Consider the following 57671-nt stretch of genomic DNA (forward strand, 5'->3'; position numbering starts at 1 on the left):
ACAGACGAAATCATCGTATAATCCGGGCCGATTAGAGCAAAAAGTGTCACCCATGTGACCGGTCAGATCTGTAACCCATGTGACCGGTTCATACACGGCGAGCCCCCCTGGCCCGTTCGCGTACACTGGCGCCAGAGACTGAAACAAAAGCCCAGGCGAACGGAACAATTCCACTAAACCCAGGCGAACGGAACAATTCCACCGAACGGAACACTTCACCCGAACGGAACAATTCCACTGTACTAAACCCAAAAGGCCCTTTGCACGTCAGCAAAAAAAAGCTCCCGCCTTTCGACGAGAGCAACCAGGGTACTACAAATGAAAACCTACACTTACGGACGTACTGCAATCGCTTCGATTTCGATTTTTACATCTTTCGGCAGACGCGCCACTTCCACACACGACCGCGCCGGGAAATTCGCGTTGTGCTCCATAAAAAACCCGTTATACACCCGGTTCACCGCCTCAAAATCCGCCAGGTCTTTCACGAATACGGTGGTTTTGATGATGTTATTCACCGTCAGCCCCGCCGCTTCAATAATCCCTTTGACGTTTTGTAACGACTGAAGCGTTTGCGCCTCAATGTCCGCTGCAATCGCACCCGTCTCGGGGCACAACGGGATCTGTCCGGACGTAAAGACGAAACTGCCCATATCCACACCCTGTACGTACGGGCCGATCGCCGCCGGGGCAGTGTTGGTCGAAATAATGGTGGTTGTCATACTCACTCCTTTTAAAAAAGGTTGAACGTGCGGCTTATCGCCGCACGTAATGATTACAGGGCGCTGGTGAATGTCCTGGAGACCACATCCTGCTGCTGCTCGCGGGTCAGCGCGTTAAAGCGCACCGCATAGCCAGACACGCGGATCGTCAGGGTTGGATATTTTTCCGGGTGATCGATGGCGTCCAGCAGCATCTCGCGGTTCATCACGTTGACGTTAAGATGCTGGCCCCCTTCAATCGCTACGTCGTGATGGAAGTACCCATCCAGCAGCCCCACCAGGTTGTTCTTACGCGCCATCTCGTCTTTACCCAGCGCCGCCGGGACAATAGAGAAGGTGTAAGAAATCCCGTCTTTGGCGTATTTGAACGGCAGTTTCGCCACCGACGTCAGGGACGCTACCGCGCCTTTACGATCGCGGCCGTGCATCGGGTTTGCGCCCGGCGCGAACGGCGTACCGCCACGGCGGCCATCCGGGGTATTGCCGGTTTTCTGGCCGTATACCACGTTGGAAGTGATGGTCAGAATCGACTGGGTCGGCACCGCGTTGCGGTAAGTCGGCAGCGCCTGGATTTTTTGCATAAAGCGCGATACCAGATCGCAGGCGATGCTGTCTACGCGGTCATCGTTGTTGCCGTACTGCGGATATTCCCCTTCAATCACAAAATCCAGCGCCAGCCCGTTGTGGTCGCGCACCGGCATTACGCGGGCATATTTGATCGCCGACAGCGAATCCACCGCCACCGACAGACCGGCGATGCCACAGGCCATGGTGCGGTGCACATCGCGGTCATGCAGCGCCATCAGCGAGGCTTCGTAGCTGTACTTGTCATGCATATAGTGAATCAGGTTCAGGGCGCTGACGTACTGTACTGCCAGCCAGTCCATAAAACTGTCGAGACTGGCCATTACCGTGTCGTAATCCAGCACTTCATCCATGATCATCGGCGTTTTCGGGCCGACCTGGATCTTCAGCTTCTCGTCCATCCCGCCGTTGATGCAGTACAGCAGCGTCTTGGCGAGGTTGGCGCGCGCGCCGAAGAACTGCATCTGTTTGCCGATCACCATCGGGCTGACGCAGCAGGCAATCGCGTAGTCGTCGCTTTCGAAGTCCGGACGCATTAAGTCGTCGTTCTCGTACTGCAAAGAGGACGTTTCGATAGAAACTTTGGCGGCATAGGCTTTAAACGCTTTCGGCAGCGCTTCCGACCACAGAATAGTCAGATTCGGCTCCGGCGACGGGCCCATGGTGTGCAGGGTGTTCAGATAGCGGAAGGAGTTTTTGGTGACTAAGGTGCGGCCATCCAGCCCCATCCCGCCGATCACTTCGGTGGCCCAAATCGGGTCGCCGGAGAACAGCGTGTCGAATTCCGGGGTACGCAGGAAGCGCACCATGCGGATTTTCATAATGAAATGGTCAATCAGCTCCTGGGCCTGCACCTCGTTCAGCACCCCGGCTCTGATATCGCGCTCAATGTAGATATCGAGGAAGGTCGCGGTACGGCCCAGAGACATCGCCCCACCGTTCTGGGATTTGACCGCCGCCAGATAGCCAAAGTACAGCCACTGCACCGCTTCCTGCGCGTTACGCGCCGGGCGGGAGACGTCAAAGCCGTAGTTACCCGCCATCTCGGTGATTTGCTGTAATGCGCGGCGATGTTCGGCCAGCTCTTCACGCAGGCGGATGGTGGCTTCCAGATCTTCGCCGCGCTCCAGTTTCGGTTGCAGGTCAGCAAACTGCAATTCACGCTCGCGGATCAGGTAGGCAGTGCCGTACAGCGCCACGCGGCGGTAATCGCCGATGATGCGTCCGCGACCATAGCCGTCCGGCAAACCGGTCAGCACGCCGGATTTACGGCAGCGCAGCATATCCGGGGAATAGACATCAAACACGCCCTGGTTATGGGTTTTACGCAGATGGGTAAAGGTGTACTCGAAATCTTTGTCCATTTCGCGGCCATAGGCATCGAAAGAACTTTTGATCATGTTAACGCCGCCGTACGGGTGCAGCGCGCGCTTCAGCGGCTGGTCGGTTTGCAGACCGACGATTTTTTCCAGCCGCTGCTCGATATAACCCGGCGCGTGGGCGGTAATGGTTGTCGCGACGTTGGTGTCGAAATCGACCGGCGCATGGGTGGCGTTCTCCTTACGGATGCCTTCCATCACTTTTTCCCACAGCTGCACGGTGGCGGGCGTGGCGTCGGCGAGGAAGCTTTCGTCGCCTTCATACGGGGTATAGTTATGTTGAATAAAATCGCGGACGTTAATCGCTTCCTGCCAGTCAGAACCGGCGAAGCCCTGCCAGGCGTCGAGATACGTGTCGTTTAACGCTACATCAACCTTCATGACAAACTCCCTCTGTACGGTACAGATTTAATAATTCGATATCAGGCAAATTCAGGCTGTGAAACCTGGCGGCCCAGGCGGATAGCGTCCTGAGCGATCATTTTTTCTTCATTGGTGGGGATCACCGCCGCAACGGCGCGCGACGGCGCGCTGGAAACCACACGCGGCCCCACGCGGTTCGGCTGGGCGTTTTTGGCTTCATCCAGCTCGATGCCGAACACCTTCAGGCGCGCTATCACCAGCGAGCGGATAAGCACTGAGTTCTCGCCAATCCCGCCGGTGAAGATCACCCCATCCAGACGGCGCAACGCAGTGGCGTGGCCGCCAATATGGCGGGCAATGCGATGGACAAACGCGCCAATCGCGCGCTGCGCGCCCGCGTGTCCCTCGTAGTACGCCTGCTCAAGCACGCGTAAATCCGACGACAAACCCGACAGGCCGAGCAGCCCGGAAGATTTATTCACCACCCGCTCCAGATCGTCCAGGCTCTGCCCGGTCTGGCGGGCGAGATAGGCCAGCGCGCCAAAATCCACGTCGCCGCTACGGGTGCCCATAATCAATCCTTCCAGCGGCGTCATGCCCATGGAGGTATCCGCGCTTTTGCCGTCCTGTACCGCGCAAATCGACGCGCCGTTGCCCAGGTGGGCAATCACCAGCCCGGCGTCGTTGGCGTCCAGATTCAGCAGCGCCACGGCTTCGCTGGCCACATAGCGGTGCGAGGTGCCGTGAAAACCGTAGCGGCGCACACCGTGCTGTTCCGCATACTGATAAGGCAGGCCGTAGAGATAGGCTTCCGGCTTTAAGGTCTGATGGAAACCGGTGTCGAATACCGCAACCTGCGGCAAACCGGGGAACAGGTGGCGCGCGGCGTCCACTCCCGCCAGGTTGGCGTAGTTGTGCAGCGGGGCCAGCGGAGACACTTTCTTGATTTGTTCAACGACATCATCGGTGATGATCACCGCGTCACTGAAAATCTCGCCGCCGTGAGCGATGCGATGGCCGATTAACGTCACCGCTTTCATTAACTGACGCTTGTCCAGCTCCCCGGCGATGGCCGCCAGCGCGGCGTCGTAGGTGCTGTCAGCGAGTTTGATTTCGGTGGTTTTATCCACCACCAGCACGGCATTGTCGGAGCCAATACTGTCGGCAATACCGGAGAGAACCACGTCGCAATGCTCAACGTCTAAAACGGAAAACTTGATCGACGACGAGCCACAATTAATGACAAGTACCACAGAATCTAGATTCATTACACTGCTCCGCCCACCCTTTCGGGTGGGCTTTGAGGTTAACAGAGTGGGGATTAAAACAGTTTGTAAGCGATGTTCAGGATGGTCAGCAGGCCAATCACGGTAACGAAGAAGTTATCCGCACGACCTTTGTATTTCGCCATCGCCGGAGTTTTACCAATCGCGTACATCGGCAGCAGGCACAGCAGAGAGGCGATAATCGGCGCGCCCATGGCTTCAATCAGGTCCAGGATGTTCGGGTTGGCGTAAGCCACAACCCAGGTGGAGCCCATGATAAAGATCATGCTGATGGTGTTCAGTTTGCCTTCAGAGATTTTGTTTTTGTCGCCTTTGTAGCCAAACTTGAGGATCAGGCCGTTCAGACCTTCCAGCGTGCCCAGGTAGTGGCCGAAGAAGGATTTGAAAATCGCCACCAGCGCAATCAGCGAGGCTGCGTATTCCAGGGTTAACGCGAACGCTGACTTGGTGCCGGTTCCGCTCATGGAAGCGAAGTGGTTAGCCAGGTATGACAGCACCGGGATGTTCTGCGCTTTGGCTTCCGCCATGTTAGCCGGAGACAGGGTAAACAAGCAGCTGAAGGCGAAGAACATCACCACGGCAACCATCAACATGCTGGCGCGGGAGATAATCTGCGAGCATTTCTTCTCGGTGTACTCTTTACCGAAGTCGGCTTCGTACTCTTCGCGTTTAGAGACCACGAAGGAAGAGACAATCGGCGAGAAGTTAAACGAGAACACCATGATGGAGATACCCAGCCATACGGTTACCAGGATGCCATCGTGGCCCAGCAGAGAGATATCCGCCACCTGAGCCTGTTCGATCACCGCACCGTTCCAGTAAGGGATCAGCGACAGGGAGATCAGCACCAGGCTGGCGATAAACGGCCATACCAGGTAGCTCATCACTTTCACCATCAGGTCTTTACCAAACCAGATAACGAATGCCATCAGCAGCAGCAGGAACAGCGCCACAAAGCCGCGGTTCAACGGCGCCATGCCGAGCTGGTTGACCCAGAAGGTCATAAAGGTGTTGGTGATGGTGACGCCATAAATCCACAGCAGCGGACAAATCGCGAAGAAGTACAGGAAGGTAATCACCACGCCGCCGGTTTTACCGAAGTGCTCTTCAACGGTTTCGGTAATGTTACCTGACGGATTGCTGCCCGAGAGGCACAGACGCGCCAGCGCGCGGTGGCAATAGAAGGCGATCGGGTAAGCCAGCACTAACATTAATAAAATAGGAATTAAGCCGCCAAAGCCCGCGCGAATCGGGAAAAATAATACCCCGGCGCCGATTGCCGTACCAAACAGACCCAGCGTCCACGTGGTGTCAGATTTACGCCAGGCAAACCCCGACGTTTTCTGACCAGTTACAACAGTATTATCCAAACTCATTTGAAGTATCCTGTACAAAAATTATTAGTGAGTGGTTTCAAGACCGGTAATTTGCGAAACGCGCGACAGGTCAATATTGCCACCGGAAATAATGCTAACGGTTTTCTTACCCTGGATATAATGATCAAGCTTGCCGCTTAATAATGCAGCGCTGGCTAAGGCGCCTGCCCCTTCAGTGATGATTTTATTTCTCTGGATCAGGTGAACCATACTGGAGCGAATTTCTTCTTCGGTAACCAGAACAATATCCGTGACCAGATCTTTTACGATTTCATAGGTTAAAACACCAGGACGCGCCACGTCGCAGCCATCGGCGAGCGTGCCGGCATTGCGGTGGTTGGTAATGTGACCGGCATAATAAGAAGACGCCATACCGTGAACGTTTTCTGACTGGACGCCGATAATATTAATCCGCGGGTTGATAGATTTAATCGCCAGCGCCACGCCGGCAATCAGTCCGCCGCCGCCGATGGGCACGATGACGTTGTCGACATCATACAAATCTTCAAGGATTTCAAGGCCAATCGTGCCCTGTCCAGCGATGACTTTCTCGTCATCAAATGGCGGGATAAATAAGCGCCCTTCCATTTCCATAATTTCACTGGCTTTAGCGATAGTCTCGTTAAAGCTATTTCCGTGCAGGATCACTTCGGCTGAATAATCGGTGGTTGCGGCCACTTTTGATTTCGGCGCGCAGGATGGCATAACCACTTTGCCGTTAATGCCTAACATGGCGCAAGAAAGAGAAACCCCCTGAGCATGGTTACCTGCTGAGCAGGCGACAACACCCTGACGTTTTTCATCTTCGGTTAATGAACTTAATTTATTAAAGGCTCCACGAATTTTAAATGACCCGGTGCGTTGCATATTTTCAAATTTAAGAAATATCTCTCCCTTGCAACGTTCGCTTAAATAATTGGAACGTGGTTGACCGGTTTTATAGATGCGCCCATTAAGACGGGTGCGGGCTTCCATGATGTCATGGATGGTCAGTGGAAGATTATCGTAGGTTATCATGGTAAATCCTTTCGTAGCCGTCTGATACAGAGTTTTATTTTCAAGACGCGGCGATCCTAAGGTACATCCACCACCATTAATGTGACACACACATCAAAACACCGTCGGTCAATCTTTTCGTAAGGTAATTAATTAAGAAAATGCTACCGGGTCGACATTTTAATTATTTCGCATTAATTTAACTAATCCGAAGTGAATAAAATTAGTAATAGCTGTTTTCCGGCAATATGTTTAATTTTAAATCGAAAGTTAATTTGTGAATTAAATACAGCGCTTTTAAATAAACTCTAAATTACACACATCACCATTCATTAACATATTATTTACTTATGGGTGAATTAGTGATCATAAGCAGGCTGAATGTTTTTTAACCCGCATTTTTTCTGCAAGGGAATTTTGCCGGGTGTTACCGCCCTGAACGGCGTGGATAAAAATGAGATTTGGGTCACAAAAAGATTGAACTCAACGGAGTGATGGTTTTATGATCGCCTCATTCCCACCATTTTTTAACCATCACGATACTTTCCTATGACAAACAACGCCGTCTCACGCAAAACCGCGTGGCTGCGGGTGGTTACGCTTGCTGTCGCCGCATTCATCTTTAACACCACCGAATTTGTGCCGGTGGGATTACTGTCGGACATTGCCAGCAGCTTTAATATGCAAAGCGCCCAGGCGGGAATAATGCTGACGATTTACGCCTGGGTTGTGGGATTAATGTCCCTGCCCTTTATGCTGCTGACCAGCCAGATTGAGCGCCGCAAGCTGTTGATTGCCCTGTTCGTGGTGTTTATCGCCAGCCATATCCTGTCGTTCCTCGCCTGGAGTTTTGAAGTGCTGGTGATAAGCCGGGTCGGCATAGCCTTCGCACATGCCATTTTCTGGTCGATTACCGCCTCGCTGGCGATACGCCTGGCCCCGGCGGGCAAACGCGCCCAGGCGCTGAGCCTGATTGCTACCGGCACCGCGCTGGCGTCGGTATTGGGCATTCCGATTGGCCGCGTGGTCGGGCAGTACTTCGGCTGGCGCACCACTTTCTTTGTCATCGGCATGGGCGCATTAATTACCCTGGTATGCCTGGCGCGCCTGCTGCCGAAACTGCCCAGCGAGCATTCCGGTTCGCTTAAAAGCCTGCCGGTGCTGTTCCGCCGCCCGGCGCTGATCAGCATTTATATTCTGACAGTCGTGGTTGTCACCGCGCATTTCACCGCCTACAGCTATATTGAACCCTTTGTACAGACCGTCGCGGGCCTGAGCGAAAACTTCGCCACGTATATGCTGTTGGTGCTGGGCTTTACCGGAATAATCGGCAGCGTGATATTCGGCAAACTGGGTAACCAGCATGCCTCGCTGCTGATCGCGCTGGCGATAGCCCTGCTGGTGGTTTGCCTGCTTCTGCTGCTGCCTGCCAGCGCTAACAGCTGGAGCCTGACAGCGCTGTGCGCCTTATGGGGAATTGCGATTATGCTGATCGCGCTGGGGATGCAGGTGAAGGTGCTGGCGCTGGCGCCGGATGCCACCGACGTCGCCATGTCGCTGTTTTCCGGCATCTTTAATATCGGCATCGGCGCGGGAGCGCTGGTGGGCAACCTGGTGAGTATGAATCTCTCAATGGCGTCGGTGGGCTATATCGGCGCCATTCCTGCGCTGGCGGCGCTGGTGTGGGCGGTGGTTATTTTCCGCCGCTGGCCGGTGTCGCTGGAGGATCCCACCCGTCAGGTTAACCCGCACTAAGGTCCGCTTTTTACTACGCTCGCCTGCCTGCTGAACCATGGGTTGCAAGCCAGGCGAGCGGGGATCCTCTTGCTACTGATAATCCCTATCCGCCCTGATAGCTGGTCACAATCTCAAGCACGCCGTTAATAATAAACTGCACCCCCATACAGACCAGCAGAAAGCCCATCAGGCGCGAGATGGCTTCAATGCCGCCCTTGCCCACCACGCGCATCACCGCCCCGGAACTGCGCAGGCTGCCCCAGAGGATAATGCCGATAATGATAAACAGCAGCGGCGGCGCAACGGCGATAATCCAGGCCGGAAAGGCGTCGGAATGGCGCAGCGTGGAGGCGGAGCTGATGATCATCGCAATGGTGCCGGGCCCGGCGGTGCTGGGCATCGCCAGCGGTACGAACGCGATATTGGTATCCGGCTCTTTGGTGATCTCTTCGGCTTTGCTCTGTACCTCCGGCGCTTCGTGGCCCTTTGCCGGTGGGAACAACATCCGAAAACCGATAAACGCCACAATCAGGCCGCCAGCAATACGCAGACCGGGAATCGAAATCCCGAAGGTGTCCATGACCAGCTGACCGGCGTACCACGCCACCAGCATGATCACCACCACGTTAACGGACGTCATCAGCGCGGTGCGGTTACGCTCGGCGCTGCTCATATGGCCGGACAGACCTAAAAACAGCGCCACGGTGGTTAACGGGTTCGCCAGGGGTAATAGCACCACCAGCCCAAGCCCCAGAGCCTTAATTAATTCCAGCATATCAGTCCTCTTGCGGTGAACGGCAGGCGCAGTATAGGGAGGCCCTCGCCGGGATACCATCAACAAAGCGTAAGGTTTCGTCACCGTCTTTACAAACCGGATTCGCAGTACCGCCAGGTTGCTTAATGGGTAACAATTCGCCGTAAAAAGTTTAACTTATGAAACGTTTTAGCAGATCGTGTCATCTTTAATCCATTCGGTTGACTTATATTTGCCTGGGCAATAATATCTGCCGTGACTAATCTACTTGCCTGGGCAACCACTGTGAACAATCCTGACGATCTATTTAATAACATCATCCCGCTGGGTCGCCTGATCCATCTGGTGAATCAGAAAAAAGATCGTTTGCTTAATGATTACCTCTCCCCGCTGGATATCACCGCCGCGCAGTTCAAAGTGCTGTGTTCTGTACGCTGTGGAGGTTCCATTACGCCGGTGGAGCTGAAAAAGGTGCTTTCGGTAGATTTAGGCGCCCTGACCCGGATGCTTGACCGCCTGGTCAGCAAAGGCTGGATCGAACGCTTGCCGAACCCCAACGACAAGCGCGGCGTACTGATCCAACTCACCCCGGAAGGCGCGGCGCTGTGTGAGCAATGTCATCAATTAGTAGGGCAAACCCTGCATCAAGAATTAACTAAAAATATGACGGCAGAAGAAGTGGCAACCCTTGAATACCTGCTCAAGAAGGTTCTGCCGTAACCGACGGAGATAAGACGATGTCCAGACGTAACAATGATGCGGTGACGATTCATAGCATTTTGGACTGGATTGAAGAGAATCTGGAGTCCCCACTGTCACTGGAGAAGGTATCCGAACGTTCGGGTTACTCGAAATGGCACCTGCAACGGATGTTCAAAAAAGAAACCGGCCATTCATTAGGCCAGTACATCCGTAACCGTAAACTGACTGAAATCGCACAGCAGTTGAAAAGCAGCAACGAGCCGATCCTGTTTTTGGCGGAGCGCTATGGGTTTGAATCCCAGCAAACCCTGACCCGCACCTTCAAAAACTATTTTTCGCTGCCGCCGCATAAGTTCCGCGTCAATGCCACCGCGAACGATGCGCTGTATCTGCACAGAATTAACCACTAAACCTGCAATCACTTCACGTGTCGCACGTGACCGAGGAAATCATGAAATACGTCTTAGCAGCCTGCGCCCTGCTGGTACTGGCGACAGGCTCTGCTGCGGCGGAGCAATCCACTGGCTTCAGCCATCAGGAAGCCCGCGACCCGATGCTCACCTCCACCACCAACTGCACCTCGCCGTATGATTTTAATCATCGCGGCGCGGGCAGCGATAAATCAGATGAGCTTGGGGTGGCGTACTATAACTGAGTTTACCGGCGGGCGTTGCGCCCGCCCGCATACTCAGGCTCTGCGCGCCTTACGCGCGATCGGGAAGCCAAACACGTTGATATACAGCCCGCCCATAATCAGCACCGCCCCGCACATCTGCAACCATGAAAGCGTCTCGCCTAACAGCAGCGCGGCACTTGCCAGCCCCACCACCGGCACCAGCAGCGACAGCGGCGCCACGCGCCAGGTTTCGTAACGCCCCAACAACGTGCCCCAAATCCCGTAGCCGACAATCGTCGCGCCAAACGCCAGGTACATCAGCGACAGAATGGTCACCATATCGATGTGCATCAGGCTCAGCACCACCGTGGTTGGGCCATCCAGCAGCATACTGGCTACCAGGAACGGCACGATGGGGATCAGGGCGCTCCATACCACCAGCGACATCACCGCCGGGCGCGCTTCATGCTGCATGATTTTCTTATTAAAGATATTACCGCAGGCCCAGCTAAAAGCGCCGCCCAACGTCAGCATAAAGCCTAACAGCGGCACGTGCTTTCCGGTGAGGCTGGCTTCAATCAGCACCAGCACGCCCACCACCGCCAGCAAAATCCCCGCCAGTTGGCGCGGCTGCAAACGTTCGCCAAACGTCAGCGCGCCAAGAATGATGGTGAAAAACGCCTGGGCCTGTAACACCAGCGAGGCCAGTCCGGCGGGCATACCAAACTTAATCGCGCAGAACAGAAAAGCGAACTGCCCAAAGCTGATGGTCAACCCGTAGCCCAGCAGCAGGCGCAGCGGCACTTTCGGGCGAGCGACAAAAAACAGCGCCGGAAAGGCCACCAGCAGAAAACGTAACCCCGCCAACAGCAGCGGCGGCATGGCATGCAGCCCCCACTTGATAACAACAAAATTGACTCCCCACACCGTCACCACCAGCAGCGCCAGTAGCCCATCTTTACGTGTCATACCCTGCCCCAAAATAATTAAAAAAGTGTTAACACTTCACCCTACCGCAAATCTTTACTAAAAGGGATCACCAAAATATGCCTCGTTAAAAAGCACGTCAGAACAACAGGCTGGGTGTACAACGTCGATACGTCGTGGTATTGCTTGATGGCATCTCAACCGCAGCAGATCTCACTACCAATTATAAAAAGATTACAATATGCAGCCCAGGCACACATTATCTATCGGCGCACTGCTCGCCTCATCGCTCCTGTTAACCATTGGGCGCGGCGCGACGCTGCCCTTTATGACGATCTATCTGAACCGCCAGTACGCCATGCCGGTGGATCAGATTGGTATCGCGATGAGTATCGCCCTGACGGTGGGCGTGTTCTTTAGCCTGGGATTTGGCATCCTGGCTGACCGCTTCGAGAAAAAACGCTATATGCTGCTGGCCATCGCTGTGTTTGTCGGCGGCTTCGTGGCCATTCCCCTGACGCACAACGCGGCGCTGGTGGTAGCGTGGTTTTCGCTGGTGAACTGCGCCTATTCGGTGTTCGCTACGGTTTTAAAAAGCTATTTTTCCGATACGCTCACCCCGGCGGTAAAAGCCAAAGTCTTTTCGCTGAACTACACCTTTTTGAATATTGGCTGGACCATCGGGCCGCCGCTCGGCACCTGGCTACTGCTGTACGGGGTCAATATGCCGTTCTGGCTGGCGGCCATCAGCAGCTCGATCCCGTTTGTCCTGATCCAGTGCTGCGTTAAGCCGCTGCATACCGTGGCGGAGAGCAATGCTGAAAAACGCAGCGCCATTGCCGTACTGTTGCAGGATCGCGCGCTGATTTATTTCACGCTCTCGGCGTTTCTCGGCTCGCTGGTGTTTGGCTCTTTCGCTTCCTGTATAGCGCAATACGTTATGGTGGTAGCTGACAACCGGCTGGCGGAAACCGTGATCGGCGTAGTGCTGCCGGTGAACGCGGCGGTGGTCGTGTCACTCCAGTACCTGGTGGGGAAACGCATTCGCGCCGAAAATCTCAAGCGCCTGATGCTGTTGGGCACGCTGTTTTTCCTGCTGGGTCTGGGGGGCTTTATGATTTCCGGCGGGAATCTGTGGCTGTGGGGATTGTCCGCCGCCGTGTTTACCTTCGGTGAGCTGATCTACGCGCCAGGCGAGTATATGCTGGTGGATAACATCGCGCCCACCGGTTTGAAAGCCAGCTACTTCTCCGCCCAGTCGCTGGGCTGGCTCGGCGGCGCACTCAACCCGCTGCTGACCGGGGTTATCCTCACGCATCTGCCGCCCTGGTCGCTGTTCGCGATCCTGATGGTGGCGACGGCGGGCGCATACCTGCTGATGCTAAAAGGGATGCGCGCACCGCGAGCGACGGCTGTGACGGGGTGTGTCTAAATGTACAAAAAACAGTCTGGATAACCGGCCGCGTTTGAAATAACCTCTGAGGTGAATTATAGTTCAGGATGAATCACCGATGAGAAAAGGAACACCCAATGTCCCCCTGAGCGTGGTGAAAGAAATGGTAAGGTCGGGAAAAGTAAAAACCACCTTTACTGCCACGCAAGGCGCGCTTGAATTAGGCTTTACCGCGCCCGTGTTACCCTTAATGTGCAACGTTGTTTTGCTGCTGGACCAGGGTCATTTTTATAAAAGTATGACTGCGTATCATGATGAAACCATCTGGCATGATGTTTATCGCACCCGTTTCGATGAACGCGATATTTATCTTAAGCTGATCGTGAAAGATGACGTCCTGATTGTGTCATTTAAGGAGTTATGATGAAAACATGTCCCATTTGTGGCGGCGGCCATTTAACTCATGAAAGCCGCGATCTGCCTTATGAGTACAAAGGCAGCAAAACAACCTTGCGCGGGATTGCTGGCGAGTATTGCGATGCCTGCGGTGAAATTATCTTTACTCCTGAAGAAAGCAACGCCTTTAGCGCTCAGGCCAGTGCATTTCGAACCGCGGTCAATGCGGAATCTTTCGACCCGAGGCTGTTTACCCGGGTTCGTAAAAATTTGCGCATCGATCAGCAACAGGCCGGTATGCTGTTCGGCGGCGGCGTCAATGCCTTTTCCCGTTATGAAACCGGGAAAACCACGCCGCCGGTCGCCGTCGTCAAACTCTTTAAAATGTTCGATAAGTTCCCGGAATTATTCGAAGAATATAAATTGCTGTAAACACTTCCTCCCCTGGCCGGGCATGCGCCCGGCTTAAATCGCCACCAGCCCTCTGACCCCTTCCTGCTCCATCTGGCTGCCCGCGCCGCGCTGGATAATTTCGCCGCGCGACATCACCAGGTAGCTGTCCGCCAGCTCGGCGGCGAAGTCGTAAAACTGCTCCACCAGCAATATCGCCATATCTCCGCGCTTCGCCAGTTCGCCGATCACCGCGCCGATCTGTTTAATCACCGACGGCTGGATGCCCTCTGTCGGTTCATCCAGGATTAACAACTGAGGGCGGCAGGCCAGCGCCCGGCCAATCGCCAGCTGTTGCTGCTGGCCGCCGGAGAGATCGCCGCCGCGCCGCTGTTTCATCTCATGCAGCACCGGGAACAGCGCGTAGATCTCATCGGGAACGCTACGCGCGTCGCGGCCTGAAAAGCGCGAAAGCCCCATCAGCAGGTTTTCCTCCACCGTTAAGCGCGGAAAAATTTCCCTGCCCTGCGGTACGTAGGCCATGCCCGCCCGCACCCGCTGGTGCGGCTTCAGACGGGTGATGTTGTTATCCTGGAAATGGACATCGCCGGAACGGGCGGCAATCAACCCCATCAGGCACTTCAGCAAGGTGCTTTTCCCCACGCCGTTACGTCCCAACAGGCAGGTCACCTCCCCGGGCTGCACCTCAAACGACACGCCGCGCAGAATATGGCTGCCGCCGTAATACTGATTCAGACCGCTGACTTTTAACATACCCGCTCCTTAGCGCCCTAAATAGACGTCGATAACCTGCTCATTGTTCTGCACCTCGCGCAGCGATCCTTCCGCCAGCACCTGGCCCTGATGCAGCACCGTTACCCGGTCGGCGATGGTTTCCACAAAGCCCATATCGTGCTCCACCACCATCAGCGAATGCTTACCCGCCAGGGTGCGGAACAACTCAGCGCTGTATTCGGTTTCCGCGTCGGTCATACCCGCCGCCGGTTCATCAAGCAATAACAGATGCGGTTCCTGGATCAGCAGCATGCCGATTTCCAGAAACTGTTTTTGACCGTGGGATAAGGTGCCTGCCATGCGATGACGTTCGGCGCTCAGCCGTAGCTGGCTTAAAATCTCGTCGATGCGGTCACGCTTTTCGCCACTGAGGCGCGCCCGCAGCGTGCCCCACACCGACTTGTCGCCCTTTTGCGCCAGTTCGAGGTTTTCAAACACGCTCAGTGCCTCAAACACCGTCGGCTTCTGGAATTTACGCCCGATGCCCTGACGGGCGATATCGATGGACGACAGCGCGGTCAGATCGGTGGACTGGTCGTAAATCGCCCGTCCACTTTGGGGCCGGGTTTTGCCGGTGATCACGTCCATCAGCGTGGTTTTGCCCGCGCCGTTAGGGCCGATAATGCAGCGCAGTTCACCCACGCCAATCTGCAAACTGAGATCGGTCAGCGCCTTAAAGCCGTCGAAACTGACATTGATATTGTCCAGTTGCAGCACCGGGTCGGTTTGCACGCGATACCGGTCCGTCATTTGTTGGCGGGTAAACAGCCCTTCATCCGGTTGCATCATTGCTTGCCTCGCTTGATCAAACCCACCACGCCGCGCGGTAAAAAGCGCGTCACCAGAATAAACATCAGCCCCAGGAACAACAGCCAGTACTCGGGCATCACCACGGTGAACAGGCTTTTCGCGCCGTTAACCAGCCCTGCGCCGATTACCGGGCCGATCAGCGTGCCGCGCCCGCCCAGCGCCACCCAAATCGCCGCCTCGATGGAGTTGGTGGGCGACATTTCACCGGGGTTGATGATCCCCACCTGCGGCACATACAGCGCGCCCGCCAGCCCGCACAGCACCGCCGACAGCGTCCAGACCAGCAACTTGAAGCCTTTCGGGTCGTAGCCGCAGAACGTCAGGCGGCTTTCCGCATCGCGCACCGCCGTCAGCACCCGGCCAAACTTGCTCTTCGCCAACAACCAGCCGATCGCCAGGCTGAGGGTTAACACCAGCACCGTGGCGACAAACAGCCCGATGCGGGTTGCGGTGGCGGTGACCGGCATTCCCAGCAGCGTGGTGAAACCGGTAAAACCGTTATTGCCGCCAAAGCCGGTTTCGTTGCGGAAAAACAGCAGCATCCCGGCCCAGGTCAACGCCTGGGTCATGATGGAAAAATAAACGCCTTTGATTTTCGAGCGAAACGCAAACCAGCCGAACAGCAGCGCCAGCAGGCCCGGCACCAGCACAATCAGCATCAGCGTCCAGAGAAAGCTACTGGTGCCGAACCAGTACCAGGGCAGCTCGCTCCAGGAGAGGAAGCTCATAAACGCCGGTAAGCCGTCGCCGGCGGCCTGACGCATTAAGTACATCCCCATGGCATAACCGCCGAGGGCGAAAAACAGTCCATGACCCAGCGAGAGCATCCCGGCATAGCCCCAAACCAGATCCAGCGCCACCGCCATAATCGCGTAGCAGAGGATTTTACCCACCAGCGTCAGCATCCACTCCGACAGGTGTAGTGGATGCGCGGCGGGCAGCAGCGCCAGGAACGGCAGCACCAGCAGCGCCGCCAGAATCACGCCGCCCAGCGCCAGGCTCAGTTTTGGTCGCCGCCCAGTCGCGGCAGTGGTTAACGGCAGGCTAATCATTCAACAACCCTCCCTTTGAGTGCGAACAGTCCCTGGGGGCGTTTCTGGATAAACAGCACAATCAGCAGCAGGATCAGGATCTTGCCAAGCACCGCACCAAGCTGCGGTTCGAGGATTTTATTCAGGATCCCGAGGCTGAATGCCGCCGCCACGCTGCCCGCCAGTTGTCCGACGCCGCCCAGCACCACCACTAAAAATGAATCGATGATATAGCCCTGGCCGAGTTCCGGGCCGACGTTGCCGAGCTGCGACAGCGCCACGCCGCCCAACCCGGCGATGCCGGAGCCAAGGCCGAACGCCAGCATATCCACGCGCCCTTCCGGCACGCCGCAGCACGCCGCCATGGCGCGGTTTTGCGTCACCGCCCGCACGTTCATCCCCAGCCGGGTGCGGTTGAGCAGCAACCAGGTAAAGACCAGTACCAGCAGCACAAAGCCGATGACTGCCACCCGGTTCCACGGCAGGATCAGGTTCGGCAACACCTGAATGCCGCCGGAGAGCCACGCCGGGTTCGCCACCTCGACGTTCTGCGCGCCAAACACCATGCGCACGATTTGGATCAGCATCAGGCTGATGCCCCAGGTGGCGAGCAGGGTTTCCAGCGGACGACCATACAGATGGCGGATCACGCTGCGCTCCAGCGCCATACCGATCCCCGCCGTGACCAGGAACGCCACCGGCAGCGCCACCAACGGATAGAGCGCCAGCCATTGCGGCGCCCAGGCGGCGAACGCATTTTGAGTAAGCCAGGTGCTGTACGCCCCCAGCATCAGCATTTCGCCGTGGGCCATATTGATCACGCCCAGCAGGCCATAGGTGATGGCAAGACCCAGCGCCGCCAGCAGCAAGATTGACCCCAGCGACAAGCCCATAAACGCCTGGCCCGCCAGTTCGCCCCACATCAGGCGCTGGCCGATGGCCTTGACGCTTTTTTGCGCCTGGGCGCGCACGTCGGCATCGCGCTCAGTGTGCGGATCAGTTAAGGGTTGCAGCCGCGCCTGTACCTGCGGCGAGCCGGAGTTTTCCAGCTGTTGCGCCGCCGCCAGGCGGACTGCGGGCTGCGGGCTGTTGAGATTCAGCAGCGCCAGCGCGGTGATCAGCGCGTCGCGTACCGCGCCGTCGGTTTCCTGCTGACGACGGGTTTCCAGCAGCGTCGCCATCTCCGGGCTGGCGTCGCGCTGGAGTGTTTCGGCGGCGCGCAACCTTTCCGTGACGTTGTCACTTACCAGATAGTGAGACGCCAGCGCTGCCGCCGCCAGATTGCGCAGCCGGTTAGTCAGACGCAGCTTTTGGGTATCGCCCACAGGCGCAGCGGCGTCGCCCAACGGCGCTAAGGCCCCGGCGTTAGCGTCAAAAACCTGTTTCTGGCTATCCAGCACCACCCGCTCGGCGGCCAGCGCTTTCAAAAACGGTAACCGGCTGGGTTCGGGCGCAGTGCCCCAGGTTTCCAGCATTTTCGCCTGTTCGGCGCGGTTGGCGCGTGCGAAGTCATCGCCATCGGCGGCCCAGACTCGTGCCGGTAGCAGCAGCGTCACCAACAGCAGATAGATAAAGGTGGCGGGTTTCATTATTACGTCTCCGCATCGGCTCTGGGTAATAAAAGCCTCCTGTTACCAGGAGGCATCAGGCTTAGTTGCTGGCGGTTTTCACCGGCTGGTCGGATTTTTTGTCGTTACCGGCGATAAACGGGCTCCACGGCTGGGCGCGTACCGGCTGGTCGGTCTGCCACACCACGTTGAACTGACCGTTACCCTCGATCTCGCCAATCATCACCGGCTTGTGGAGATGATGGTTGGTGGCGTCCATGGTGAGGGTAAAACCGGACGGCGCTTTGACAGTTTGCCCGGCCATGGCGGCGCGCACTTTGTCCACGTCGGTGGTGCCGGCTTTCTCGACCGCCTGGGCCCACATATGAATGCCCACCCAGGTGGCTTCCATCGGATCGTTGGTTACCACGGTATCGGCGTTCGGCACTTTATTGGCTTTGGCCCAGGCTTTATAGGCGGCGACAAACTGGGTGTTGGTCGGGTTATCCACCGATTCGAAGTAGTTCCACGCCGCGAGGTTGCCCACCAACGGTTTGGTGTCGATGCCGCGCAGCTCTTCTTCGCCCACCGAGAACGCCACCACCGGTACATCGGTGGCTTTCACCGCCTGGTTTGCCAGCTCTTTGTAGAACGGCACGTTGGAATCGCCGTTGATGGTGGAGATCACCGCCGTTTTACCGCCTGCCGAGAATTTCTTGATATCGGCCACGATGGTCTGGTAGTCGCTGTGACCAAACGGCGTATACACCTCCTGGATATCTTTATCCGCTACGCCTTTGGAGTGCAGGAAAGCACGCAGGATCTTGTTGGTAGTGCGCGGGTACACATAGTCAGTACCCAGCAGGAAGAAGCGCTTCGCGCCGCCGCCATCTTCGCTCATCAGATATTCCACCGCCGGGATCGCCTGCTGGTTCGGCGCGGCCCCGGTATAGAACACGTTCGGCGACATCTCTTCGCCTTCATACTGTACCGGGTAGAACAGCAGCCCGTTCAGCTCCTCAAATACCGGCAGCACCGATTTACGGGACACCGAGGTCCAGCAGCCGAACACCACGTCCACTTTATCCTGGCTCAGCAGTTGGCGGGCTTTCTCCGCGAACAGCGGCCAGTTGGATGCCGGGTCCACCACGACCGGTTCTAGTTTTTTACCTAACACGCCGCCTTTGGCGTTGATCTCGTCAATGGTCATCAGCGCCACGTTTTTCAGCGGCGTTTCCGAGATCGCCATGGTGCCGGAGAGCGAGTGCATAATCCCCACTTTGATGGTGTCCGCAGCCTGAACGCTGAAGGTCACGCCCATCGCTGACACGGACGCGCAGAGGGCAAAGGCTTTTAACAAGGTACGTCGTTGCATAAGATCACTCCCAATAAATGTGCTGTGTGATTAGGGTTAACGACACTTCTCCTGCCGCGCCTGCTGCAGCATATGAAGCGTAATTTTGCGAACCTCTTTCTGGCTTTGTGCGATATGCGCGGTTAGTCGGTCACACGCCTCCTCTACGTCGCGGTGGATAATGGCGAGCAAGATGGCGCTATGCTCGGCGTAAGTTGCCGCCACGCGCGGGGCCTGGGTGAAATCGAGGCGCCGCACGATGCGAATTTTCTCGGTCACTTCGCGGTGTACCCGCGCCATTTCCGGGTTCCCGGCGGCGCTCACCAGCGTCATATGAAAGGCTTCATCCCACAGCGCGACGTCGCTGCCCTCCGCCAGGGCGGGCGAATCGATCCAGAAATCCACCAGCTCCTGAAGCAGAGCCGGGATCGCGCCATCAGGTCGCTGGCATAAGCGGCGCACCGCTTCGCTTTCCAGTACCACCCGCAGGTCGTAAAAGGCTTCCAGCGCGTCGAAATCCACCGGCTTGACCTGCCAGCCGCTGCGCGGCTGCACGTCGAGATAGCCCTCCTGTTCCAGGGCGTACAGCGCCTGGCGCACCGGGGTACGGCTGACGCCCACCCGGGTGGCGATATCCGATTCGCTAAACCGGTCTCCCGGCAGTAGTTGGAAGTCGAAAATCGCCTGTTTGACGTGCTGGTAAACGCGTCCGGCGATGCCCTCCTGGGCCAGCATGCTCATCAGCTCGCCGCCAGCCATAACAGCGCGTCGCCGGGGCCGACCGGACGCCCTTGCTGGCAGCCAATCGCGGTGACGGTTCCGTCGTTCGGGGCGCAGACCATCAGTTCCATTTTCATCGCTTCGACCACGATCAGCGGCTCGCCCTGCTTCACGCACTGGCCCGGCTCAACCAGTATTTTCCAGATATTGCCGTTGAGATCGGCATTGACCCGCTGCCCCTGGTGCTGGTCGTCAGCGTCCCCGATGGGCGCGATATCCGTGACGTTGTCACCTTCTTCACTCTGCCAGCGCGCCACTTCTTCGCTAAACGCCGCCTGCTGGCGTTCGCGGAAGGCGGCAATATCAACGGCGTTATCCGCCAGAAACTGCTGGTACGCCGCAAAGTCGAATTCGCTCTCCTCAATGCGCACCTCGGCACGCCCTTCCCGGAAGGCCTCGCGCAAGTCGGTTAATTCCTCTTCACTGACCGGGTAGAAGCGCACCTGGTCGAAGAATTTCAGCAGCCACGGCTCGTCGCCAAACTGGCCGTTGCGCAGGAATTTGTTCCAGATGGGCAGCGTGCGCCCCACCAGTTGATAGCCGCCTGGCGAGTCCATGCCGTAGATGCACATATACATCCCGCCGATGCCCACGGTGCCTTCGGCGGTCCAGGTGCGCGCCGGGTTGTATTTGGAACTTAACAGGCGGTGACGCGGGTCGACCGGCACCGCACAAGGCGCGCCGAGATAGACATCCCCCAGCCCGAGGATCAGATAGCTGGCGTCGGAGATAATCCGCAGCACCGCGTCGCGGTCGCTCAGGCCATTGGCGCGGGCGATAAAGTCGACGTTGTTGGGCAGCCAGGGTGCCGCCGGGCGCACCGTTTGCTGATAGCGCTCCACCGCCGCCAGAGTGGCGCTGTCTTCAAACGCCACGGGCAGGTGAACAATGCGCGACGGGATTTTCAACGTCGCCACGTCACCCAGCGACGCTTCCAGATGCAACAGTTGCGCCATCAACTGGGCCTGGGAGATATGCTGGCCGTCGTAGCGCACCTGTAGCGATCGCACGCCGGGAGAGAGTTCTTCTACGCCGGAGATCGCCGCCTGGCGGATGGCCGCCATCAGCAGATGCACCCGCAGGCGCAGCGCCAGATCCAGTACGTTCTCGCCGTATTCAATCAGGATGTAGCTGTCACCCGCCTGGCGCCACACCACCGCCGGACGCGAGCCCTGCGCCTCCCACTGGGCGAGGATCGCCGCGCTGCGGGTCGCGCCGGGTTGTATCGAAGCCGGGATATCCGGCAGCGTGCCGGCGGCGCACAGATTGGTCACCGCCACCTGGTGCGCCAGTTCCAGCGACTGCGCCCAGGCGAAGCTCACCGGATGGAAGCGGATTTTGTCGCCGGGTTTGACCTGGCCGACTTTCCACAACTCGCCTTTGGCGATGGTTACCGGGCAGACGAAGCCGCCGAGGCTTGGGCCGTCGCGGGTTAAAATCACCGGGAAATCACCGGTAAAGTTAATCGCGCCGATAGCGTATTCGCAGTCATGAACGTTTGACGGGTGCAGGCCCGCTTCGCCGCCGTCGGCGCGCGCCCATTCGGGTTTCGGGCCGCTCAGGCGCACGCCGAGGCGGTTGGAGTTGTAATGCACCTCCCACTCGGTGGCGAAAAAGGTTTCCATCGACTCCGGGGTAAAGAAATCCGGCGCGCCATGCGGCCCATACAGCACGCCGATTTCCCACGTATCGCCGTAGGTTGGAATCAATGCCGGTTCCGGCATTTGCGGCAGCGCAATCGGCGCAGGCGTGGTACAGGCCGCCAGTTCCGGGCGGGAAATCGCCAGAATGTCGGCGACCTTCAGGGTGCGCCCGGCGTGGCCGCCAAACTGCCCGAGGGCGAAGGTGGAGCGGCTGCCGAGATACAGCGGCACATCGATACCGTTACGCACCGCCAGATAGGTCCGGCAGCCGCTTGTAGCGCGGCCCAGCGTCAGGGTTTGCCCGGCTTTGATGACGATCGGCTGCCAGTACGCTACCGGTTTGTCGTCCAGCAGCGCCGGACAACTGGCCCCGGTCAGGGCGATAATCGCGTCGCTGTGAAAACGCAGCGTCGGGCCTTGCAGGGTAAACTCCAGCCCTGCGGCGCTCGGGTGGTTGCCGACAATGCGGTTGGCAAGCTGGAACGCCAGATCGTCCATCGGCCCCGAGGGCGGTACGCCGATATCCCAGTAGCCGGGGCGGCCCGGATAATCCTGCACGCTGCTCCAGGTGCCCGGCTCCAGCACTTCAATGGCGTGGGCCTGATAGCTGACCTCATCCAGCAGCCGGGTCCACATCACCCCGGCTTTAAATTCCGGCAGCATTGCCAGCTGGCGTAGATAATCCAGGTTAGTGGCGATACCTGATAACCGGGTGGCGTTAAGCGCGCTACGCAGCTTCAGTAGCGCATCCTGGCGATCCTGACCGTGAACGATAATTTTGGCGATCATCGGATCATAAAACGCGCTGACCTCGCTACCGGTACTGACCCAGCCGTCTACCCGCACATTATCCGGGAAGTAAACCTCGGTAAGCACGCCGGGGCTGGGCTGGAAGTTCTTTAGCGGATCTTCGGCGTAAATACGCACCTCAATCGCCGCGCCGCCCGGCGCGCGGGCCATGGCCTGCCAGTCCAGCGGTTGCGCCGCCGCCAGCCGGACCATACATTCGATCAGATCGAGCCCGGTCACCATTTCGGTTACCGGGTGCTCCACCTGGAGACGGGTGTTGACCTCGAGAAAATAGAACGCGTCCTGCGCCGGTTCGTAGATAAATTCCACGGTGCCCGCGCTGCGGTAATTCACCGATTCCCCCAGCGCCACGGCGGCGTTTAACATCGCCTGGCGGGTGGACTGCGGCAAATTGGGCGCGGGCGTTTCTTCCAGCACTTTCTGGTTGCGGCGCTGGAGCGAACAGTCACGCTCGCCGAGGGCCACCACTTTACCCTTGCCGTCACCAAAGATTTGCACTTCAAGGTGACGCGCCCGGTCAATGCAGCGCTCCAGAAACACGCCGTCATCGCTGAAGAACTGCGCTCCCTGCCGCTTAACGGTTTGCCAGGCTTCGCACAGCGCCGCCATATCTTCACAGCGCATCAGGCCGATGCCGCCACCGCCTGCGGTGGTTTTCAGCATCAACGGGAAACCGACTTCCGTCGCCTGCTCGCAGGCCTCTTCCAGGCTTTGCAATAACCCGGTGCCGGGCGTCATCGGCAAACCCGCCTGGGCCGCCAGCGCCCGGGCGCGGTGCTTCTGGCCAAAGTCAGCGATTTGCGAGGCGTCCGGGCCGATAAACACAAGACCTGCCATTTCACAGGCGGCGGCAAATTCCGCACGCTCGGAGAGAAAGCCGTAGCCGGGGAAAATCGCCTCTGCGCCGCTCTGCTTTGCAGCCGCGAGGATCTTATCAATATTCAGGTAGCTGTCCCGCGCGCTGTCGCCGCCCAGGGCAATCGCCCGGGTGGCGGCGGCGACGTACGGCGCGTTGCGGTCGCTGTCGGAATACACCGCCACGCTCTCAATGCCCATGCGGTTGAGGGTGCGAATGGCGCGGCAGGCGATTTCGCCACGGTTGGCAATCAGTACTCGTTGAAACATGGCGTTCTCCTCAGGCGCTGTGATGGCGGGCGAGCCAGGCTTTCCATCCGCCCCATGACGTGATGTCCGTGGCGTCGGCCAGGGCATACGGCTCGCAGATAAAGCCCTTTACCTGGCGACCGTCGTGTAGCGTCAGCGAGCCGATGCCCAGCGGCGCAGGCACTTCCGCCACCAGTTCGCCGAAGCGCGCCAGCGGCACGTCCCACAGCTCCACAACAATCGGCTGGCCCTTGTCGCCCCGCGCCAGGCCGGGCTTCGGCGGCGTGGTGTTCGCCAGGGCATACAGCTGATAGCTGGCGTCGGTGGTGGTTTCCTCGACAAAGACGGCGTTGCGGGTGGTGAGCTGGAAGTTAAGCGGCTGGCCGCGCAGGTGCGCGCCCACGACCGCCAGGCGCACAAACCCCTGGGCAGCCGCCGGTGTGCTCACGGGTAAGGCTTTTGACGTTGCGCCTAACGGCAGCGGCAGCGCCTGCTGCCAGAGGCGACCGAAATCAGCCAGCGCCGCGTCGTGCCAGGCGGGCGCGATTAACGTAATGCCCGCCGGTAATCCGTCGGCACGGAAATCCCCCGGCAGCGCCAGCGCACTGAGATCCGCGAGGTTGGTAAAATTGGTGTAGGTGCCAAACTGCGAGTTGTAGCGCACCGGCTCCTCAGCCATCTCAGCAATCGTGTGGATCGTGGGTGATGTGGGGACGACCAGCGCGTCGAAGCCGGCCAGCACACTGTTGATATCCCGCGCCAGCGCGGCGCGGGTGTATTCCGCCTGCCAGGCGTCGCAGGCGCTGAAGCGCTTGCCGCCCTCAACGATACCGCGCACCGTCGGGTCCATGGCGTCGGGAAAACGCGCCAGGGTATCGCCCACCGCCACGGTGCGTTCCGCCACCCATGCCCCGGCATAAAGCTGTTCGGCCAGTTGGCGGAACGGCGTGAAATCAATCGGAACGCACTGTGCGCCCAGCGCTTCGAGGCGCGTCAGGCTTTTGGCAAAGGCGGCTTCACTGAATCGGTCGCCAAAGAACTCAAGACGATCCGGCACCGCCAGGCGCGGCTTCGCGCTAAAGCGCGCGGGCTCGGTAAACGGGTTACGGCGCGATAAGGCGTCTTCGGCGTCAAACCCGCCGGCGATGCTGGCGACTGTAGCCGCGTCATCTACGGTAAGCGCGAATACCGACACCGTGTCGTTGAGCCTGCAGGCAGGCACCACGCCGCTCGCGGATAACCAGCCTTTGGTGGGTTTCAGCCCGACAATGTTGTTAAAGCCCGCCGGGACGCGGCCTGAACCTGCGGTATCGGTGCCCAGGGCAAACGGCACCAGACCGCGCGCCACCACCGAGGCCGAACCGGAGCTGGAGCCGCCGCTCACGTAGCGGGCATCAAAGGTATTGGGTACCGCGCCATAGGGTGAACGGGTGCCCACCAGCCCGGTAGCGAACTGATCGAGGTTGGTTTTGCCCACCACAATCGCTCCCGCCGCTTTAAGCTTCGCCACCACGGTGGCGTCTTTTTCCGCCAGATACGCAAAGGCCGGACAGGCGGCGGTGGTTTCAAACCCGGCGACGTCGATATTGTCTTTTACCGCGAAGGGTACGCCCCACAGCGCGAAATCGTGCGGGTTTTTGCCCTGTTTCAGCCCTGCGGCTAATTGAGCGATTTGCGCACTAATTAATTCCTCGCTGGCGCAGCTAATCCAGGCAGTATCTTGTTTATCGAATCCATTAATAAGCTGGCGATAAATATCTGATAAGGCATCGACGGAGTGAGAACAGAATTGTTTCCATTCATCAATGGTCATTACACCGGGCGAAGAACGAAGTGGCATCATTGGCTGGCATCCCAACTGGTATACAAGATGGGAGAAATAAAGCAATTGTGATGCCAATATTTATAATTATATTAATATCAATAAGTTAATTAATTTAAACTCTCTAATTGCGTATTGTATTAATGATGTGAAAAATAAATCACAACATTTTGGTGCAAGCCTGCATTAAAGGCGTGCAGTTAAAGAGCAAATAAAAAAATATCCGCCTGCGCGAACAGGCGGATATAAGTTTTTATGATGGCGGGTAATTAACAGCAATAACTTATTACGATAATCACCATACTTCTGCGGCAATATCCGTTACCAGACGGACTTTATTCCACTGCTCGGCAGGGGTAATGGCGTTGCCCTCTTCCGTTGACGCAAATCCGCACTGCGGGCTGAGGCAAACCTGGTTCAGATCCACATACTGTGACGCTTCTTTCAGGCGCGCTTTGATCTGCTCGCGGTTCTCCAGTTCGCCGTTTTTAGTGGTGATCAAGCCTAATACCACCTGCTGTTTGCCCGGACGGATAAAGCGCAGCGGAGAGAAATCGCCGGAGCGGTCGTTATCGTATTCAAGGAAAAATGCGTCAACGTTGACAGTGCCAAACAGCACTTCCGCCACCGGCTCATAGCCGCCTTCGGCAATCCAACTGGAGCGGAAGTTGCCACGGCAAACGTGCAGGCCGATGGTCAGATCGTCCGGTTTGCCTTCCAGCGCCTGGTTAAGCACCCGGGCATAAATCTGCGCCAGCTGGTCGGGGTCTTCGCAGCGATCGCGGATCTGCTGGCGTTGTTCATCAGAGCACAGGTAAGCCCAGACGGTGTCGTCGAGTTGCAGGTAACGACAGCCCGCGTCGTAGAAAGCGCGAATGGCGTCACGCCAGGTCACGGCGAGATCGGCGAAGTAGTCATCCAGGTTCGGGTAGACGTTACGGTCAATCGCCGCCGCGCCGCCGCGAAAATGCAGTACGCTCGGGCTGGGAATAGTCATTTTCGGCTCGGCGTTGCCGCTGACGCTTTTCAGAAATCGGAAATCTTCCAGCATCGGATGGTTGCCAAACGCCACTTTGCCCGTGACGCGCACGCTCTGGGCTTTGGTCTGGATGCCGGAGAACTGAATCCCCTGGTTAACTTCCACCAGCTCGACGCCCTGCAAGGCGGCAAAGAAATCAAGATGCCACCAGGCGCGGCGGAATTCGCCATCGGTCACCACCGTCAGCCCGCAGGCGCACTGCTCTTCAACACAGGCGCGGATGGCGTCGTTTTCGACCTGGCGCAATTGGGCGGCATTAATATCGCCACGGGCGAACTGTTCGCGGGCGGTTTTGATCGCGTCGGGGCGTAAAAAGCTGCCGACAACATCGGCGCGGTACGGGGGAAGCTGGCGTTGCATGGTGTCTCCTTGACCCTGAAGATAATTGCCCAGGGTGATTGTTCGCATTATGAAGATTTAGCCATCTGGACGGCTAGATGCATTGAGAGTGTCACGCAGCGGCAGGTTGTGCAAACGAAGAAAATTCATGGCACATGAGAAAAATTCACGTTGGATGACGCGTGTTCAGGGCATCCGGTGGGATGCCCCTGAGGTGTCAGGCGAGCTGGCGCGCGGTGGGATAATCGGTTATCAGCACATCGATGTAATTGCCGTTCAGCGCGCCGCGAATGGCGTTGACCTTTTCAGTGCCGCCCGCCAGCGCCACCACGTGCGGGCAGTCGCGCACCTGGCTAAGCTCCATGCCGATCACCGGGTCTTCTTCTTTGCTAAGCACCGGTTCGCCCTCGGCATTGTAGTAATGCAGGCAAATATCCCCCACTGCGCCGCGCGCCGCCAGGGTTTTCAGCATGGCTTCGCCATAGTAGTTGCCGGAATTTTTCAGCAGTTGCGACGGCTCAAGATCGCCGATGCCGAGGATCGCCACGTCCACTTCGCTAAATTTGCGCACCACTTCCGCCACGTCATCGCTCGACACCAGCCGGGCGCGCTCTTCAACGGAGTGTTCGATGCTTTGCGAGGGTAACAGCCAGGCCTGGCAGCCCAGTTGCGCCGCGAGATTCTGGGTCAAAATGGTCGCCTGCACGTTGCCGTTCGGCCCAACGCCGCCCAGCAACTGGATCACGCCGCGCGCTTTGATGCTCTGCGGGTGCAGCTCATCCACCATGGCGCGAATGGTGCTGCTCCAGGAGGAGATCCCCACTAAATCATCAGGCCGCAGCCGCGTTTCCACGTAGTGCGCGGCGGCGCTGCCGATGGCGTGTTTGATTTGCGTAGCGGATGCCGGTTCATCCACATCCACCACAATCGCCTGACGGATGCCGTATTTCTGCTCCAGCGCATGCTCCAGCGACAGAAAAATATTGGGCGGTTGGATGACGCTGATTTTCACCACCCCCTCTTTCTGGCAGCGGGTGATGGCGCGCGAGACAAATGACTGCGAAAGCTGCAGAAGGCCAGCAATTTCAGATTGCTTCATTCCATCGACATAATAGAGCGTGGCGATTTTCACCAGTAGCCGTTGTTCATCCTGTTTCGACATAGCACCTCCTGAGTCCCTCTGTATTTTTATTCAAGACCGAATAAATAACAAGTAAGGTCACTTTTTGACGGATAAGTGAACAAATTGTGATCGCTTTCGCCTTTTCATCATTTCGCTGACCAGACCGTAGACAGATGCCATTTCGGGGCATATGGTTACATTGAATAATAAATCATGCTTGAATATATATTCAATGTGGAGATAAAAATGAAACATACCCTACTGAAAGCCTCCTTAGTGGCTGCGCTGTTTGCGGCTTCTGCCAACCTCTATGCCGCTGACAACGGACTGATTGCCATCATCACCCCTTCACACGACAACCCGTTCTTTAAAGCGGAAGCGGACGGCGCTGCCGCAAAAGCCAAAGAGCTCGGCTACACCACGCTGGTGGCTTCTCATGACGATGATGTGAACAAGCAGAACCAGCTGATTGAGACGGCCATCGCCCGTAAAGCCAAAGCGATCATTCTCGATAACGCCGGGGCGGACGCGACCGTCGGCCCGCTGGAAAAAGCCAAAGCCGCGGGCGTTCCGGCGTTCCTGATCGACCGGGAAATCAACAAAACCGGCGTCGCGGTGGCGCAGATTGTGTCTAACAACTATCAGGGCGCGCAGCTGGCCGCAGAGAAATTCGCCAAACTGCTCGACGGCAAAGGCAAATACGTTGAGCTGCTGGGCCGCCAGTCGGACACCAACGCCCACGTGCGCTCCCAGGGCTATCACGACATTCTCGACGACTACCCGGACATGAAAATGGTGGCCCAGCAGACCGCCAACTGGAGCCAGACCGAAGCCTTCAACCGTATGGAAGCCATCCTGCAAACCCAGCCGGACATCGTCGGCGTGATTTCCGGCAACGACACCATGGCGCTGGGCGCAGAAGCGGCACTGAAAGCGGCGGGTAAAACCAACGTTATCGTGGTGGGCTTCGACGGCAGCGACTATGTGCGCGATTCGATTAAAGCCGGCAGCAATATTAAAGCCACGGTTCTGCAACCGGGCTGGGAGCAGGCGCAAATGGCGGTAGTTCAGGCGGATTACTACCTGAAAAACGGCAAAGCCAAAGAGCAGGAAAAACAGTTGATGGACTGCGTGCTGATTGACGATTCCAACGCATCCAAACTGAACACCTTCAAACTGAGCAACTAAGCCGGAGGTTGTATGTCGTTGAAACAATGGGGTATTGGCGTATTGTGTTGCAGTACCCTGTTGCTGACTGCCTGCCGGGTGGTGGATCTGGACGAGAATGGTAAACCGATCATTCCGCCAGATCCCAACGCGAAAGCGAGTTTCGCCAATATGACACCCGCGCAGATAGCGCAACAAACATGGGACAGCCGGGTCAGCGCCCCGGCGCGCGACCATGCGCTGGATGCCGCGACGCTGCCAAACAGCCCGACGCCGCAAAGCGTGTTTGTGCGCCTGCACAGCAACATCGAAAAAGTCGATTTAACCAATGAACGTGAACGGTCAGTGACCGTGACGTTGAACAATAAGCCGCTGGAGGTCCAGATTGGGCCGCTAATCAGAGGCAATGCGGTGCGCGACGCCGCCGGTTTTAAATTTGAGGATTTCACCAACCAGGTCCAGTTTGCTCAGCTTTCTAAAGCCTATAACCGCGAAGCGGTAAAACACCTCCCGCCAGTTGACGCAGCCTGGCAGCAGCAGCCGGTGACCATGCTGATTGCCGGAAATCTCAAAGATGGCGTGCTGTCTGACGCCGTGGCGCTGGATATCCAGAAGGGAGCGAAATAATGCAGGATCCGATTGTTTTGCGCACCCGCGGGGTGTCGATGCTGTTCCCCGGCACCGTGGCGCTGGATAACGTCGATTACAACGTCTGGCGCGGCAAAGTGAATGTGATTATCGGCGAGAACGGCGCGGGCAAATCCACGCTGATGAAAATTCTCGCCGGGGTACAGCAGCCCAGCACCGGCACTATCGAGCTCAACGGCAAGCCGGTGCATTTCGCCAATACCCGCGACGCCGCCGCTCACGGCATCGGCATGGTGCATCAGGAACTCAACCTGTTTGAGAACCTGACCGTGGCGGAAAACATCTTTCTGGGCCGCGAACTGCAACAGGGGCTGAAGCCGATTGACGAAGCGACCCAGATCCAGCGCAGCGCGGAACTGCTTAAACGTCTCGACCAGCCGATCTCGCCCAACGAGCAGGTGGCGAACCTGAAAGTCGGCCAGCAGCAACTGGTGGAGATCGCCAAGGCGCTGGCGGAAGACGCGGATATTTTAATCCTCGACGAGCCCACTTCGGCGCTGAGTAAAACCGAAGTGGAGATCCTGTTCCGGGTGATCCGCGAGCTAACCCGCCAGGGCGTGTCCATCATCTATATCTCCCACCGTCTGGAAGAGTTGATGGCGATTGGCGATGTGATCACCATTCTGCGCGACGGCAAATTCCAGGCCGAGGCCCAGGTCAGCGACATCGACGTGCCGTGGATCGTGCGGGAAATGCTCGGCAGTGAGCCGGTGTCCAGCTTTTTGACGCCGGGCCGCCAGTTTGGCGCGCCGGTGCTGGAGGCGGAGCACATCACCTGCGTCAACGCCTCCGGCAATGCGGTAGTAGACGACGTGACGTTTAACGTGCGCGCCGGGGAAATCGTCGGCATTTACGGGCTAATGGGCGCGGGGCGCACCGAACTGTTCGAGTGCCTGCTCGGCACCAACCGCAATTACCTCGGCAAACTGTGGCTGGACAGCAAACCGGTGCCGCCGCGCTTGTCAACGGCGGAGCGCATCCGCATGGGGATGAGTCTGGTGCCGGAAGACCGCAAACGCACCGGTATCTTCCCCATTTCGTCGGTAGCCAGCAACCTGACCATCGCCAGCCTGTGGCGGCGCTTGCAGAGCGGGTTCGCCATTTCCCGGCGCGATGAAGAACAGGTGGTGGCGACCACCATCGGCAATTTGTCGATTAAGGTCTCCTCGCCGGAGGTGGAAATTCAGGCGCTGAGCGGCGGCAACCAGCAAAAAGTGGTGATTGGCCGCTCGCTGCTCACCAACCCGAAGCTGCTGCTGCTGGATGAACCGACGCGCGGTATCGACGTGGGCGCCAAAGCCGACGTATTCCGCATGATGGTGCAGCTCTCCGAACAGGGCATCGCGGTGGTGTTTTCCACCTCGGATCTGAAAGAAATTATGGCGGTGTCGGACCGCATCCTGGTGATGTCCGGCGGCAAGGTGACCGCTGATATTCCCCGTGAAAACGCCGAAGAGTCGGCATTGGTTTCTGCTAGTGCACAAGGGTTCTGATATGAAAACGAATGAGACAGTCGCGCTTAACGCAAGACCCGCCTCGCTATTCAGTTCGCGGGAAAATATCCTCCTGCTGCTGTTAAAGCTGCGCACCTTTATAGCGCTGTTTTTGATAGTCGGCTTTTTCTCCATCATGGTGCCGGATTTCCTCGCCATGGGCAGTATGGTGATCATGATTAAACACATCGCCATCAATGCGTTCCTGGCGCTGGGCATCACCTTTGTGATTATCACCGCGGGCATTGACCTGTCCATCGGCGCAACCCTTGGGCTGTGCGGGATGATCGCCGGGTGGCTGATCACCAAAGGCATTGTGCTGCCGATGTTCGGCATCGCCATTTTCCCCAGCGTGTGGGTGATTGTGCCGTTAGTGCTGCTGATTGGCGGGCTGATTGGCGCAACCAACGGCTGGATTATTACCCGCTATAACGTGGCCCCGTTTATCTGCACCCTCGGCACCATGTACGTGCTGCGCGGCGCGGCGATGCTGACGTCGGGAGGCGAAACCTTCCCCGGCCTCTCGGGTAACCCGCAGTTGGGCAACACCGGTTTCGACGAGATCGGCGCGGGTAACTTCCTCGGTATGCCCTGGGCCATCTGGATGATGATCGTGCTGGCGATTGCCATCGCCTACGTCGCCCGTCGCCTGCCCTTTGGCCGCCATGTTTACGCCATCGGCGATAACGAGCGCGCTGCCGAACTCTCCGGCGTGAAAGTCAAACAGGTCAAAATTTGGGTCTACACCCTCTCTGGCTTCTGCGCCGCTATCGCCGGGATTGTGGTCTCCGCGCAGCTGGTGGCAAGCCACCCGGCCAACGGTACCGCCTTTGAGATGAACGCTATCGCGGCGGTGGTGCTCGGCGGAACCTCGCTGGCAGGCGGACGCGGCACGATTTTAGGCACCCTGGTCGGCGCATTCGTGATTGGCTTCCTGGCTGATGGCCTGGTGATGATGGGCGTCAGCGAGTTCTGGCAGATGGTGATCAAAGGGATCGTGATTATTGTGGCGGTGATTATCGACCAGATGCAAAACCGGATGCAGCAGAAAGCCGCCGTGGTGGCCCAGAAAGCCGCGATGGAAGGCAGCGCAAAAGCGTAGCGCGTCACAGATTCGTTCGAAAGGCGATTTTTTTTACCCTTATCGAATAAATATTCATATATGATTTTTAATGCAAGAGGTAAGCCTATGAATCCGTTTTCATTGTCGGTTGCGGATCTGGAAAAGAAAGCCCGGGCGGTGCGCCGTCGCATCATTACGCTTAACGCTAACAGCCCGGCAGGCGGGCATACCGGGGCCGATCTCTCTCAGGTTGAGATCCTCACCGCGCTCTATTTCCGGGTGATGAACTGCTCGCCGGAATTAGCCAACAGCGACCAGCGCGATATTTATATCCAGTCCAAAGGCCACGCGGTGGGCGGCTATTACTGCGTGCTGGCGGAAGCCGGGTTTATTCCGGTGGAGTGGTTGTCGACCTATCAGCACGCCGACTCTCACCTGCCCGGCCACCCGGTGAAGCATAAAACCCCGGGCGTGGAGCTGAATACCGGCGCACTCGGCCACGGGTTACCGGTGGCAGTGGGCATTGCGCTGGCGGCCAAACGCAGTAACAACCCGCGCCGGGTGTTCGTGGTCACCGGCGATGGCGAACTGGCGGAAGGCAGCAACTGGGAAGCAGCGCTGGTGGCGGCGCATTATCAGCTCGATAACCTGATCATTATTAACGATAAAAACAACTTACAGCTGGCGGGTTTAACCAAGGATATTCTCAACACCGATCCGCTGGATGAAAAATGGCGCGCGTTCGGCATGGCAGTGACCCAGTGCAACGGCAACGACATGCAGGACGTGGTGACCACTATTGAAGGACTGAAACCGGGCGGCAAGCCGCACGTGATTATCGCTAATACCACCAAGGGTGCGGGCGTGTCGTTTATTCAGGGACGCGCGGAGTGGCACCACCGGGTGCCGAAGGGTGAAGAAGTGGAACTGGCTCTGGAGGAACTGAAAGATGAGTAATAGCGAACATCTGGCAACGGTGATGGTGAATGCGTTTATCGACGCGGTAGAACGCGGTGTCGATCTGGTGCCGGTGGTAGCGGACTCCACCTCCACCGCCAAAATCTCGCCGTTTATGAAACAGTTCCCGGACCGGCTGGTGAACGTCGGCATCGCCGAGCAAACCCTGGTGGGCGCCGCCGTGGGGCTGTCGATGGGCGGCAAAATCGCCGTCACCTGTAACGCCGCGCCGTTTTTGATTTCGCGCGCCAACGAGCAGATTAAAGTGGATGTCTGCTACAACAACAGCAACGTCAAACTGTTCGGCCTGAACGCCGGGGCCAGCTACGGCCCGCTGGCCAGTACCCACCACAGTATTGATGACATCGCGGTGCTGCGCGGGTTCGGCAATATCGAAATCTACGCGCCTTCCTGCCCGGTAGAGTGCCGCCAGATTATCGATTACGCGCTGGATCACGTTGGCCCGGTGTATATCCGCCTCGACGGTAAAGCGCTGCCGGAGCTGCACGACGGTGATTACGCCTTTAAACCGGGCGCCATAGATGTGCTGCGCGAAGGCGCAGACGTGGCGCTGGTGGCGATGGGCTCCACGGTGCATGAGATCGTCAGCGCCGCCGCGACCCTGGCGGACCAGGGCATCGATGCGGCGGTGATCAACGTGCCGTCGATTCGCCCATGCGATACCGCGCAACTGCTGGCGGCGCTGCAAAAATCCCGCCGGGTGATCACCGTGGAAGAGCACAATGTTAACGGCGGCGTCGGCAGCCTGGTGGCGGAAGTGCTGGCGGAAGCCGGTTGCGCCATCCCGCTGACCCGGCTGGGCATTGCCGACGGCGGGTATGCCATCGCCGCCGATCGTAAGGATATGCGCGCCCATCACGGTATTGACGCCGCGGGTGTGGTACGCAAAGCCACTGCGCTGTGTGAAGGAGCATAACCATGTCGAGCCCAATAATTCTCGCGATTGATGAGGGCACAACCAACGCCAAAGCGGTGGCGGTCAACCGCGAAGGGCAAATCGTCGGGCGCGGCGGCGTGGGCGTGGAAATCCGCCACCCTGCTCCCGGCCTTGCCGAGCAAGACCCCATGGCGATCTGGCAGGCGACGGTCGAGGCGATAAACGGCTGTTTGCAGCAGGCGGGCCCGGTGCAGGTCGCCGGGATCGCCATCAGCAATCAGCGTGAATCGGTGTTGATTTGGCAGCGCGCCGACGGCCAGCCGCTCACCCCGGTGGTGAGTTGGCAGGACCGCCGCTCGCAAGCGCGCTGCGCTGAACTTCAGGCCCAGGGCCATGACGCGCTGATTACCCGACTAACCGGATTGCCGGTGGACCCGCTGTTCCCGGCAGCGAAAATCAGCGCCCTGCTGGATGCCCTGCCGGACGGCGTGGCGCGCGCCGAACGCGGCGAGTTGTGTATCGGGACTATCGATAGCTGGCTGAACTGGCAGTTTACCGGGGGGCGCGCGTTCACTACCGATTACGCCAATGCCTCGCGCACCCAGCTTTTCAATATCTATCAGGGCCAGTGGGATCAGCAATTGCTGGCGCTGTTTAACGTACCGCGCGCCGCGCTGGCGGAGGTCAGGCCGTCGAGCGGTTTGCACGGCGAAGTGCAGGTCGGGTTTATTCCCGGCGTACCGGCGGGCACGCCGATCCTGTCACTTATTGGCGATTCCCACGCCGCGCTGTACGCCCAGCGCCGCGCCTGCGGCAATGTGGTGAAAGCCACCTACGGCACCGGATCGTCATTGATGTTTTCGATACCGGAACCGGTGTCCCGGGATAATCGCCTGAGCACCACGCTTGCCTGGCATGATGGCGAACGCGCCTTTGCGCTGGAAGGCAATATCACCCATACCGGCTCCGGCGCGGCCTGGCTCGGGCGGATGATCGGGATTAACAACCCAGAGGAGCTGACCGCGCTTGCGCAGTCGGTGCCGGATAACCAGGGCGTCTATTACGTTCCGGCGCTGTCGGGCCTTGGCGCGCCCTGGTGGGATCTTCAGGCGCGCGGCACGATCTGCGGTTTAACCGACGCCGCCACGCCAGCGGTACTGGCCCGCGCCGCGCTGGAATCGGTGGTGTATCAAATCGCCGATGTGTTTTTCGCCATGGAGCAGGCCTGCGGTCAGCCGCTGGAAACGCTGTGCGTTGACGGCACCGCCACCCAGAACCGCTGGCTGATGCAGTTGCAGGCCGACGTTTTACAACGACCGTTAATTATTCAGCCTGCTGCCGAAGTCTCGGCGCTGGGCGCCGCGCTGCTCGCCGGCAAAGCGCTGGGCTGGTGGCAGGATGAAACGCCAGCGGCGCTGGTGAGCCACGGCGAACGTATTGAACCGCAGCCCGCGGCTAAACAACAGATGCAACAAAACTATAAACAGTGGCTTGAAGCCGTGGCGCGCTGCCGCTTTCAGCCCAAATAATCCTTTTACTGGAGTGATGCCATGTCCCGTATCCCACATCAATTAACCTTCGGCGTAATTATCGGCAACCGTGGATTTTTCCCCAGCTATCTGGTGGCGGAAGCCCGCGAACAGGCCGAAGCGCTGTTCTCCCGTCTCGGCATCAATACCGTGATGCTGAAAGATGGCGAAACCTACCTCGGCGGCGTGGAAACCCGCCAGGACGCCAAAGTGTGCGCCGAGCTGTTCCGCAAGCACCGCGACCAGATCCACGGCGTGGTGGTGTTGCTGCCGAACTTTGGCGATGAAAAAGCGGTGGCGGAAGCCATTCGCCTCTCCGGCCTCAACGTGCCGGTGTTAATCCAGGCCGAAGAGGACAACCTCGATAAAATGGGCCTCGCCACCCGTCGCGACAGCTTCTGCGGCAAGATTTCCCTGTGCAACAACCTGCGCCAGTACGGCATTCCGTTTACCCTGACCACTCAGCACGTCTGCGCGCTGACCAGCGAGGTATTCGCCAGCGATTTGCAGCGCTTTACCCAAATCTGCCGGGTAGTGAGCTCAATGAAAGGCGTGCGTATTGGGGCCATCGGCGCGCGTCCGGCGAGCTTCAACACCGTGCGTTACAGCGAAAAACTGCTGGAGAAAATGGGCGTGGCGGTGGAAACCCTCGACCTGTCGGAGATCTTCACGCGCATTAAACACATCAGCGATGACGACATTCGGGTGCAGGAAAAACGCGGCATCCTGATGGACAACGCCGACGCCAGCGCCATTCCGGCGGATAAACTGGTGACCATGGCGAAACTGTTTGTGGTGATCAGCGAATGGGTGACGGCCAATGATATCGACACCACTGCTATTCAGTGCTGGACGTCGCTCCAGGAAAACCTCGGGATTAACGTCTGCTCAATCATGAGCGTGATGTCCGGCCAGCTGATGCCGAGCGCCTGTGAAGTGGACGTGATGGGGGCGCTGTCGATGTACGCCCTGGCGAGCTGCTCCCTTAACCCGGCGTCGATTGCCGACTGGAACAACAACTTTGGTGACGATCGCAACAAATGCGTGCTGTTCCACTGCGGCAACTTCGCCAGCGCCAGCCTGGAATCCCCGGCGATGGGCACTGCGGATATCATCGGCACCACCGTGGGCAAAGAGAACACCTGCGGCGCGGTGCACGGACGCCTGAAATCAGGCCCGCTCACCTACTTCCGCCTGTCATCGGATGATTTTACCGGCGAGATCAAAGCCTACGTCGGCGAAGGCCAGTCGGTGGATGACGCGCTGGATACCGTGGGTTGCCGTGCGGTGATTGAAGTGCCGCATCTGGAAAATCTGCTGGCGTGGATCTGCAACAACGGCTTTGAACACCACGTGGCGATGAACCACTCGGCCACCGGCGCGGTGTTGCAGGAGGCGTTTACTAAGTATCTGGGGATTAGCTGTTACTGGCATCGTTGATTTTTATTAACGCTGCAACCGCACGCGGCGCAGGGCCGCGTGCGGTTTTTTTTGGTGGGGCATTGTGCGAGAGAAGCGAATGTTCTCCTTAACGCTAGCTCTGCTGCAAGTGACCAGTAGTTATATGTTATAAGGCTCATAAATTTTAGTTTTCCTCTATAGACGGTGCTATATGTTCATCCCAGCAATCTAACAGAGGCCAACAGACAAGACGATAAATCAACCAGCAAGCATAAATAGCTGAAGCGCTAAAACATTCTCCCGCTGATAATTTTCCGTGCGCTATTTCATGGCGCAGAGATGGGCCTGGTTTGTAATTGAACAGTAAATCAATAATATTTATCAAATCCGCACCAAATACCTGCTCCAACTCAGGACGAATATTCTCAATCATTCCGGATAGCGAACGATCTTCCTGAAGAAGTTCATTATTTAATTTAGAAGTATCACGACTAAGCGTATGCATATAAAACCGTATTGAGTTCTCAAGTTGAGGAACAAGAAGGTAAACAGCAGAAGCATAATCACCCTGAAAGAAACGAGAGAAACCTAACGAAAATATATGTTCATGCCCACGAGGAACGAATGGGCTTAATGCGACAATCGATTCGAAATGACGCTCTTCTATAGAAAACCGGGTTGATAAACAATAACGAACAGGATCAACATAACCGGAAAAAAAGTGATGATATAATAAATCAAGAGTTTTGATATGTTGAGACTTGTACCATTCCTCCGATGGATTCCCGTCAAAGGAAGCAGCAGGAGTTTTTGCGTAGACTTTACCTTCTCTATCAGTATATACGGCACCCATGAAATTACTAAAAATACTGTTCTTTCGAACAGAATCAGCATACTGACATAGTTCACTCTTGGAAATTAGAAATGGGGCTATGATAAACTCATATAAACAATCTGAAAGGGGAAGAACTGAGTATATTTTAGATGTTTCCTTTCTCGCTTTATCGGCATTTATAGGGGTTGTGAATGTTGTAAATTCATCGCGTGATAACATCTGCAAGTCACGTAACTCGACAATCAGAGCTGTTATACGCTCTTTGTTCCCACCTATAGAACGAAGCTCCCCTATCGCAATGCTTGTCCAGTATGCCTTTGCTGAGGCCTGACTGACATGCTCTCTCATCTTAAGTGTTTGCTCTACTGCTCTCTCCTGACACTCCCGCTTGGAATTATTGTCCCCATTTTTTTCAAATGCAGTTGCAGCTAAATAAAATAATTTTTTGACAGCCTCTGGATATGAATTCGTATCTGCCTCACTTGCTAATTTCTTGGCATCCTTGGCAACAAAACTCCAATCAATGAGCTTCTTATTTGCCCCATACCGAGCTACTCGTTCGAATATTATATACAACTTTAGTTCTATTGCCTTTGCATACACAATATCAAATGCAGTTTGTACATTTTTTGGAAATGTGTTTTTCTTTTGTGTCAACGAAATTATATCAAGCGCACGTTTTAAGAATTGTTCAAGCTTCCCTATATAATTAAGAACCCTATAAGAATCCACTTCAAAAAGATTGTTGCTATATGTGTCTATAAGTTGACAGTAACTATTTACTGCTATTATTGCCGATTCTTTTTTACTTTTATCATTAGTCCATATTATATCTGCCACCCGGGCTCTAAGCAGTCTGTTCTCAATTTGAGTGACTACGTTCGACAGGATATCATTTTGCTGACCACGGAAGTCACTAGGTATGTAAGAGCGACCATTTTGACCACTCCATACTGGCCCCCATGGCTGAATAGGATCATCTGCCCTAAAATGAAATGAACAAACTTCCTTCAGCAATTCATAAACACGCTTATGAGCGGCGTCAGAGGATTGTGCCAATATTTCCAGCTGATTATTTAGTTCGCGATAATCACAAGAGGACAATTCTGGCAATAATGATTCAAAGTTAAAAACGGCGAAATCATCCGCTGCTGCCAGAACTACAGGCATTGTGGCCATATCATTTTTTGATCGGATACCGCTTTCTTGAGTAGCCATGAGTTTTCCCTGAATACGATTTAGTGGAATCTGCCAGAGAGCGGCAAAATGCGTCACTGGCATCAATACTAAAAATGAAATGTGTATTGGTCGACAAAATTGGGTTCAGCATGCTCGTTTTTTGAACCATTAAAAGTCCGCTCCTGACCCGAAACAACCCCTATCTCTAATAACCATCCTCAACGCCCCGCTAAAAAAATCATTCCTCTCCCCTAACCCCAGCCACCACGCGCTGGCGGTAACAATCCGCTGGCTCAAGCCTGGCCCCTTGCGATGAGCATACTTCCAGCACAGGCAACGGTTCCCCGTTCTCCTTATCCAGCAACACAGAGTGTATCTCACCCTTTTCAAACATATAACGTTCGCCCCACTGCCGCATGGCGACCACGATCGGAAATACGGAGCGGCCCCTTTCGGTCAGGATGTATTCTTTGTACGCGCTGCCATCAGACGCCGGGCAAACGTCAAATACGCCGATTTCCACCAGATGCTTCAGGCGTGCCGCAAGGATATTTTTCGCCAGGCCGAGGTTCTTCTGGAACTCGCTGAATCGACGAACATCATCAAAGGCCTCACGAATGATCATCAAACACCAGCGTTCGCCTATCGACTCTAAGGTCCGGGCGACGGGGCATTCGCTGGTTCTGAGCGCCTCCTGTTTTGCCATCTCCTCTTTCCTTCTGTGATCGTTGACAGACAGACGCCAGATTACCCTCCAGGAAAAGAAGTTGCAAAAAAAAACCTCTGCTGATAATTATGTTTGCCTTGAGGTTTCAAAAAGCAACCAGAAAGGATCGCAATATGAACTGCCAGGCAGACAAGGCATGCGCCCTGAGGATCGATTCCCCGTCTTCAGACTCTTCTCCGCTATCGCTTCGAATACGCTTTCTGTTCTCACTGACCTGCGGGCTGGCGGTCGCCAATGTGTATTCTGCTCAGCCGTTACTGGAATCCATCGCCGCAAGCATGAATGTGCAATCCGGCACGACAGGTACGGTGGTTACCGCAACCCAGACAGGTTACGCCATTGGGCTGCTGTTTCTGGTTCCGCTGGGCGATCGGTACAATCGTAAAACGCTGGTTCTTGCCCAGTTGCTGCTTTCAGTCCTGGCGTTAACGACAGCGGCCTTTGCAGCGAATTTCATGACGCTGCTGGGCGCGATGCTGCTGGTGGGTTTGATGGCGGTGGTGGCGCAACTGATGGTGGCGTGGGCCGCTACGCTGGCGCCCCCGGAGCAGCGTGGAAAGGTGGTCGGCAGCGTGACCAGCGGCATTGTGCTGGGGATCCTGTCCGCGCGCTTCGTATCGGGATCCATTGCCGATTTGGCGGGATGGCGGGCGGTCTATCTCACTGCCGCCTGCCTGTTATTGCTGGTCACTCTCGTGCTGGCAAAGATGATGCCCGCTACCGCGACGGCAACGCCGCGTACTTCATACCCTTCCATGGTGTTGTCTCTCTTTCAACTGTTCGTCACTGAACCGCAGCTACGTAAGCGAGGCATACTGGCGCTGCTGATTTTTGCAGCCTTCAGCATGCTGTGGACCTCAATGGTGATGCCGCTCAGCGCCCTGTCACTGTCGCACACCCAGATCGGTTTGTTTGGTTTAGCGGGGGTGGCCGGTGCGCTGGCGGCTTCCCGAGGCGGGTTGTGGGCTGACAGAGGAATGGGGCAACGGGCGAGCGGATTCGCGCTGGCTTTACTGACCCTCTGCTGGCTGCCCATCGCCTTTCTCAATAAATCGTTATTGCTACTGGCTCTGGGCGCGATCGTGCTGGATTTTGCCGTCCAGACAGTTCACGTCATTAATCAAAGCATGATTTTTGCGGCCAGACCCGAGGCAGCAAGCCGTCTGGTCGGGGCATATATGTGTTTCTATTCGCTGGGAAGCGCACTGGGCGCGATTACTGCCACCCAGCTTTATGCGCTTGGGGGATGGCATTTCGTCTGTTACGCCGGTGCGCTGGTCAGCGCCTGCGCTTTTTTGTTCTGGTTGGGATCGCGTCACTCATGAAATTACCTCACTTACTCCTCGCTCTGTTGATAACGGCAATCTGGGGCGTCAACTTTTCCGTGATCAAATTAGGGCTGCACTCGGTCGATCCTTTTATTCTGGCCGGTATTCGCTTTACGCTGTGTGCCCTGCCCGCGCTGTTGTTTATTAAAAAACCGCCAGTCCCGTGGCGTTATCTTATCGGCTATGGTCTGGTTTTTGGTATTGGCCTGTGGGGGCTGGTTAATCTGGGCATTAAAACCGGTCTCTCTGCGGGAATCGCCTCGCTGGTGCTTCAGTTCAGCGCGTTTTTCACTTTGTTAGCAGGAAGTGGGTTATTTAAAGAGCCTCTCAGCCGCTATCAGCTGGCGGGATTTGCGCTCTCCTGCGCAGGATTACTGAGCATTTTTTTCATTACGGATGGTTCCGTCACGTTCTCCGGCATGGTGCTGGTGCTTGCGGGGGCGTTAGCGTGGAGCATGGCCAATATTATTATCAAAAAAACCGGCACCAAACAGGTGTTTGCTTTTTTGGTCTGGTCTAGCGCGTTTTCACCCATCCCGCTTTTTTTGCTGGATTGGCTGGTCAACGGGGCCAGTGGTTATCACTCGCTCATTAGCCATATGGATATGCGCGCGCTATTTTCCATTTTGTTTCAGGTTTATCCAAATACCCTGTTTGGCTATTGGGTGTGGAATTCGCTGATTAAGCGCTATCCTGTTTCCACGGTTGCGCCATTATCCTTGCTGGTGCCGGTATTCGGCATTCTCGGTTCTGTGATGATATTTGGTGAACATGTCCCGGCGATGAAGATCGTCGCACTGGCGCTCATTATTACAGGCCTGGCTATCGGCCTGTATGGTCAGCGGCTACAGCGATATTTTATGAAATAGCGCGACTGTGACATCGACAGCCCGTTTTCCCGCTGTTCAGAGATTGAAAAAAGACAGCGTTTTGACGTCAGCGTCAGGATTGGCTTGTTTAACCGCCAACAAAAAGCCAGAGAAATTATGGTTAAAGAGAGTTAAGTTATGGAAAAACTCTACTTGTTTTCTCACGCCGTTTTTATGGTAGCTCACCAGCCAGTTGCGACGGTTGTTTATTTTGGTATAACCCGGTTTGATTTGAATAATCTCGCTAAATGCAATTTTATAGGTGACATCATTTTTAACTTCATAGAGATATTCGTCATCGTAATAATATTGTTTCTGGGAAGAGCCTCCAAAAATAGAAGGATTGGTAGAGATTTTTTTCATTCCATTGCTTTCTGTAATGATGCGTTTGGGATGTCGTACCGTCCTGATACAGAATGTCATCAGAAAGTATAAAAAAACCAGGGGCAAGGCCACTGATATAATATTGATTATTTCCTGCATCTTTTATCCCTTTCACACGTGAATATTGATACTCACAAATGAATACAGGGCTGTCAATAACGTCTGATGATCGCCAGTGATTGCGAGTAAACGATCTTCCCTGAACGTTTACTCGCCGCACCGTTACTGCAACGTCCTCTTCACCGGTCTTAGGGCAAACCACACCCCCACTGTCAGTATCAGCAGCATCCCGCTTGCCACCGACAGCACTGCGCTGTGCGATTCCTTAAACGCCATATTTGCCGCATCAACCACCTGCGCGCCCAGCGCCGGGCTAAGCTGCTGCGCCACCAGCAACGCGTCGTTGATCGACGCGCTGGCCTGGGCCATCAGCGTGGCGGGCAATTCTGATGGCAGGTCAATCGAACCGCTGAACGAGTGGCTTAAAATCATGCCGAAAATGGCGATACCCATTCCCGCGCCCAGTTCATAAGCCATGGTTTCAATCGCCCCTGCCGCCGTGGCTTTTTCTTTCGGCGCTGCCGACATAATCGCGGCGGTCGACGCCAACAGCGCGGTGGCGGCGCTGAGCCCCAGCAAAATCATCCAGCCCCAGGCCACGGCGCGCTGGTTCGCCATATCGGTCATCGCCAGGCCGTAAAAGCTCAGGGCACTCAGCGCCATGCCGAGCGTTGCAACCTTACGCAACCCGAAGCGCCCCACCAACACCCCCGCCGCCGGGCCGCTGAAACTACAGGCCAGCATCAGCGGCAGCATAAACAGCCCTGCCTCCAGCGGCGTAAAGCCGTGGACAAACTGCAACTCCTGGGCCATTAGCAGCTCAAAGCCGACCAGGGTGATCATCGCGGTCAGCGCCATCAGCACGCCGGTTAAAATAATGCGATGGGTAAACAACGTCAGGTCGATCATCGGCGCGCGGGCGCGCAGTTGGCTGCGGATAAACAGCGCCATCAGCACACCGCCGCTGATTAACGCCCCCAGCACCAGCATGATATTGCTGTTCGTTTTCAGGCTGGTTTTCGCGGCCAGCACCAGCAGCAGGATCGCGGCGATCAGCATCAGCGCCTGGGTTAAATTCAGGGTTTGCGCACGCTGCACCGGCTGGTGTGGGATGCACAAGGCGGTGAACAGCAGCACCAGGGCGATAATCGGCAGATTAATCAGGAACACCGAACCCCAGTAGTAGTGTTCAAGCAAAATGCCGCCCACCAGCGGGCCAAACGCCGCGCCGCCGGAACCCACAGCTACCCAGATCCCCAGCGCGATGCCGCGCTCGCGCTCATCATTAAAGGTGCTGCGAATGCCCGCCAGCGTCGCCGGGACGATCATCGCCGCACCCACCGCCAGTAGTGCGCGCGCGGCAATCAGTTCGCTGGCCTGGGTTGAGAACGCCGCCGCCAGCGAGGCCACGCCAAACAGCGAACTGCCGATCAGCGTCAGGCGCTTATAGCCGATGCGGTCGCCCAGCGCGCCCATCGGCAGCACCATCCCGGCCATCACCAGCGAATAGATATCAATGATCCACAACAGCTCATTACCCGACGCCCCCAGCGCCAGGGTTAATGACGGCACCGCCACATGCAGCACCGTGGCGTCAATGGCGACCGGAATATAGATCAGCACCAAAATAGCTAAGGTATACCACTTACGAAACATACGCTTATCACTCTTTCAACCAATTTGGACGGTTGTCCAGATTTGCGATTCTACGGAAATTTGAACGCGCGTCCAATTTTTTTGATACACTGGCGGTCCGCCGCAGAGGAGCCAGATATGAGTTACATGAACCGGGAAGATCGTCGTGAGAACGTGATGGAAGCCGCGATGCGCGTCGCGCTTTCAGAAGGGCTTGCCGCTATGACGGTGCGGCGCATCGCCAGCGAGGCCGGGATCGCCGCCGGCCAGGTGCATCACCATTTTGCCTCGTCGATGGCGTTAAAAGCCGAGACGTTTTTGCGCCTCAGCCGCCAGTCGCTGGATCTGGAGAGCGCCCCGCCGTTAAAAAGCTGGCGCGCAAAACTCAACTGGACGCTGGGGTTTGATAACCCCGATATCGAGCAGTATCTCCGGCTGTTTGGCGAAGCGGAAGCCCTCGCCCGGCGCGAAGCGGAAATGAAACAGGCGTGGATAATTTCGATGGAGATGTGGCATGACGCCACCACAGAGATTATTTCTCAGGGAGCCAGTGAGAATGAATTTCAACTGCGCGACAGCCCGGAGAATATTGCCTGGCGAATTATCGCTTTTGTCAGCGGGTTAGATGGCATTGTTAAGCTTGGATTATCCGGTATGGATGAATCGGCCTTTCGCCGTCACGTTGATATTATGATTAATAATGAATTAATCGCCCCATCATAAATTTGAAATATGAAAGTAACGCCATAAATATTTGTGAATTGCGTCACCATTACTTTTTATTACCTTTTTCACGGTAATCGATAACATTTACCGCTTAAGGTTTAATTATTACAATTAGTAACAATTAACCTAGCTGTTAATCCTCGCCACGCCCTGTCTCTGGTACTTTTTTATCTATTCTTGTTGTGTTCACCCATTCAATTTTGTCGCTTTATTATCAAACGGACGCGCAACTCTCCGCCGTAACCTTTTGTTTCTAATATTGATTCAGGCAAGGGGCGATCATGCTACCAACAACGACCAAAACCAATAGTCATTTATTAAAAGACTGGAAACCCGAAAACGACGCCTTCTGGAACAATAAAGGTAAAACCATTGCGCGCCGCAATTTAGTTATTTCCGTCGCCTGCTTATTATTAGCTTTCTGCGTCTGGATGTTATTTAGCGCCGTGGCGGTCAATCTCAATAAAGTGGGCTTTAATTTCACTACCGATCAGCTTTTTTTATTAACCGCCTTACCGTCATTATCCGGCGCTATTTTACGGGTGCCCTACTCCTTTATGGTGCCGGTGTTCGGTGGCCGCTACTGGACGGTGTTAAGCACCGTGATCCTGATTATTCCCTGCGTCTGGCTGGGCTTCGCCATTCAAAACCCGGCTACTCCGTTTGAAGTATTTATGATTATCGCGCTGCTGTGCGGATTCGCCGGGGCCAACTTCGCCTCCAGCATGGGCAATATCAGTTTCTTCTTTCCCAAAGCTCGCCAGGGCAGCGCATTGGGGATTAACGGCGGGATGGGCAACCTGGGCGTTAGCGTGATGCAGATGGTCTCCCCGCTGGTGATCACCCTGCCAATGTTCGTGTTCCTGGGGGTACACGGTGTCGAACAGCCGGACGGCTCGTCGCTGTGGCTGGCGAACGCCGCGTGGATTTGGGCGCCGCTGTTGCTGGTCGCCACCCTCGCCGCCTGGTTCGGGATGAACGATATCGCCAGCTCGAAAGCGTCGATTCGCTCCCAGTTGCCGGTGCTCAAGCGCGCCCATCTGTGGCTGTTAAGTCTGCTGTATCTGGCGACTTTCGGCTCGTTTATCGGCTTTTCAGCAGGCTTCGCTATGCTGGCGAAAACCCAGTTTCCGGACGTCAACATCCTCAAACTGGCGTTTTTCGGCCCGTTTATCGGCGCGCTGGCCCGCTCGGCGGGGGGCATGATTTCCGACCGCTTCGGCGGCGTGCGGGTGACGCTGATTAACTTCGTGTTTATGGCGCTGTTCAGCGCCCTGCTGTTTTTTACCCTGCCGGGCAGCGGTTCGGGCAGCTTCGTAGCGTTTTATCTGGTGTTTATGGGGCTGTTTCTCACCGCCGGTTTAGGCAGCGGATCAACCTTCCAGATGATCGCGGTGATTTTCCGCCGCATCACCATTTACCGGGTCAAGCTCAAGGGCGGCAGCGAGCAGCAGGCCCAGCAGGAAGCGGTGACTGACACCGCCGCCGCGCTGGGCTTTATCTCCGCCATCGGCGCGGTGGGCGGCTTCTTTATCCCGAAAGCCTTCGGCACCTCGCTGGAAATGACCGGTTCGCCAGTGGGAGCGATGAAGGTATTTCTGGTGTTCTACATCGTCTGCGTGCTGGTGACCTGGCTGGTGTATGGCCGCCCTCAACGCGGAAAAAAATAACACTCGTTTCGGCAGTATCATTCAGGAAGCCTTCTTCCTGTCAGGAGAAAGCAATGAGCAAACTTCTCGATCGATTTCGCTATTTCAAACTCAAAGGCGACACTTTTGCTGACGATCACGGCCAGGTGATGCACACCAACCGCGACTGGGAGGACAGTTATCGCCAGCGCTGGCAGTACGATAAGGTGGTGCGCTCCACCCATGGCGTGAACTGTACCGGCTCCTGTAGCTGGAAAATCTATGTCAAGAACGGCCTGGTGACCTGGGAAACCCAACAGACCGACTATCCGCGTACCCGCCCCGATTTGCCTAACCACGAACCGCGCGGCTGCCCGCGCGGCGCCAGCTATTCCTGGTATCTGTACAGCGCCAACCGGCTGAAGTATCCGCTGGTGCGCAAACGTCTGATCGAACTGTGGCGCGAGGCGCTGACTCATAACAGTGACCCGGTAGAAGCCTGGGCGTCGATTATGGCCGACCCGGAGAAAACCCACAGCTATAAAAAAGTGCGCGGGCGCGGTGGCTTTATCCGCTCCAACTGGCAGGAGCTGAATCAACTGATTGCCGCCGCCAACGTCTGGACCATTAAAACCTACGGGCCGGACCGGGTGGCGGGGTTCTCGCCGATCCCGGCGATGTCGATGGTCTCTTACGCGGCGGGCACCCGTTATCTGTCACTGCTTGGCGGCACCTGCCTGAGCTTTTACGACTGGTACTGCGATTTACCGCCCGCCTCGCCGATGACCTGGGGCGAGCAGACCGACGTTCCTGAATCCGCCGACTGGTACAACTCCAGCTATATCATCGCCTGGGGCTCTAACGTGCCGCAGACCCGCAGCCCGGACGCGCACTTTTTTACCGAGGTACGCTACAAAGGCACCAAGACCATCGCCATTACCCCTGACTACTCGGAAGTGGCGAAGCTGTGCGACCAGTGGCTGGCCCCCAAACAAGGCACCGACAGCGCGCTGGCGATGGCGATGGGCCACGTTATTTTGCGCCAGTTCCACCTTGATAACCCCGGCGATTACTTTATCAACTACTGCCGCCGCTATACCGATATGCCGATGCTGGTGTTGCTGGAGCCGCGCCCGGAGGGCTACTTTGCGCCGGGCCGGATGCTGCGCGCCAGCGATCTGCTGGACGGATTAGGCGAGGCCAACAATCCGCAATGGAAAACCGTGGCGTATAACCGCGCCGGAGATTTAGTGGTGCCCAACGGCTCGATTGGCTTCCGCTGGGGCGAACAGGGCAAATGGAATCTGGAAAGCCTGGCGGCAGGCGTGGAGACCGAGCTGGAACTGAGCCTGCTGGGGCGGCATGACGCCATCGACGAGGTGGCGTTCCCCTACTTCGGCGGCCAGGAAAACCCGCATTTCCGCTACGTCAAACACGACCCGATCATGCTGCATAAACTGCCGGTGAAAACCCTGACGCTGGCGGATGGCAGCGCAGGCCGGGTGGTCAGCGTTTACGATCTGATCCTGGCAAACTACGGGCTGGACCGCGGGCTGGACGACGAGCACTGCGCCAGCGACTTCAATGAGATCAAGCCCTACACCCCGGCCTGGGCGGAACAGATTTGCGGTGTGCCGCGCCAGCATATCGAGCAGATTGCCCACGAGTTCGCCGATACCGCGCTGAAAACCCACGGTCGCTCAATGATTATTCTCGGCGCGGGGGTCAACCACTGGTATCACATGGACATGAACTATCGGGGGATGATCAATATTCTGGTGTTCTGCGGCTGCGTCGGGCAAACCGGCGGCGGCTGGGCGCACTATGTCGGCCAGGAAAAATTAAGGCCGCAAACCGGCTGGCTGCCGCTGGCATTCGCCCTGGACTGGAACCGCCCGCCGCGCCAGATGAACAGCACCTCGTTTTTTTATAACCACGCCAGCCAGTGGCGCTACGAAAAACTCACCGCCCAGGAGCTGCTGTCGCCGCTGGCGGATCCGGCAAAATTTACCGGCCACCTGATTGATTTCAACGTGCGGGCCGAGCGCATGGGCTGGCTGCCTTCAGCGCCGCAGTTGGGGGTTAACCCGCTGCATCTGGCCGCGAGGGCCAAAGACGTCGGGATGTCGCCCATCGACTATACCGTGCAGTCGCTGAAATCCGGCGATTTGCGCTTCGCCTGCGAGCAGCCGGACAACGGACAGAACCATCCGCGTAATATGTTTATCTGGCGCTCCAATCTGCTGGGTTCGTCCGGCAAAGGCCACGAGTATATGCTGCGCTATCTGCTGGGCACTGAAAGCGGCATTCAGGGCGAGGACCTGGGCAGTACCGATGAGGTGAAGCCCGAAGAGGTGGAATGGCAAGGGGGCGCTATCGAGGGCAAGCTGGATCTGCTGGTAACCCTCGATTTCCGCATGTCCAGCACCTGCCTGTTCTCGGATATCGTGCTGCCCACCGCCACCTGGTATGAAAAGGACGATATGAATACCTCGGATATGCATCCGTTTATTCATCCGCTCTCCGCCGCCGTGGACCCGGCCTGGGAATCGAAAAGCGACTGGGAGATTTACAAAGGTATCGCCAAAGCGTTTTCGGCGGTGTGCGTCGGGCATCTGGGCAAAGAGATCGACGTGGTGTTGCAGCCGTTGCAACATGACTCTCCGGCAGAGCTGGCGCAGCCGTTTGATATCCTCGACTGGCGCAAAGGCGAATGCGATCTGATCCCCGGCAAAACCGCGCCGAATATTGTGGTGCTGGAGCGTGATTACCCGGCCACCTGGGAGCGTTTTACTTCGCTTGGCCCGCTGATGGATAAACTCGGCAACGGCGGCAAAGGCATTAGCTGGAATACCGAAAGCGAAGTGGAACTGCTCGGCAAGCTCAACTATCGCAAAGCTGACGGCCCCGCCGCCGGACGGCCAAAAATCGACAGCGCCATTGACGCCTCAGAAGTGATCCTGGCGCTGGCCCCGGAAACCAACGGCCAGGTGGCGGTAAAAGCCTGGGAAGCGTTGAGCAAAATTACCGGGCGCGAGCACCATCATCTGGCGCTGCCGAAAGAAGACGAGAAGATCCGCTTTCGCGATATCGTGGCCCAGCCGCGCAAAATCATCTCCAGCCCCACCTGGTCCGGGCTGGAGGATGAACATGTCTCGTATAACGCCGGGTATACCAACGTTCACGAGCTGATCCCCTGGCGCACCCTGTCGGGCCGCCAGCAACTGTATCAGGATCATCAGTGGATGCGCGCCTTCGGCGAAAGCCTGGTGACCTATCGTCCACCGGTGGATACCCGCAGCGTCAGTTCTCTGCGCGATATTCCCTCTAATGGCTTCCCGGAAAAGGCGCTCAATTTCCTGACGCCGCACCAGAAATGGGGCATCCACTCCACCTACAGCGAAAACCTGCTGATGCTCACCCTGTCGCGCGGCGGGCCGATAGTCTGGATCAGCGAAAGCGACGCCCGTGAACTCGGCATTGCCGATAACGACTGGATCGAAGCCTTTAACGCCAACGGCGCGCTCACCGCCCGGGCGGTGGTCAGCCAGCGCGTCCCACCGGGCATGACCATGATGTATCACGCCCAGGAGCGCCTGATGAATATTCCCGGTTCGGAGGTCACCGGGATGCGCGGCGGCATTCACAACTCGGTGACCCGCGTCTGCCCCAAACCGACCCATATGATCGGCGGTTACGCCCAGCTGGCCTACAGCTTCAACTACTACGGCACCGTGGGCTCGAACCGTGATGAATTCATCCTGATCCGCAAGATGCGCAATATCGACTGGCTGGATGACGAAGGCAATAACCAGGTACAGGAGGCGGCAAAATGAGAATACGTTCGCAAGTCGGTATGGTGATGAACCTGGATAAATGCATCGGCTGCCACACCTGTTCGGTGACCTGTAAAAACGTCTGGACCGGGCGCGAAGGCATGGAATACGCCTGGTTTAATAACGTCGAAACCAAACCGGGTATCGGGTATCCGAAAAACTGGGAAGATCAGGACCGCTGGGAAGGCGGCTGGATCCGCAAAATCAGCGGGCAACTGGTGCCGCGCCTCGGCGGCAAACTGGGGGTGATGTCGAAAATCTTCGCCAACCCGGTACTGCCGTCGATTGATGAGTATTACGAACCGTTCAGCTTCGATTATCAGCATCTGCATAACGCGCCAGAGGGCAAACACGTCCCCACCGCCCGCCCGCGTTCGCTGCTCACCGGCAAACGCATGGAAAAAATTGAATGGGGGCCGAACTGGGAGGAGCTGCTGGGCGGCGAATTCAGCAAGCGCCAGGCGGACAAGAATTTCGAAGCCATGCAGACCGAGATGTACGGCCAGTTCGAAAACACCTTTATGATGTACCTGCCGCGCCTGTGCGAGCACTGCCTCAATCCAAGCTGCGTGGCGACCTGCCCGAGCGGCGCGATCTATAAGCGCGAGGAAGACGGCATCGTGCTGATCGACCAGGATAAATGCCGCGGCTGGCGCTTGTGCATCAGCGGCTGCCCGTACAAGAAAATCTACTTTAACTGGAAGAGCGGTAAGTCGGAAAAATGCATTCTCTGTTATCCGCGCATTGAATCCGGCCAGCCCACGGTGTGCTCGGAAACCTGCGTCGGGCGTATTCGCTATCTCGGCGTGGTGCTGTACGACGCAGACCGCATTCTGGAGGCCGCCAGCACCGAACATACCACCGATTTGTACCAACGCCAGTGCGAGGTATTCCTCAATCCCAACGATCCGAATGTGATCGAAGAAGCACTGAAACAGGGCATTCCGGCTAATGTGATCGACGCGGCGCAGAAATCCCCGGTGTATAAGCTGGCGATGGACTGGAAGCTGGCGCTGCCGCTGCACCCGGAATACCGCACCCTGCCGATGGTCTGGTACGTGCCGCCCCTGTCGCCGATCCAGTCGGTGGCGGATGCCGGTGGCCTGCCGCGCACTGATTCGGTATTACCGGCAGTAGAAAGCCTGCGTATCCCGGTGCAATACCTGGCGAATATGCTGAGCGCCGGCGACCCGGCCCCGGTACTGCGCGCCCTGAAGCGCATGATGGCGATGCGCCACTATATGCGTTCGCAAACCGTGGAAGGCGTGACCGATACCCGCGCCATTGACGAAGTGGGCCTCAGCGAAGCTCAGGTGCAGGAGATGTATCGCTATCTGGCCATCGCCAACTACGAAGACCGCTTTGTGATCCCCACCAGCCACCGGGAAATGGCCCGCGACGCGTTCCCGGAACGCAACGGCTGCGGCTTCACCTTTGGCGACGGCTGCCGGGGTTCAGACAGCAAGTTTAACCTGTTCAACAGCAGCCGTATCGACGCCATCAACATCACCGAAGTGCGCGATAAAGCGGAGGGCGAATAATGCAACGCTTAAAAATTATCGCCCTGCTGATGGAATACCCCAATGAAGAATTGTGGGAAGCGGCAGACGAACTGCGCGCCGCCGTGGCGCAGGAGGCGCCGCGCTTGACCCCGTTTGCTGAACAGTTTTTTGCCGCCCCGCTGATCGACAAGCAGGCGGAATGGTGCGAACTGTTCGACCGGGGCCGCGCCACCTCTTTGCTGCTGTTTGAACATGTGCACGCCGAGTCGCGGGATCGCGGCCAGGCGATGGTGGACCTGATGGCGCAGTATGAAAAGGCCGGTTTGCAGTTAGACAGCCGCGAACTGCCGGACTGGCTGCCGCTGTATCTGGAATATCTCAGCATCCAGCCCGAGCAGGACGCATGTCAGGGGCTGAACGACGTGGCGCCGATCCTGGCGCTTCTGGGCGGGCGGCTCAAGCAGCGCCAGTCGCCGTACAGCCAGTTGTTCGATGCGCTGCTGGCGATTGCCGGTAGCCAGTACCGCAGTGATAGTGTGGTAAGCCAGGTCACCCAGGAAGCCCGGGACGATACGCCTCAGGCGCTGGACGCCATCTGGGAAGAGGAGCAGGTGAAATTTATCGACGACCAGGGTTGTAGCACCGATGCGTCACCGCTACAGCAACATCAACGGCGATTTAGTGACAACGTCACGCCTCAGTATCTGGATATCAGTGCCGGAGGTCCCAAATGATCAACTATCTGAACTTTTTCTTTTATGACATCTATCCATACCTGTGCGGAACGGTGTTTATCCTCGGCAGCTGGTTACGCTATGACTACGGGCAGTACACCTGGCGCGCGGGCTCCAGCCAGATGCTGGATAAAAAAGGCATGACGCTGGCGTCCAACCTGTTTCATATCGGGATTATCGGCGTACTGTTTGGCCATTTCTTCGGGATGCTGACACCGCACTGGATGTATGCGTGGTTTTTACCGATGGCGACCAAGCAACTGATGGCGATGTGGCTCGGCGGGATTTGCGGGGTGCTGACGCTGGTGGGCGGGTTAATGCTGCTGTACCGGCGGATTTTCAACCCGCGGGTGCGGGCCAGCTCCAGCACGGCGGATATCCTGATCCTCGCGCTGCTGATGGTTCAGTGCGCGCTGGGTCTGCTGACCATTCCGTTTTCCGCGCAGTTTATGGATGGCAGCGAAATGCTGAAGCTGGTGGACTGGGCGCAGGCGGTGGTGACCTTCCAGGGCGGCGCGGCGACCTATCTTGACGGCGTGGCGTTTGTCTACCGGGTGCATCTGGTGCTGGGTATGACCCTGTTCCTGCTGTTCCCGTTCACCCGGCTGGTGCATATGTGGAGTGCGCCGGTGGAGTACTTCACCCGGCGCTACCAGATTGTTAAATCCCGGCGCTAACTACCATTTAGCGGCTGCGTTTGGCGTGACGTTCCCAGTTTTCCAGCCGCTGGGCATCCGATTTTTTCAGTGCCACGTAACAAGCTCCGCTGCCGCCATGATGGGGCAGCGCGGTGCAAAAGGCCTGCACCTCTTCAAACTCCGCTAACCAGCGCGCCAGATAGCTGCGCACAATGTTGGTGTGGGATTTGTCTTCCCGTCCTTTGCCGTGAACGATCAGCAAATTGCGTAGCCCCTGCTGTTGTGCCTGATGGATAAAGGCAAACAGCTTTTGTCGGCACTGTTCAACCGGCATCCGCAACAAATTCAGGTTCGCCTGCTGGGGGTATTTGCCCTGGCGCAGCTTATCCAGCACGCCCTGCTGCACCCCTTCACGCTTGAATTCCAGCGGCTGATTGAGCGGCACAATATCCAGATAACCGGTGGTTAAAAAATTGTCGAGTTGCAGCACGTCTACCGACGCGACGGCGCGAGCAGGCTTCGGTTTTTGCCAGGTGGTGCATGAGGCGTTTTTCAGCGGTTTAACATCATCCATGGCCTCAAGAAAAAGTGATTTATCGTCAGGTTTCATATGCGGGGCTCCGGATGTCTTGCAGGTCAAACACTATAGCCGCCCTTGCCCCGAGCCTCAAGATAGCCATTCAGGTGTTCCAAACGGGCGGATATATTATTTTAGGAGTTTATTGATATTTCCTTAAATATATCTTCCCGGCGCTAAAAATATTTTTTATCGGCGAATAATTCAGCAATATTTATCTATCGAATCGTTTCGCTGTTATTTTTGTGAATTTAATCACTCAAATTAATTATTCATTTTAATTTTTCGTTGCTATACCTTAGTCAACCTGGCACACAGGAAATAGTACAGGAAATAAGCCCCGGACGCACTGCTGTGTACTATGGAGCCTGTTTGATGTCGACAGGCTCATTTTTTTTGATTTCCATTCATATTATCTGGAAATAAATAAACCCGCTATTTATTGCGCCCTTAGGGGTATATCGAATATATCTGGAACGTGCTATGTTGATGTACCCATTCTTTCCAGATAGCTGACGAGAATTCACCATGCTAACCCTTCTTGAAGATAAAATAGCCACCCCGCTGGGGCCGCTGTGGATATTGTGCGATGAGCAATTTCAGCTGCGCGCCGTGGAATGGGAAGAACACAGCGGCAGAATGGTTGAACTGCTCAATATTCATTATCGCCCCAGCGGCTATAACCGCGTCGCCAGTCACAACCCCGGCGGCCTGAGCGCGAAATTACAGGATTATTTTGACGGCGATCTGGCAGTTATCGACACGCTGCCCACCGCCACGGCCGGGACGCCGTTCCAGCGCGAAGTCTGGAAAGCACTACGCGCTATCCCGTGCGGGCAGATCCTCTCCTACGGCCAACTGGCTGCGCAGTTGGGCCGCAGCGGCGCGGCTCGGGCAGTGGGCGCGGCCAACGGCGCTAATCCCGTGAGCATTGTTGTGCCCTGTCATCGGGTGATTGGCAGCGGCGGCGCATTAACTGGCTATGCGGGGGGCGTTACCCGTAAAGAGTGGCTGTTACGCCACGAGGGTTATTTTTTAATTTAATTGAACTTAATTTTCGGAAGTTTTAATATCCCTATCAATCAAGGGGATAGCAAAAAAGTGCTACTTTTTTCATGTGTTTGTGATCGGTTTGCTGTTCCGGTCGATTTACCTGCTCAATAAAAAGATGTTAAAATTGACCAATATCAATGTAAGGCTTGAGCAGACCTATGATCCCGGAAAAGCGAATTATTCGACGCATTCAGTCTGGCGGTTGTGCTATCCATTGTCAGGATTGCAGCATCAGCCAACTGTGCATCCCCTTCACCCTCAACGAACACGAGCTCGACCAGCTTGATAACATCATCGAGCGCAAAAAACCGATTCAGAAAGGGCAAACGCTGTTTAAGGCGGGTGATGAGTTGAAGTCGCTGTATGCCATTCGTTCCGGTACCATCAAGAGCTACACCATCACCGAGCAGGGCGACGAGCAAATTACCGGTTTTCACCTGGCGGGCGATTTAGTGGGCTTTGATGCCATTGGCTCTGGTCATCATCCGAGCTTTGCCCAGGCGCTGGAAACATCCATGGTCTGCGAAATTCCGTTCGAAACGCTGGACGACTTGTCCGGTAAAATGCCGAACCTGCGCCAGCAGATGATGCGTCTGATGAGCGGCGAGATCAAAGGCGACCAGGATATGATCCTGCTGCTGTCCAAGAAAAATGCCGAAGAGCGCCTGGCCGCGTTTATCTATAACCTGTCGCGCCGTTTTGCCCAACGTGGTTTCTCCCCGCGTGAGTTCCGTCTCACCATGACCCGTGGCGATATCGGCAACTACCTCGGCCTGACCGTTGAAACCATCAGCCGCCTGCTGGGACGTTTCCAGAAAAGCGGTATGCTGGCGGTAAAAGGCAAATATATCACCATCGAAAACAGCGACACGCTGGCGCAACTGGCAGGCCATTCGCGCAACGTCGCGTAACCGCGCTTTTTTAAACGCCGTATCGTTAAATTTTTTTAATTTATTGATCCGGCGTTTGCTTCTCCCCTGTTTCATTCAATCTCTATGGGTTAATCTTACTTTACAGACTGTGGTTTGCAGTTGTAAGGAGACCCTGTATGGCAAATTATCAAAACATGCTGGTGGTGATTGACCCAGGCCAGGACGATCAGCCCGCGCTGCGGCGTGCGGTGTATTTGCATCAACGCATTGGCGGCAAGATCAAAGCCTTTTTGCCGATTTATGATTTCTCGTATGAGATGACCACCCTGCTGTCCCCCGATGAGCGCACCGCGATGCGCCAGGGCGTGATTAGCCAACGAACCGCATGGATACGCGAGCAAGCGCAGCACTATATCGAATCCGGCATTCCTGTTGAAATCAAAGTGGTCTGGCATAACCGCCCCTTTGAAGCCATCATCCAGGAAGTGAAAAGCGCTAAGCACGATCTGGTGCTGAAAATGACCCACCAGCACGACAAACTTGAATCCGTTATTTTTACCCCCACCGACTGGCACCTGCTGCGTAAATGCCCGTGCCCGGTGTGGATGGTTAAAGACCAGCCGTGGCCGGAAGGCGGTAAAGCGCTGGTGGCGGTAAACCTGGCCAGTGAAGAGATTTACCACACCGCGCTGAACGATAAACTGGTGCGCGAGACGCTGCATCTGGCCGAGCAGGTCAACCATACCGAAGTCCACCTGGTGGGCGCATTCCCCGCCACGCCAATTAATATCGCCATCGAACTGCCCGATTTTGATCCCAGCGTGTATAACGACGCGATCCGCGGCCAGCATTTAATTGCCATGAAGGCGCTGCGCCAGAAATATTCGATTGGCGAGAACATGACCCACGTCGAAAAAGGCCTGCCGGAAGAGGTCATCCCCGATCTGGCCGAGCATTTGCAGGCCGGGATTGTGGTGCTGGGCACCGTAGGGCGCACCGGGTTGTCCGCCGCGTTTTTAGGCAATACGGCGGAACAGGTTATTGACCATCTGCGCTGCGATTTGCTGGCGATTAAACCGGACGACTATCAGACGCCGGTTGAACTGGATGACGACGAAGACGATTAGCCTTAGCCGCTCTACCCGCACGCCCCTCGGGCGTGCTTTTTTTTGCTCATCGAATAGCTGTGGTTAAAATAGACACACCCCGATGCCTGGAGTAATATCGCTATTCTGATTCAAAATGGAGTTTGCTGACTGATGTCGCCGACAATTTATGATATCGCGCGGGTTGCAAAAGTTTCAAAATCTACCGTTTCACGAGTTCTGAATAAGCAAACCAATATTTCTGATGACGCCCGCGAGCGGGTTTTAAAAGCCATTGAAGAATTAAATTATCAGCCGAATAAACTGGCGCGCGCCCTGACGTCGTCAGGCTTTGACGCTATTATGGTAATTTCTACCCGCTCCACCAAAACCACCTCGGGTAATCCCTTTTTTTCCGAAGTTCTGCATGCCATTATCGCGCGCGCTGAGCACGAAGGTTTTGATGTGATATTACAAACTTCCAAGAACAGCGCAGAAGATTTAGAGAAATGCCTGACCAAAATAAAGCAAAAAATGATTAAAGGCATTATTATGCTCAGCTCGCCGCTGAATGAGCACGTTTTTGCCGAGCTGGATCAATATAATATTCCGGTGGTGGTTATCGGCAGGCTGAAAGGCCAGTATCAAAATATCTACTCAGTGGATACCGATAATTTTCAGGATAGCGTCACGCTGACCCAAACACTCATCGACAAAGGTTTTCAGCGTATCGCCTGCCTTCACGCCCCGCTCGACTATCATGTTTCACTCGACAGGCTTGAAGGGTGTAAAACCGCCCTGACCCGCAGCGGATTGAATATTGATGAAACCCTGATGGTTGATGGCGGATACACTCATCACAGCGCCCTAGAAGCTGCGGAAAAATTGTTAACCCGCACCCCACTTCCCGAGGCAATTTTCGCCACTGATAGTCTGAAGTTAATGAGTCTGTATCGCGTGGCGGCGCGTCTGAATATCGCCATTCCGCAACAGTTGGCGGTTATTGGCTATAGCGACGCGATTTTATC

The 57671-nt window shown here is 56.4% G+C and carries 49 protein-coding genes (1 of these 49 running past the window's edge); 27 read left to right on the forward strand and 22 right to left on the reverse strand.

Features of this window, described 5'->3' with window-relative positions; translation table 11 throughout:
• Positions 1–332: 332 nt before the first annotated feature.
• Genes FHW74_RS00005 through tdcB form a run of 5 tightly spaced genes read right to left on the reverse strand, consistent with a single transcriptional unit; the run spans position 333 to position 6728 of the window.
• Positions 333–722, reverse strand: coding sequence for a RidA family protein (locus tag FHW74_RS00005; RefSeq protein WP_144132065.1), 390 nt, complete (start codon positions 720–722; stop codon positions 333–335).
• Positions 723–775: 53 nt separating this feature from the next.
• Positions 776–3067 carry a formate C-acetyltransferase gene (pflB, locus tag FHW74_RS00010; protein WP_183168558.1) on the reverse strand — a complete coding sequence of 764 codons (2292 nt, stop codon included), beginning with the start codon at positions 3065–3067 and terminating at the stop codon, positions 776–778.
• A 41-nt stretch (positions 3068–3108) separates the two neighbouring features.
• On the reverse strand, positions 3109–4317 hold the full coding sequence (gene tdcD, locus FHW74_RS00015; RefSeq protein WP_183168559.1) for a propionate kinase: 1209 nt from the start codon (positions 4315–4317) through the stop codon (positions 3109–3111).
• A 53-nt stretch (positions 4318–4370) separates the two neighbouring features.
• Positions 4371–5711 (reverse strand): threonine/serine transporter TdcC, encoded by a 1341-nt coding sequence (gene tdcC, locus FHW74_RS00020; RefSeq protein ID WP_183168560.1) that lies wholly within the window; start codon positions 5709–5711, stop codon positions 4371–4373.
• A gap of 24 nt (positions 5712–5735) precedes the next feature.
• Positions 5736–6728 (reverse strand): bifunctional threonine ammonia-lyase/L-serine ammonia-lyase TdcB, encoded by a 993-nt coding sequence (gene tdcB, locus FHW74_RS00025; protein ID WP_183168561.1) that lies wholly within the window; start codon positions 6726–6728, stop codon positions 5736–5738.
• Positions 6729–7256: 528 nt separating this feature from the next.
• Here tdcB and FHW74_RS00030 point away from each other — a divergent pair.
• The gene (locus FHW74_RS00030) at positions 7257–8462 is read left to right on the forward strand and encodes a sugar transporter (RefSeq protein WP_183168562.1); all 1206 of its coding nucleotides are present in this window, start codon (positions 7257–7259) and stop codon (positions 8460–8462) included.
• Between the two features lie 85 nt (positions 8463–8547).
• On the opposite strand, the gene FHW74_RS00035 is transcribed toward FHW74_RS00030, so the two are convergent.
• Positions 8548–9219, reverse strand: coding sequence for a MarC family NAAT transporter (locus FHW74_RS00035; RefSeq protein WP_183168563.1), 672 nt, complete (start codon positions 9217–9219; stop codon positions 8548–8550).
• A gap of 264 nt (positions 9220–9483) precedes the next feature.
• Here FHW74_RS00035 and marR point away from each other — a divergent pair, with 264 nt between their 5' ends.
• From marR to marB, 3 genes are read left to right on the forward strand one after another with little or no spacing between them, the layout of a single operon-like run.
• On the forward strand, positions 9484–9918 hold the full coding sequence (marR, locus tag FHW74_RS00040) for a multiple antibiotic resistance transcriptional regulator MarR (RefSeq protein ID WP_183169413.1): 435 nt from the start codon (positions 9484–9486) through the stop codon (positions 9916–9918).
• A gap of 17 nt (positions 9919–9935) precedes the next feature.
• Complete coding sequence (marA, locus tag FHW74_RS00045; protein WP_002435664.1) at positions 9936–10310, forward strand: MDR efflux pump AcrAB transcriptional activator MarA; 375 nt, start codon at positions 9936–9938, stop codon at positions 10308–10310.
• Between the two features lie 41 nt (positions 10311–10351).
• Positions 10352–10555: a multiple antibiotic resistance regulatory protein MarB gene (gene marB / locus FHW74_RS00050; RefSeq protein ID WP_125293355.1), complete on the forward strand. Its 204-nt coding sequence runs from the start codon at positions 10352–10354 to the stop codon at positions 10553–10555.
• Between the two features lie 33 nt (positions 10556–10588).
• Here the strand turns inward: marB and eamA are convergent, their stop codons facing one another.
• Positions 10589–11485 carry an O-acetylserine/cysteine exporter gene (gene eamA / locus FHW74_RS00055; RefSeq protein WP_183168564.1) on the reverse strand — a complete coding sequence of 299 codons (897 nt, stop codon included), beginning with the start codon at positions 11483–11485 and terminating at the stop codon, positions 10589–10591.
• A gap of 199 nt (positions 11486–11684) precedes the next feature.
• Between eamA and ydeE the strand changes: the two genes are divergently transcribed.
• From ydeE to FHW74_RS00070, 3 genes are all read left to right on the forward strand, one after another.
• Complete coding sequence (gene ydeE / locus FHW74_RS00060) at positions 11685–12875, forward strand: efflux MFS transporter YdeE (RefSeq protein ID WP_183168565.1); 1191 nt, start codon at positions 11685–11687, stop codon at positions 12873–12875.
• A gap of 79 nt (positions 12876–12954) precedes the next feature.
• Positions 12955–13260 (forward strand): type II toxin-antitoxin system MqsR family toxin, encoded by a 306-nt coding sequence (locus tag FHW74_RS00065; RefSeq protein WP_183168566.1) that lies wholly within the window; start codon positions 12955–12957, stop codon positions 13258–13260.
• Positions 13260–13664 (forward strand): type II TA system antitoxin MqsA family protein, encoded by a 405-nt coding sequence (locus tag FHW74_RS00070; RefSeq protein WP_183168567.1) that lies wholly within the window; start codon positions 13260–13262, stop codon positions 13662–13664. Before FHW74_RS00065 ends, FHW74_RS00070 begins: the two co-directional genes overlap by 1 nt.
• A gap of 33 nt (positions 13665–13697) precedes the next feature.
• On the opposite strand, the gene urtE is transcribed toward FHW74_RS00070, so the two are convergent.
• The 10 genes from urtE to FHW74_RS00120 all read right to left on the reverse strand — a co-directional run bounded on the left by urtE (position 13698) and on the right by FHW74_RS00120 (position 27858).
• Positions 13698–14396 carry an urea ABC transporter ATP-binding subunit UrtE gene (gene urtE, locus FHW74_RS00075; RefSeq protein WP_183168568.1) on the reverse strand — a complete coding sequence of 233 codons (699 nt, stop codon included), beginning with the start codon at positions 14394–14396 and terminating at the stop codon, positions 13698–13700.
• A gap of 9 nt (positions 14397–14405) precedes the next feature.
• Positions 14406–15203: an urea ABC transporter ATP-binding protein UrtD gene (gene urtD / locus FHW74_RS00080; RefSeq protein ID WP_183169414.1), complete on the reverse strand. Its 798-nt coding sequence runs from the start codon at positions 15201–15203 to the stop codon at positions 14406–14408.
• Positions 15203–16276: an urea ABC transporter permease subunit UrtC gene (gene urtC, locus FHW74_RS00085; RefSeq protein ID WP_370527955.1), complete on the reverse strand. Its 1074-nt coding sequence runs from the start codon at positions 16274–16276 to the stop codon at positions 15203–15205. Before urtC ends, urtD begins: the two co-directional genes overlap by 1 nt.
• A complete protein-coding gene (gene urtB / locus FHW74_RS00090) occupies positions 16276–17847 on the reverse strand; it encodes an urea ABC transporter permease subunit UrtB (RefSeq protein ID WP_183168570.1) in 1572 nt (523 codons plus the stop codon). Before urtB ends, urtC begins: the two co-directional genes overlap by 1 nt.
• A gap of 61 nt (positions 17848–17908) precedes the next feature.
• Positions 17909–19180 (reverse strand): urea ABC transporter substrate-binding protein, encoded by a 1272-nt coding sequence (urtA, locus tag FHW74_RS00095; protein WP_183168571.1) that lies wholly within the window; start codon positions 19178–19180, stop codon positions 17909–17911.
• Positions 19181–19216: 36 nt separating this feature from the next.
• Positions 19217–19918, reverse strand: a complete 702-nt coding sequence (locus tag FHW74_RS00100; RefSeq protein ID WP_183168572.1) for a GntR family transcriptional regulator — start codon at positions 19916–19918, stop codon at positions 19217–19219.
• Positions 19900–23517: an urea carboxylase gene (uca, locus tag FHW74_RS00105; RefSeq protein WP_183168573.1), complete on the reverse strand. Its 3618-nt coding sequence runs from the start codon at positions 23515–23517 to the stop codon at positions 19900–19902. The genes FHW74_RS00100 and uca overlap by 19 nt, the downstream gene beginning before the upstream one ends.
• 10 nt (positions 23518–23527) lie before the next feature.
• On the reverse strand, positions 23528–25339 hold the full coding sequence (gene atzF / locus FHW74_RS00110) for an allophanate hydrolase (RefSeq protein ID WP_221192209.1): 1812 nt from the start codon (positions 25337–25339) through the stop codon (positions 23528–23530).
• A gap of 274 nt (positions 25340–25613) precedes the next feature.
• Complete coding sequence (locus FHW74_RS00115) at positions 25614–26717, reverse strand: cobalamin-independent methionine synthase II family protein (RefSeq protein WP_183168574.1); 1104 nt, start codon at positions 26715–26717, stop codon at positions 25614–25616.
• Between the two features lie 196 nt (positions 26718–26913).
• Complete coding sequence (locus tag FHW74_RS00120; protein WP_183168575.1) at positions 26914–27858, reverse strand: sugar-binding transcriptional regulator; 945 nt, start codon at positions 27856–27858, stop codon at positions 26914–26916.
• 207 nt (positions 27859–28065) lie between these two features.
• Here FHW74_RS00120 and FHW74_RS00125 point away from each other — a divergent pair, with 207 nt between their 5' ends.
• The 8 genes from FHW74_RS00125 to FHW74_RS00160 all read left to right on the forward strand — a co-directional run bounded on the left by FHW74_RS00125 (position 28066) and on the right by FHW74_RS00160 (position 37014).
• Entirely contained in the window at positions 28066–29007 is a 942-nt protein-coding gene (locus tag FHW74_RS00125) for a D-ribose ABC transporter substrate-binding protein (protein ID WP_183168576.1), read from the forward strand.
• 12 nt (positions 29008–29019) lie between these two features.
• Positions 29020–29613 (forward strand): DUF2291 family protein, encoded by a 594-nt coding sequence (locus tag FHW74_RS00130; RefSeq protein ID WP_183168577.1) that lies wholly within the window; start codon positions 29020–29022, stop codon positions 29611–29613.
• Complete coding sequence (locus tag FHW74_RS00135) at positions 29613–31127, forward strand: sugar ABC transporter ATP-binding protein (RefSeq protein ID WP_183168578.1); 1515 nt, start codon at positions 29613–29615, stop codon at positions 31125–31127. Before FHW74_RS00130 ends, FHW74_RS00135 begins: the two co-directional genes overlap by 1 nt.
• A 1-nt stretch (position 31128) precedes the next feature.
• Positions 31129–32229 carry an ABC transporter permease gene (locus tag FHW74_RS00140; RefSeq protein WP_161660190.1) on the forward strand — a complete coding sequence of 367 codons (1101 nt, stop codon included), beginning with the start codon at positions 31129–31131 and terminating at the stop codon, positions 32227–32229.
• A gap of 87 nt (positions 32230–32316) precedes the next feature.
• Positions 32317–33147: a transketolase gene (locus FHW74_RS00145; protein WP_183168579.1), complete on the forward strand. Its 831-nt coding sequence runs from the start codon at positions 32317–32319 to the stop codon at positions 33145–33147.
• Positions 33140–34084 carry a transketolase family protein gene (locus FHW74_RS00150; RefSeq protein WP_183168580.1) on the forward strand — a complete coding sequence of 315 codons (945 nt, stop codon included), beginning with the start codon at positions 33140–33142 and terminating at the stop codon, positions 34082–34084. The genes FHW74_RS00145 and FHW74_RS00150 overlap by 8 nt, the downstream gene beginning before the upstream one ends.
• 2 nt (positions 34085–34086) lie before the next feature.
• Positions 34087–35574, forward strand: a complete 1488-nt coding sequence (locus FHW74_RS00155; protein WP_183168581.1) for an FGGY family carbohydrate kinase — start codon at positions 34087–34089, stop codon at positions 35572–35574.
• A gap of 21 nt (positions 35575–35595) precedes the next feature.
• Positions 35596–37014 carry an L-fucose/L-arabinose isomerase family protein gene (locus tag FHW74_RS00160; protein WP_183168582.1) on the forward strand — a complete coding sequence of 473 codons (1419 nt, stop codon included), beginning with the start codon at positions 35596–35598 and terminating at the stop codon, positions 37012–37014.
• Between the two features lie 145 nt (positions 37015–37159).
• Here FHW74_RS00160 and FHW74_RS00165 read toward each other — a convergent pair whose 3' ends face one another.
• Both FHW74_RS00165 and FHW74_RS00170 read right to left on the reverse strand, forming a co-directional pair.
• Entirely contained in the window at positions 37160–39028 is a 1869-nt protein-coding gene (locus FHW74_RS00165; protein ID WP_183168583.1) for a DUF4209 domain-containing protein, read from the reverse strand.
• Between the two features lie 199 nt (positions 39029–39227).
• Positions 39228–39695, reverse strand: a complete 468-nt coding sequence (locus FHW74_RS00170) for a helix-turn-helix domain-containing protein (protein WP_183168584.1) — start codon at positions 39693–39695, stop codon at positions 39228–39230.
• A gap of 134 nt (positions 39696–39829) precedes the next feature.
• On the opposite strand from FHW74_RS00170, the gene FHW74_RS00175 reads away from it, so the two are divergent.
• Both FHW74_RS00175 and FHW74_RS00180 read left to right on the forward strand, forming a co-directional pair.
• Complete coding sequence (locus tag FHW74_RS00175; protein ID WP_183168585.1) at positions 39830–41041, forward strand: MFS transporter; 1212 nt, start codon at positions 39830–39832, stop codon at positions 41039–41041.
• Positions 41038–41913: an EamA family transporter gene (locus FHW74_RS00180; protein WP_183168586.1), complete on the forward strand. Its 876-nt coding sequence runs from the start codon at positions 41038–41040 to the stop codon at positions 41911–41913. The genes FHW74_RS00175 and FHW74_RS00180 overlap by 4 nt, the downstream gene beginning before the upstream one ends.
• Positions 41914–41949: 36 nt before the next feature.
• Here the strand turns inward: FHW74_RS00180 and FHW74_RS00185 are convergent, their stop codons facing one another.
• Together FHW74_RS00185 and FHW74_RS00190 are read right to left on the reverse strand one after the other, a co-directional pair.
• Positions 41950–42396, reverse strand: a complete 447-nt coding sequence (locus FHW74_RS00185) for a hypothetical protein (RefSeq protein WP_183168587.1) — start codon at positions 42394–42396, stop codon at positions 41950–41952.
• Between the two features lie 123 nt (positions 42397–42519).
• A complete protein-coding gene (locus FHW74_RS00190) occupies positions 42520–44013 on the reverse strand; it encodes a SmvA family efflux MFS transporter (protein WP_183168588.1) in 1494 nt (497 codons plus the stop codon).
• A 117-nt stretch (positions 44014–44130) separates the two neighbouring features.
• Between FHW74_RS00190 and FHW74_RS00195 the strand changes: the two genes are divergently transcribed.
• From FHW74_RS00195 to narI, 6 genes are all read left to right on the forward strand, one after another.
• On the forward strand, positions 44131–44715 hold the full coding sequence (locus FHW74_RS00195; RefSeq protein ID WP_183168589.1) for a TetR family transcriptional regulator: 585 nt from the start codon (positions 44131–44133) through the stop codon (positions 44713–44715).
• A gap of 284 nt (positions 44716–44999) precedes the next feature.
• Positions 45000–46388 carry a NarK family nitrate/nitrite MFS transporter gene (locus tag FHW74_RS00200; protein WP_183168590.1) on the forward strand — a complete coding sequence of 463 codons (1389 nt, stop codon included), beginning with the start codon at positions 45000–45002 and terminating at the stop codon, positions 46386–46388.
• Positions 46389–46441: 53 nt separating this feature from the next.
• Entirely contained in the window at positions 46442–50182 is a 3741-nt protein-coding gene (locus tag FHW74_RS00205; RefSeq protein WP_183168591.1) for a nitrate reductase subunit alpha, read from the forward strand.
• A complete protein-coding gene (gene narH, locus FHW74_RS00210; protein ID WP_183168592.1) occupies positions 50179–51723 on the forward strand; it encodes a nitrate reductase subunit beta in 1545 nt (514 codons plus the stop codon). Before FHW74_RS00205 ends, narH begins: the two co-directional genes overlap by 4 nt.
• Positions 51723–52418: a nitrate reductase molybdenum cofactor assembly chaperone gene (narJ, locus tag FHW74_RS00215; protein WP_183168593.1), complete on the forward strand. Its 696-nt coding sequence runs from the start codon at positions 51723–51725 to the stop codon at positions 52416–52418. The genes narH and narJ overlap by 1 nt, the downstream gene beginning before the upstream one ends.
• Positions 52415–53095 carry a respiratory nitrate reductase subunit gamma gene (gene narI, locus FHW74_RS00220; RefSeq protein ID WP_183168594.1) on the forward strand — a complete coding sequence of 227 codons (681 nt, stop codon included), beginning with the start codon at positions 52415–52417 and terminating at the stop codon, positions 53093–53095. Before narJ ends, narI begins: the two co-directional genes overlap by 4 nt.
• A gap of 7 nt (positions 53096–53102) precedes the next feature.
• Here narI and smrA read toward each other — a convergent pair whose 3' ends face one another.
• Positions 53103–53666 carry a DNA endonuclease SmrA gene (gene smrA, locus FHW74_RS00225; protein WP_183168595.1) on the reverse strand — a complete coding sequence of 188 codons (564 nt, stop codon included), beginning with the start codon at positions 53664–53666 and terminating at the stop codon, positions 53103–53105.
• A 495-nt stretch (positions 53667–54161) separates the two neighbouring features.
• On the opposite strand from smrA, the gene ogt reads away from it, so the two are divergent.
• The 4 genes from ogt to FHW74_RS00245 form a co-directional block, all read left to right on the forward strand.
• Positions 54162–54677 carry a methylated-DNA--[protein]-cysteine S-methyltransferase gene (gene ogt / locus FHW74_RS00230; protein WP_183168596.1) on the forward strand — a complete coding sequence of 172 codons (516 nt, stop codon included), beginning with the start codon at positions 54162–54164 and terminating at the stop codon, positions 54675–54677.
• Positions 54678–54844: 167 nt separating this feature from the next.
• A complete protein-coding gene (gene fnr / locus FHW74_RS00235; RefSeq protein ID WP_125293384.1) occupies positions 54845–55597 on the forward strand; it encodes a fumarate/nitrate reduction transcriptional regulator Fnr in 753 nt (250 codons plus the stop codon).
• Positions 55598–55734: 137 nt separating this feature from the next.
• Positions 55735–56685, forward strand: coding sequence for a universal stress protein UspE (gene uspE / locus FHW74_RS00240; RefSeq protein WP_183168597.1), 951 nt, complete (start codon positions 55735–55737; stop codon positions 56683–56685).
• A gap of 132 nt (positions 56686–56817) precedes the next feature.
• Positions 56818–57671 carry the 5' portion of a LacI family DNA-binding transcriptional regulator gene (locus FHW74_RS00245; protein ID WP_183168598.1) on the forward strand. Its footprint extends 160 nt past the window's final position, so only the first 854 of its 1014 coding nucleotides appear in the window; the start codon lies at positions 56818–56820; its stop codon lies beyond the right edge, outside the window.

This window comes from Atlantibacter sp. RC6 (assembly GCF_014193285.1).
Lineage (GTDB): Bacteria > Pseudomonadota > Gammaproteobacteria > Enterobacterales > Enterobacteriaceae > Atlantibacter.

Bases quoted from the DNA above. Each gene is read 5' to 3' on its own strand.
- FHW74_RS00005 (WP_144132065.1), bottom strand. From the start codon at position 722: ATGACAACCACCATTATTTCGACCAACACTGCCCCGGCGGCGATCGGC.
- pflB (WP_183168558.1), bottom strand. From the start codon at position 3,067: ATGAAGGTTGATGTAGCGTTAAACGACACGTATCTCGACGCCTGGCAG.
- tdcD (WP_183168559.1), bottom strand. From the start codon at position 4,317: ATGAATCTAGATTCTGTGGTACTTGTCATTAATTGTGGCTCGTCGTCG.
- tdcC (WP_183168560.1), bottom strand. From the start codon at position 5,711: ATGAGTTTGGATAATACTGTTGTAACTGGTCAGAAAACGTCGGGGTTT.
- tdcB (WP_183168561.1), bottom strand. From the start codon at position 6,728: ATGATAACCTACGATAATCTTCCACTGACCATCCATGACATCATGGAA.
- FHW74_RS00030 (WP_183168562.1), top strand. From the start codon at position 7,257: ATGACAAACAACGCCGTCTCACGCAAAACCGCGTGGCTGCGGGTGGTT.
- FHW74_RS00035 (WP_183168563.1), bottom strand. From the start codon at position 9,219: ATGCTGGAATTAATTAAGGCTCTGGGGCTTGGGCTGGTGGTGCTATTA.
- marA (WP_002435664.1), top strand. From the start codon at position 9,936: ATGTCCAGACGTAACAATGATGCGGTGACGATTCATAGCATTTTGGAC.
- marB (WP_125293355.1), top strand. From the start codon at position 10,352: ATGAAATACGTCTTAGCAGCCTGCGCCCTGCTGGTACTGGCGACAGGC.
- eamA (WP_183168564.1), bottom strand. From the start codon at position 11,485: ATGACACGTAAAGATGGGCTACTGGCGCTGCTGGTGGTGACGGTGTGG.
- ydeE (WP_183168565.1), top strand. From the start codon at position 11,685: ATGCAGCCCAGGCACACATTATCTATCGGCGCACTGCTCGCCTCATCG.
- FHW74_RS00065 (WP_183168566.1), top strand. From the start codon at position 12,955: ATGAGAAAAGGAACACCCAATGTCCCCCTGAGCGTGGTGAAAGAAATG.
- FHW74_RS00070 (WP_183168567.1), top strand. From the start codon at position 13,260: ATGAAAACATGTCCCATTTGTGGCGGCGGCCATTTAACTCATGAAAGC.
- urtE (WP_183168568.1), bottom strand. From the start codon at position 14,396: ATGTTAAAAGTCAGCGGTCTGAATCAGTATTACGGCGGCAGCCATATT.
- urtD (WP_183169414.1), bottom strand. From the start codon at position 15,203: ATGCAACCGGATGAAGGGCTGTTTACCCGCCAACAAATGACGGACCGG.
- urtB (WP_183168570.1), bottom strand. From the start codon at position 17,847: ATGAAACCCGCCACCTTTATCTATCTGCTGTTGGTGACGCTGCTGCTA.
- urtA (WP_183168571.1), bottom strand. From the start codon at position 19,180: ATGCAACGACGTACCTTGTTAAAAGCCTTTGCCCTCTGCGCGTCCGTG.
- FHW74_RS00100 (WP_183168572.1), bottom strand. From the start codon at position 19,918: ATGGCTGGCGGCGAGCTGATGAGCATGCTGGCCCAGGAGGGCATCGCC.
- uca (WP_183168573.1), bottom strand. From the start codon at position 23,517: ATGTTTCAACGAGTACTGATTGCCAACCGTGGCGAAATCGCCTGCCGC.
- atzF (WP_221192209.1), bottom strand. From the start codon at position 25,339: ATGATGCCACTTCGTTCTTCGCCCGGTGTAATGACCATTGATGAATGG.
- FHW74_RS00115 (WP_183168574.1), bottom strand. From the start codon at position 26,717: ATGCAACGCCAGCTTCCCCCGTACCGCGCCGATGTTGTCGGCAGCTTT.
- FHW74_RS00120 (WP_183168575.1), bottom strand. From the start codon at position 27,858: ATGTCGAAACAGGATGAACAACGGCTACTGGTGAAAATCGCCACGCTC.
- FHW74_RS00125 (WP_183168576.1), top strand. From the start codon at position 28,066: ATGAAACATACCCTACTGAAAGCCTCCTTAGTGGCTGCGCTGTTTGCG.
- FHW74_RS00130 (WP_183168577.1), top strand. From the start codon at position 29,020: ATGTCGTTGAAACAATGGGGTATTGGCGTATTGTGTTGCAGTACCCTG.
- FHW74_RS00135 (WP_183168578.1), top strand. From the start codon at position 29,613: ATGCAGGATCCGATTGTTTTGCGCACCCGCGGGGTGTCGATGCTGTTC.
- FHW74_RS00140 (WP_161660190.1), top strand. From the start codon at position 31,129: ATGAAAACGAATGAGACAGTCGCGCTTAACGCAAGACCCGCCTCGCTA.
- FHW74_RS00145 (WP_183168579.1), top strand. From the start codon at position 32,317: ATGAATCCGTTTTCATTGTCGGTTGCGGATCTGGAAAAGAAAGCCCGG.
- FHW74_RS00150 (WP_183168580.1), top strand. From the start codon at position 33,140: ATGAGTAATAGCGAACATCTGGCAACGGTGATGGTGAATGCGTTTATC.
- FHW74_RS00155 (WP_183168581.1), top strand. From the start codon at position 34,087: ATGTCGAGCCCAATAATTCTCGCGATTGATGAGGGCACAACCAACGCC.
- FHW74_RS00160 (WP_183168582.1), top strand. From the start codon at position 35,596: ATGTCCCGTATCCCACATCAATTAACCTTCGGCGTAATTATCGGCAAC.
- FHW74_RS00165 (WP_183168583.1), bottom strand. From the start codon at position 39,028: ATGGCTACTCAAGAAAGCGGTATCCGATCAAAAAATGATATGGCCACA.
- FHW74_RS00170 (WP_183168584.1), bottom strand. From the start codon at position 39,695: ATGGCAAAACAGGAGGCGCTCAGAACCAGCGAATGCCCCGTCGCCCGG.
- FHW74_RS00175 (WP_183168585.1), top strand. From the start codon at position 39,830: ATGAACTGCCAGGCAGACAAGGCATGCGCCCTGAGGATCGATTCCCCG.
- FHW74_RS00180 (WP_183168586.1), top strand. From the start codon at position 41,038: ATGAAATTACCTCACTTACTCCTCGCTCTGTTGATAACGGCAATCTGG.
- FHW74_RS00185 (WP_183168587.1), bottom strand. From the start codon at position 42,396: ATGCAGGAAATAATCAATATTATATCAGTGGCCTTGCCCCTGGTTTTT.
- FHW74_RS00190 (WP_183168588.1), bottom strand. From the start codon at position 44,013: ATGTTTCGTAAGTGGTATACCTTAGCTATTTTGGTGCTGATCTATATT.
- FHW74_RS00195 (WP_183168589.1), top strand. From the start codon at position 44,131: ATGAGTTACATGAACCGGGAAGATCGTCGTGAGAACGTGATGGAAGCC.
- FHW74_RS00200 (WP_183168590.1), top strand. From the start codon at position 45,000: ATGCTACCAACAACGACCAAAACCAATAGTCATTTATTAAAAGACTGG.
- FHW74_RS00205 (WP_183168591.1), top strand. From the start codon at position 46,442: ATGAGCAAACTTCTCGATCGATTTCGCTATTTCAAACTCAAAGGCGAC.
- narH (WP_183168592.1), top strand. From the start codon at position 50,179: ATGAGAATACGTTCGCAAGTCGGTATGGTGATGAACCTGGATAAATGC.
- narJ (WP_183168593.1), top strand. From the start codon at position 51,723: ATGCAACGCTTAAAAATTATCGCCCTGCTGATGGAATACCCCAATGAA.
- narI (WP_183168594.1), top strand. From the start codon at position 52,415: ATGATCAACTATCTGAACTTTTTCTTTTATGACATCTATCCATACCTG.
- smrA (WP_183168595.1), bottom strand. From the start codon at position 53,666: ATGAAACCTGACGATAAATCACTTTTTCTTGAGGCCATGGATGATGTT.
- ogt (WP_183168596.1), top strand. From the start codon at position 54,162: ATGCTAACCCTTCTTGAAGATAAAATAGCCACCCCGCTGGGGCCGCTG.
- fnr (WP_125293384.1), top strand. From the start codon at position 54,845: ATGATCCCGGAAAAGCGAATTATTCGACGCATTCAGTCTGGCGGTTGT.
- uspE (WP_183168597.1), top strand. From the start codon at position 55,735: ATGGCAAATTATCAAAACATGCTGGTGGTGATTGACCCAGGCCAGGAC.